The sequence below is a fragment of the Microbacterium hominis NBRC 15708 genome (assembly GCF_001592125.1).
In the GTDB taxonomy this organism is placed as follows: Bacteria; Actinomycetota; Actinomycetes; order Actinomycetales; family Microbacteriaceae; genus Microbacterium; species Microbacterium hominis.
Genome location: NZ_BCWI01000001.1, coordinates 110,755 through 167,819 on the forward strand (window position 1 = coordinate 110,755; position 57,065 = coordinate 167,819).

Genomic DNA, 57,065 nt, shown 5'->3' on the forward strand with positions numbered 1-57,065 from the left:
TGACCGGGAGGACGGTGCGTGATGGACGCCAGGATCATGGATGCCATGTCGGCGGAGATGACCTCGATGTCGGGCATGCCGGAGATGGATGCTGCCGTGATGCAGGCGTGCATGGACGCCTGCGCCGCGTGCGAGCAGGCGTGCACGATCTGCTCGGTGCAGATGATGGACGGGCACACGATGGACTGCGCCCCGGCCTGCATGACCTGCGCCGACATGTGCAACACGATGATGCGCGCGATGCTGCGGATGCCGGGGATGACGCCGGCGTCGATGATGGCGATGCTCGACGCCTGCATCGCGATGTGTCAGACCTGCATGGACATGTGCATGATGCACGCGGACCAGAGCCCCGTGTGTGCGATGTGCGCCGAGGCCTGCCGGGCGTGCATGGATGCCTGCATGGCGGTCAAGGACGCCATGATGGCGGCCGCCTGAGCGGCCCCGCTCTCCCGCAGAGGTCTAGAGGGGCAGGGCGTTGAAGAGGCGACCGCCCGCGTTCAGCACGTGGTAGCGGCGGTGGTACGCGACCGGTGAGCCGGTCGGGAGCCCCGCCGCGGCCCCGGCGCCGTTCCACAGCTCGACGACGTCGCCGTCGAGCGAGGCGACGACGACGGTGCCCTCCGCATCGGCGTGCGTGACGATCGCGTCGATCCACTCGGCGGGCGTCGCGGAGACCAGGCGCGCCTGGATGAGGTGCACGGCGTGGCCCGGGGCGAACGAGGAGCAGGCTCCGCCCGTCGCGCACATGCAGATCGCGTCCTGACGCACCGGGGCGGGCGTGAGGCGGTTCTGCGGCGTGGACACGGGGTGTTCCTCTCTTCGGGCGCCGACGCGGGACTGCGGAGGCGGTCGTGCCAGATTAGGTCGGTCCTCCCGCGGACGCCCGCTCGCCGTCACACGACGACACACGGGGCGCCCCGGATGCGGGTCGATCGATGAAACCGACTCGCGGTCGGGGGTTCGCAGCGCGAGCCGATCCGTTAGGGTGAAAGGGAAGGAGGCCATGGTGGAAGAGAATGCGCGAGACGCTGGTGGCAGCGGCATCCGACGCGACGCCGGGGACGGTGGTTCCGCTGACTCGACGCAGACGTTCGGCCATGACTCCGACCTCTCCTTCGTCCCGTTCGGCACCGATCTGACCGATGTCGAACGCGAGGCCATCGAGGCCCTCCCGGCTCGTGCGGGACTGCTGCTCGTGCGGTCGGGTCCGACCGCGGGCGCCCGGTACCTCCTCGACGCCGACGTCACGACGGTCGGCCGGCACCCCGAGGCGGACATCTTCTTCGACGACGTGACCGTGTCGCGTCGTCACGCCGAGATCACCCGCACCGGCAGCGTCTTCGAGCTGGTCGACCAGCGTTCACTCAACGGCAGCTACGTCAACGGGGAGCGCGTCGACCGCGCCGTGCTCGTCGACGGGTCCGAGGTGCGCATCGGCAAGTTCCGGCTGAACTTCTTCGCGTCGCCCGTCGACCGTGCACAGGTGACGAGCGGGTGAGCCCGGCCGCATCGCCCCGTGGACGCGCGTCGTCCACGGGTTACCTCAGCATCGGTCAGGTCCTCGCCCGCCTCACCCCGGAGTTCTCCGACCTCAGCGCGAGCAAGCTCCGCTACCTCGAGGTCCAGGGGATCGTCACGCCCCTGCGGACGGAGTCGGGCTACCGCAAGTTCTCGCCGCTGGACGTCGACCGGCTGCGCACGGCGCTGACGCTGCAGCGCGACCACTACATGCCGCTGGCCCGCATCCGCGAGTACCTCGACGAACAGCAGCAGGGCGGGACGGTGGCGCCGCCCGCACCGGCGTCGATCGTGACCGCGCCGCGCCGCTACCGCCGCGACGAGCTGCTGCAGGCGGCCTCGGCGCCTGCAGCCCTGCTCAACGACGCCGTGCGGGCCGGCCTGGTACCGGCTTCCGAGAGCTACGACGAGAAGGCCCTGGGCGTGCTGCGCGCACTCGTGGCGCTCGACGGCCACGGCATCCAGCCCCGACACGTCCGCGGCGTCCGCCAGGCCGCCGAGCGGGAGGTCGCGCTCGTGGAGAGCGCGTTGACCCCGCTGCTGCGGCGCATGGATGCCGCGTCTCGCGCCCGGGCGGGCGAGCTCGCCCCGGAGCTGCTGCGACGACTTGACGAAGTGCGGACGGCGTTCGTGCACGCGGCCCTCGACCGCATCGTGCCGTGACGCGCGCGCGACACGCCGCGGCCGTGGAAGCGGATGTCGTTGCCGCGGGCACGGTGCTGATCTACCGTGGAGGAAACGACAGACAGATCGGTGGGAGGCGAGCATGACCGCGCACGACGATGCGCCGGGCGACATCCGGTTCGCCACCGACCTGCTGTTCACCGACGGCCTGCCGCAGATGGACGACGAGGTCGGCTACCGCGGAGCCGTCGCCGCCCGCGCCGCCGGCATCACCTACCGTCAGCTCGACTACTGGGCACGCACCGAGCTCGTGCAGCCGACCGTCCGCGGTGCGAGCGGCTCGGGATCGCAGCGACTGTACGGCTTCCGCGACATCCTCGTGCTGAAGCTCGTCAAGCGCCTGCTCGACACCGGCATCTCGCTGCAGCAGATCCGCACCGCCGTCGATCAGCTGCGCGCCGCCGGCATCCGCGACCTCGCCGGGACCACCCTGATGAGCGACGGGGCGTCGGTGTACCTCTGCACCTCCAACGACGAGGTCATCGACCTCGTCAGCCGCGGCCAGGGCGTGTTCGGCATCGCGGTCGGCAAGGTGCTGCACGAGGTGGAGTCGACGCTGCTGGACTTCGACCCGCAGGCTCCCGACCCCGTCGACGAGCTCGCCGCCCGCCGCGCGGTCAAGTCCGCCTGAGACGCGTCGAGGCGGGGAGTTCGACTCGCTGCGTTTCGACTCGCTGCGTTTCGACTCGCTGCGTTTCGACTCGCGCCTGCGGCGCTCGCTCAACGACCGGTGCGGCGCTCGCTCAACGACCGGTGGGGCGCTCGCTCGCCGCCCGCCGCGCGGTCAAGTCCGCCTGAGACGCGTCGACGCGGGGGAGTTCGACTCGCTGCGTTTCGACTCGCGCCTGCGGCGCTCGCTCAACGACCGGTGGCTCGCTCGACGAGCGGGCGGGTGAGGGTCAGGCGCGCTGTTCGCCGGCGGTGATGCGGCCGGTGCGCATGACGCGGTCCAGCAGCGCGTCGAAGTCGCCCGCGAGCTCCTGAGCGGAGTCGCCGGGCCAGATGTGCAGCGGCTTGGCGGCGCCCTGGGCCTGCTGCAGCGAGGTGCGCTCCGGCAGCTGCGGCGAGAGCACGAGCGGGCCGAACATGTCGCGGAGTTCCTTGATGCGGAACTGGTGCTCGATCGACTGCGGGCGCACGCGGTTCACGACGATGCCCAGAGGCTGCAGTCGCGGCGAGAGGCCGCGGCGGATCTCCTCGATCGCGCGCAGCGCGCGGTCGGCGGCGGCGACCGAGAACAGGCCGGGCTCGGTGACCACGACGACGCGGTCGGATGCCGCCCAGGCCGTGCGCGTGAGGGCGTTGAGTGAGGGAGCGCAGTCGATGAGGACGAGGTCGTAGTCCGCCTCGATCGTCGCGAGGGCCTCCTCGAGCTTCCACACGTCGCGCACGCTGGGGTGAGGACCGTCGAAGTTGATCGCGGACGGGCTGCCGATCATCACGTCGATCGTGCCCGGATGCACCTTGGCCCACCCGCTGGAGGTGATGGCCTGACGGACCACCTTCTCCTTCGGATTGGCGAGCACGTCGGCGACGTTGAGGCGTCCCGCGACCTGGATGTCCATGCCCGTCGACACGTCAGACTGCGGGTCGAGGTCGACGACGAGAGTCCGCACTCCCCGAGCGAACGCCGCGGAGGCGAGGCCGAGAGTCACGGTGGTCTTGCCGACACCCCCCTTGAGCGAGGAGACGGAGAGTACGTGCACGAGGCTCTACGTTACCGTCCCCTAGGCTGTGAGGACACTCAGGCCCTCGTGAAAAGTGGGCCCGTCGGGGAATCAGGGTCTCTCGGCACGCGAGGGCCGCTCGGAGAAGAGGTGCGCATGTTCCGCAAGATCCTGGTGGCCAATCGCGGAGAGATCGCGATCCGGGCGTTTCGCGCGGCGTTCGAGCTCGGCGCGCGCACCGTCGCGGTGTACCCCTACGAGGACCGTTACTCCCTCCACCGTCTGAAGGCCGACGAGGCGTATCAGATCGGCGCCGCCGGTCAGCCGGTGCGGGCCTACCTCGACGTGGACGAGATCATCCGCGTCGCCAAGGAGTCCGGCGCCGACGCGATCTACCCCGGGTACGGATTCCTGTCCGAGAACCCCGAGCTCGCCGCGAAGGCGGCCGAGAACGGCATCGTCTTCATCGGGCCGCCGTCGCGGGCGCTGGAGATGGCCGGAAACAAGGTCACGGCGAAGGAGCACGCGATCGCCGCGGGCGTGCCCGTGCTGCGCTCGACCGCGGCATCCGACGACGTCGAGCTGCTCGTCAGCCAGTCCGACGGCATCGGCTTCCCCATCTTCGTCAAGGCCGTCGCCGGCGGTGGCGGCCGCGGCATGCGTCGCGTGGAGAAGAAGGAGCAGCTCGCACCGGCCATCGCCGAGGCGATGCGCGAGGCGGACAGCGCGTTCGGCGACGCCCGGGTCTTCCTGGAGCAGGCCGTCCAGCGGCCCCGCCACGTCGAGGTGCAGATCCTCGCCGACAAGACCGGTGAGACCGTGCACCTGTTCGAGCGCGACTGCTCCGTGCAGCGCCGGCACCAGAAGGTGATCGAGATCGCCCCGGCGCCCAACCTCGCCGACGACGTCCGCGAGAGCCTGCACCGTCACGCGGTCGCGTTCGCCCGCTCGATCGGGTACGAGAACGCCGGCACCGTCGAGTTCCTGCTCGAGACGGCGGGCCCGCGGACGGGCGAGGTCGTCTTCATCGAGATGAACCCCCGCATCCAGGTCGAGCACACCGTGACGGAGGAGGTGACCGACGTCGACCTCGTGCAGTCGCAGATGCGCATCGCCGCGGGGGAGAGCCTCGCCGACCTCGGGCTGCACCAGGAGGACATCCGTCTGCGCGGAGCCGCCCTGCAGTGCCGCATCACGACCGAGGATCCGACGCAGGGCTTCCGGCCCGACACCGGCAAGATCACCACGTACCGCTCGCCCGGAGGCGCCGGCATCCGCCTCGACGGCGGCACCACCGCGGCCGGCTCGCAGGTCAGCCCGCACTTCGACTCCATGCTCGCCAAGCTCACGTGCCGGGGACGTGACTTCGCGGCGGCCGTCGTGCGCTCGCGGCGCGCTCTCGCCGAGTTCCGCATCCGGGGGGTCTCGACCAACATCCCGTTCCTGCAGGCGGTGCTCGACGACCCCGCGTTCGTGGCGGGCGATGTCAGTACCGCGTTCATCGACGAGCGGCCCGAGCTGCTGCGGGGGCGGGAGTCGAAGGACCGCGGATCGAAGATCATCGCCTGGCTCGCCGACACGACCGTCAACCGGCCGAACGGCGAGAACCCGCTGACGGTCGAGCCGGCGACGAAGCTGCCGCGCATCGACCTGTCGGCCGCGCCGGTCGCCGGCTCCCGCCAGCGCCTGCGCGAGCTCGGCCCCGCCGGCTTCGCCCGGGCCCTGCGCGAGCAGACGGCCCTCGCGGTGACCGAGACGACGTTCCGCGACGCCCACCAGTCGCTGCTCGCCACGCGCGTCCGCACGCGCGACCTCGTGACGGTCGCGCCCTACGTGGCCCGGTTGACCCCGCAGCTGCTGTCGGTCGAGGCCTGGGGAGGCGCCACGTACGACGTCGCGCTGCGCTTCCTGGGGGAGGACCCCTGGGAGCGTCTCGACGCGCTCCGACAGGCGCTGCCGAACGTCGCGATCCAGATGCTGCTGCGCGGACGCAACACCGTGGGCTACACGCCGTACCCCACCCGGGTCACCGACGCCTTCGTCCGGGAGGCCGCGGCATCCGGCGTCGACATCTTCCGCATCTTCGACGCGCTCAACGACGTCTCCCAGATGCGTCCCGCCGTCGATGCCGTGCTCGAGACGGGCACCGCCGTCGCGGAGGTCGCCCTCTGCTACACCGGCGACCTGCTCTCGCCGTCGGAAGACCTCTACACCCTCGACTACTACCTGCGCCTCGCAGAGCAGATCGTGGATGCCGGGGCGCACGTGCTCGCCATCAAGGACATGGCCGGGCTCCTGCGCCCGGGGGCGGCCGCGCGCCTCGTGCGCGCCCTCCGCGAGCGCTTCGACCTCCCGGTCCACGTCCACACGCACGACACGGCGGGCGGACAGCTGGCGACGCTGCTGGCCGCCGGCGCCGCCGGTGCCGACGCGGTGGATGCCGCGGCGGCCCCGATGGCAGGCACGACGAGTCAGCCGTCGCTGTCGGCCCTCGTGGCCGCCCTGGCCCACACGGAGCGCGACACCGGGCTCGAGCTCGACGCGGTCTCCGACCTGGAGCCGTACTGGGAAGCCGTCCGCCATCTCTACCGTCCCTTCGAGTCGGGCCTTCCCGGACCCACCGGGCGGGTGTACCGCCATGAGATCCCCGGCGGCCAGCTGTCCAACCTCCGGCAGCAGGCGATCGCGCTGGGCCTGTCGGACGACTTCGAGCTGATCGAGGACATGTACGCCGCGGCCGACGCCATCCTCGGCCGCGTCCCGAAGGTCACGCCGTCGTCGAAGGTCGTCGGCGACCTGGCCCTCCACCTCGCCGCCGTCCGCGCCGACCCCGCCGACTTCGAGCAGAACCCGGAGAAGTACGACGTGCCCGACTCCGTCGTGGCCTTCATGGCCGGCGAGCTCGGCGATCTGCCCGGAGGCTGGCCCGAGCCCTTCCGCACCAAGGTGCTGCGCGGCCGCGAGGTGCGCACGGGGGTCACGGAGATCTCGCCGGAGGAGGCCGCCGCGCTGGATGCCGACTCGGCGACGCGACGCGCCACCCTCAACGGCCTGCTCTTCCCGGCGCCGACGGCCGCGTTCCGCGAGGTGCGCGAGACCTACGGCGATCTCAGCGTCCTCGACACCGCCGACTACCTCTACGGCCTCACGCCGGGCACCGAGCACGTCGTGCAGATCGAGCGCGGGGTGCAGCTCTACGTCGGGCTCGAGGCGATCGGCGAGGTCGACGACAAGGGCATGCGAACCGTCATGACGACCCTCAACGGCCAGTTGCGTCCTGTGTTCGTGCGCGACCGCGCGATCGCGGTCCAGACGCGTCAGGCGGAGAAGGCCGACACGTCGATCCCGGGCCAGGTCGCCGCGCCGTTCTCGGGGGTGGTGACCCTCGCGGCCGGGATCGGAGAGCGGGTGACGGCCGGGCAGCCGGTCGCCTCGATCGAGGCGATGAAGATGGAGGCGGCGATCACGGCGCCGGTCGACGGCGTCGTGGAGCGGCTGGCGATCGCGTCGCCGGCTCCCGTCGAGGCGGGCGACCTTTTGCTCGTCGTCCGACCCGCCGAGTAGCCTGGGTCGGGGGCGCGTGACGTCCCGCGAGCCATGGGGGTCGGGGATCGACCCGTCGATCGGGCGGCGACGCCGCGATCGCGCGGTCCTCACGAGAGCCCCGAACCGGCCGACGCCCGCCGCGGTGACGGCCTGAATCTGGAGTGTGCATCCGTGCCTGACCGCAACGAGAACGCGACCGAGGACGTCGACAACGGCGTGCTGGAGACGTCTGCCGGCATCGACACGACGGGCATCGGCATCGTCGACGGTGCGACCGCTCAGGTGGATGTCGCCCTGCCCGTCGCGGCCGACGAGGACGACTACCTCGACGACGACGACGTCGTGCTGGACGACGACCTGACCCACGCCGCCGCCGCGGCGCCGGCGAGCGTCGAGGCTTCCGACCTCGTCGCCGACGACGAAGTCCACGAGGCCGTCGTGGACGACGACGACGATGACGACGAGGAGCACCCGTCGACGACGGCCGCGGGGCCGTCCGAGGCTCCGACGGTCGAGGACGCCGACGAGATCGCCGCCGTCACGGTCGCGGTCGCGGCATCCACCGATCTCGCGCATCACGAACGCGTGCGTCCGCGCACGTCCGAGGTGACGCTGCAGTCGCGCCGGCTGGGCGACTTCGAGGCGGGCCGCGAGAGCTCGGACCTGCTGACGGCCGACCGTCTGCTCGACCCCGCCCGCGCGACGCGGCCCGAGCCGGAGGGCACCTGGCAGCACCTGGTGTACACGCTGTCGGGGCGGCGCATCAACCTCGGTGACGGCAAGCGCGCCCGGGCGCGCAAGGATCTCGATCGCCGGATCGCGGCTCCGCTGCACGGAGGAGCCAAGTTCGTGCCGGTGCTCTCGCGCAAGGGCGGCGTCGGGAAGACGACCGTCACGACGCTGCTCGGGATGGCGCTCGCGGATGCGCGGGAGGATCGCGTCATCGCCGTCGACGCCAACCCCGACCGCGGCACGCTCGCCGAGCGAATCGGCCGCTCGAGCGGCAAGACCGTGCGCGACCTCGTCCGCGCCCACGCCGACGTGCGCGGGTTCAACGACATCTCGGAGATCGTCGCCCGCGACCACACCCGGCTCGACGTCATCGCGTCGGACACCGACCCGCACGTGTCGGAGGCGTTCAACGACTCCGACTACAACGCGGTCGCCGACGTCGCGGCGCACTTCTACTCGCTCGTGCTCACCGACACCGGCACCGGCATCGTCCACGCGGTCATGGGCGCGACGCTCGACCGCGCCGACCAGATCATCGTGGTCGCCGGATTGAGCGTCGACGAGGCGCGGCTCGCGTCGGAGACCCTCACGTGGCTGGAGAGCAACGGCTTCGCCGATCTCGTCCGCGGAGCGGTCGTCGTGCTCAACACGGCCCGCCCGGGGGCGCCGCTCGTGCGCGCCGACGAGCTCGAGGCGCACTTCGCCACCCGCGTGGGGCGCGTCGTGCGGATGCCGTACGACCCGCACATCGCGTCGGGCAGCGCCATCGTCTTCCGCGACCTGCAGCCCGAGACGCGGGCGGCCGCGCGCGAGCTCGCCGCGATCGTCGTCGAGAGCCTGCGTCAGCGGGCCGCCGCCTGATGGCCGTCCGGCCGATCCGCCTGTTCGGCGACCCGGTGCTGCGCGCACCCAGCGCGCCCATCGAGGTCGTCGACGACGGCATCCGCGGCCTCGTGCAGGACCTGCTCGACACCGTGGAGCTGCCGGGGCGGGCCGGTGTGGCGGCGCCGCAGATCGGCGTGGGGCTGCGCGCGTTCAGCTACAACATCGACGGCGACATCGGATACGTGCTCAATCCGGTGCTCACGGACGTCGCCGGCGAGCCGCAGCTCGTCGGCGAGGGCTGCCTGTCGGTGCCCGATCTGTGGCATGACACGCTGCGCTACCCCTGGGCCCGCGTCGTGGGCATGGACCTCGACGGTGCCGAGCTCGTCCTCGAGGGGGAGGGGCTGATGGCCCAGGCGCTGCAGCACGAGACCGATCACCTCGACGGGATGCTCTACATCTCGCGTCTGAGTCCCGAAGAGCGCAAGATCGCGATGCGCCGGATCCGCGAGTCGAACTGGTTCTGACGAGGAAGGGGCCGGTCGTGCGCGACCGACCCCTTCCTCGCGGACGCGACGCTCAGCCGAGCGAGACGTTCGTCGTGGTGACCGGCACGGTGTAGATGTCGTCGACGGCATCGGCGAAGTCGCTGAGGATGACGTTCCGCTTGATGCTCATCTTCGGAGTCAGGTGACCGCTGGCCTCGGTCCACTCCGAGCCGAGGATCGTGAACTTGCGGATCGACTCGGCGCGCGACACGTTCTTGTTCGCGATGTCGACGGCCCGCTGCACCTCCTCGCGCACCTTCGGGTTCTGCGCCGCCTCCGCGAGCGACATGTCGGCGGGCAGCCCGTTGTTGGCCAGCCACGTCGGCAGCATCTCGGGGTCGAGCGTGACGAGCGCCGAGATGAAGGGCTTCTGGTCGCCGACCACCACGACCTGCCCGATGATCGGGTTGGCGCGGATCGGGTCCTCGAGTGCGGCGGGGGCGACGTTCTTGCCGCCCGCGGTGACGATGATCTCCTTCTTCCTCCCCGTGATCGTGAGGAAGCCCTCGCTGTCGAACGAGCCGATGTCGCCGGTCTTGAACCACCCGTCGTCGAAGGCGGCGGCCGTCGCCTCGTCGTTGCGCCAGTACTCCTTGAACACGTTGATGCCGCGGACCTCGATCTCGCCGTCGTCGGCGAGACGCACGCCCACGCCGGGGAGCACCGGACCCACGGTGCCGATCTTCGACTTCGTGGCGAGGTTCACGGTCGCCGGCGCGGTGGTCTCGGTGAGGCCGTAGCCTTCGAGGATCGTCACCCCGAGACTGTGGAAGAAGTGGCCGAGACGCGGGCCGAGCGGCGCGGAGCCGGACACGGCGTAGGTGACGCGGCCTCCCATCGCCTCGCGGAGCTTCGAGTAGACGAGTCTGTCGAACAGGGCGAACTTGATCTTGGTGCCGAGCGGGATCTTCTTGCCGTCCTGCAGCAGGCGGGAGTGCTCGATCGCGGTGTGGGCCGCGGCGCGGAAGATCTTGCCCTTGCCGCCGGCCTCGGCCTTCTGCTCGGCGGAGTTGTAGACCTTCTCGAACACCCGGGGGACGGCCAGCAGGAACGTCGGCTTGAACGAGCCCAGCGCGGGCAGCAGCTGCTTCGTGTCGGGCTGGTGACCGGTCTTCACGCCCGCGTGGACGTCGAGGATCGAGATGAACCGCGCGAAGACGTGTGCGGTCGTGATGAACAGCAGCGTCGATGCGCCGCCCGGTGTGTTCATGACCTCGGCGAGGGCCTTCGCCGCGTTGCGGGACAGCTCCACGAAGTTGCTGTGCGTGAGCACGCATCCCTTCGGCCGTCCCGTCGACCCGGAGGTGTAGATGAGCGTGGCGATGTCCGAGCCCACCGCGATGCTCCGGCGGCGCTCGATCTCGGCATCCTCGATGCCCGTCCCGCCGGCGCGCAGCGTGTCGAGGTCGCCCTCGGCCATGGTCCAGACGTCGCGTACCCGGGGCACCTCCGACCGGATCTCGGCGATGCGGGCGGCGTGCTCGGCGGATTCGGCGATCACGGCGATCGCGCCGGAGTCGGAGAGGATCCAGCTGATCTGCGCCGCCGAGCTGGTCTCGTAGATGGGCACCATGACGGCGCCCGTGAAGAAGAGGGCGAAATCGACGAGCGTCCACTCGTAGGTGGTGCGGGCGACGAAACCCACCTTGTCGCCGGGGGCGATGCCGGCCGCGGCGAAGCCCTTCGCCAGCGCGATCACTTCGCGCTCGAACGCGGCGGCGGTGATGTCGCGCCATCCGTCACCGTCGGGGACGGCGAAGAGCGCGAGGGACGGCGTGGCCTTCACCCGCTCGACGAGCAGGTCGGCGACATTGGCCTGCGGGTCTGCGGGCACGACCGCGGGGACTTCGAACTGTACGGCGCTCATGGGCGGCAACTCCTTCGGTACCGGGTGGCGTCGGCGATCGACGGCTGGAATCGAGTCTAACTGCTGGTGACACTCAGTCCCACAGTGGACAGGGTCCGTCCCAAAAGCACGGTCTGCCCGGACCGTAGGTCTGTCCTGTCCACACTAGACTCTCGGATGCCGTGCCGCCCGGGCCGGCCGGAAGGGAGCGCCGTGCTCAACGTCGGCATCGACATCGGCGGGACGAAGATCGCCGGAGGTGTCGTCGACGACACCGGTGCGATCATCGAGCGCACGCGCGTCGCGACGCCCGTCGACACCGGCGCCCTTGCCGAGGCGGTCGCGGCGATGGTCCACGACCTCGCGTCGCGGCACGACGTCGGCGCGGTGGGCGTCGCCGCCGCGGGCTACATCGACCGCACGCGGTCGGTCATGCTGCACTCGCCGAACATCGACTGGCACAACGAACCGCTGCGCGCCGAGTTCGAGGCGCGGATCGGCCGTCCGGTCACCCTGGAGAACGACGCGAACGCCGCCGGCTGGGGCGAGTACCGCTTCGGAGCGGGCCGGGGATCGACCGACATGGTCATGGTCACCCTCGGCACGGGCGTCGGCGGTGCCGTGATCAACGACGGGCGACTGCTCATCGGCGCGAACGGCAGCGCCGCGGAGCTCGGCCACCTGCGCTTCGTGCGCGGCGGGCGCCCCTGCGGGTGCGGACAGAACGGCTGCCTCGAGCAGTACGCGTCGGGCCGTGCGCTCCAGCGGGAGCTGGGCGACATCGCCGACGGCGGCGGAATCGGCGCCCGGCTGGCCGCGCATCGCGGCGCGGACGGGATCGTCCCCGCGGCCGATCTCGCGCTCCTGCTCAGCGAAGAGGATGCCGGGGCGGTCGAGGCCGTGCGCCGTGTCGCCACGGCGCTCGGCGAGGCCTGCGGCGCCTTCCAGGCGGTGCTCGACCCCGACCTCTATGTCATCGGCGGTGGGGTGGCGGATCTGGGCGAGGTGCTGCTGGAGCCGACGCGGATCGCCTACGAGACGTCGCTTCCCGGCTTCGGCGATCGGCCGACCGCCCGCTTCACCGTGGCCACGCTCGGCAACGACGCCGGGCTCGTGGGCGTCGCCGACCTCGCGGGCCTGCGGAGCCGATGAGACGCCCACACCGATGAGCGGGGGAGGAGCCTGATGTTCTACTGGGTCATGAAGTACATCGTGATCGGACCGATCGTGAAGGCGATCTTCCGCCCGTGGATCGTGGGCCGCTCCCACGTGCCGTCCTCCGGCGCGGCGATCCTCGCGAGCAACCACCTGTCGGTGAGCGACTCGATCTTCCTGCCGCTCATGATCGACCGGCCCATGAGCTTCCTCGCGAAGAGCGACTACTTCACCGGGACCGGGCTGAAGGGCTGGGCCACCCGGATGTTCATGAAGGCCACGGGCCAGATCCCGGTGGATCGCACGGGCGGCAAGGCGTCGGAGGCCTCGCTGAACACGGGCCTGCAGGTGCTCGGCCGCGGCGACCTGCTCGGGATCTACCCCGAGGGCACGCGCAGCCCCGACGGCAAGCTCTACCGGGGTCGCACCGGTCTCGCGCGCATGGCGCTGGAGGCCCGTGTGCCCGTCATCCCCGTCGTCATGGTCGACACGGATGCCGTCATGCCCATCGGTCGATCCATTCCGCGCGTCGGTCGCGTCGGCATGGTGATCGGCGAGCCGCTGGACTTCTCGCGGTTCCACGGCATGGAGTCCGATCGCTACGTGCTGAGGTCGGTGACCGACGAGATCATGGTGGCCCTCCAACGGCTCGGCGAACAGCAGTACGACGACGTGTACGCGTCGACGGTGAAGGAGCGCGCGGCCCGCGCCTGATCTGCGCGAGCCGCCATGCCGCGGCCGAGCCGCCATCCTTCGGGCGGGCCGCGCGATGGCGGCTCGGCCGAAGGATGGCGGCTCGCGAAAGGGTGGCGGCGCGCGGGGCCGCGGCATCCTGGCGCGCCGCTAGACTGAGCGGATGCCCACCCTGCACGCCGATCTCGATCACTGGCGCACGCTCCCGATCAAACAGCAGCCCTCCTGGACCGACCTCGACGCCGTCGCGGCCGTCTCCGCCGAGCTCGCGACGCTGCCTCCTCTCGTCTTCGCCGGCGAGGTCGACAACCTGCGCGATCGCCTGGCCCGCGCCGCCTCCGGGCGTGCATTCCTGCTCCAGGGTGGGGACTGCGCCGAGACGTTCGCCGGCGCGACGGCGGAGCAGATCCGCAATCGCATCAAGACCGTGCTGCAGATGGCCGTCGTGCTGACCTACGGTGCGTCGATGCCCGTCGTGAAGATGGGGCGGATGGCCGGCCAGTTCGCCAAGCCGCGCTCCAGCGACACCGAGACCCGCGGCGACGTCACCCTGCCCGCGTACCGCGGCGACATCGTCAACGGCTTCGACTTCACCGAGGCCTCGCGCACCGCCGACCCCCAGCGACTGCTGAAGGGGTACCACACGGCGGCGTCCACCATCAACCTCATCCGCGCCTTCACACAGGGCGGCTTCGCCGACCTCCGCGAGGTCCACAGCTGGAACAAGGGGTTCGCCCAGAACCCCGCCAACCAGCAGTACGAGCGCCTCGCCACGGAGATCGACCGCGCCATCAAGTTCATGGAGGCGGCGGGCGCCGACTTCGACGAGCTGCGCCGCGTCGAGTTCTACACGGGTCACGAGGGCCTGCTGATGGACTACGAGCGCCCCATGACGCGCATCGACTCCCGCACGGGCACGCCGTACAACACCTCGGCCCACTTCCTGTGGATCGGGGAGCGCACGCGGGAGCTCGACGGCGCCCACGTCGACTACTTCTCCAAGATCCGCAACCCCATCGGCGTGAAGCTCGGCCCGTCGACCTCGCGGGAGACGGCGCTCGAGCTGATCGACAAGCTCGATCCCGAGCGCGAGCCGGGCCGGCTGACCTTCATCACGCGCATGGGCGCCGGAAAGATCCGCGACGCGCTGCCGCCGCTGCTCGAAGCCGTCCGCGATTCCGGTGCCACCCCGCTGTGGGTCACCGACCCGATGCACGGCAACGGCATCACCACGCCCACCGGCTACAAGACGCGTCGCTTCGACGACGTCGTCGACGAGGTGCGCGGGTTCTTCGAGGCGCACCGCGCGGTCGGCACGTTCCCGGGCGGCATCCACGTCGAGCTCACCGGCGACGACGTCACGGAATGCCTCGGTGGATCGGAGCACATCGACGAGGCCACCCTCGCGACGCGTTACGAGAGCCTGTGCGACCCGCGTCTGAACCACATGCAGAGCCTCGAGCTCGCCTTCCTCGTCGCCGAGGAGCTCGAGAAGCGCTGACCGATCGCGTCTGGGCACGGCTGCCGTGCCCAGACGCGGGGTGAGCGCCCCGGCGCGCCGCCGCGCGTGCGTCAGCCCGTCGAGCGGACGGTGATCTTGGTGCCGGGCAACTGCATGGTGCCGCCGGCGGGGCTGGTGCTGGACACCGTGAAGATGCCCCAGACGATCTCGGGCAGGGCCGTGCCCGGCTCGAATCCGGCTGCACGGAGCTGCTCCATCGCCTGGGCCACCGTCTGACCCGTCACGTCGGGCACCTCGATCGGCTGCGGTCCCTTCGAGACGACGAGGGTCACGGTGTCGCCGGGGCGGAAGAGCCCGCCGCCGTCGCGGTCCGCGATGCGGATGACACGACCTTCGGCGACGTCGTCGTCGTAGGCCTGCGTCGTGGTCACGCCGAGCTGAACGGCTTCGAGCGCGGCGGTGGCCTTGTCGACGCTCTGGCCGGCGACGTCGGGCACCGGGCCGAGCGAGATCTCGAACGATGCCGTCGATCCCTCCAGCGCCGTGCATCCCTGCGAGCAGTCCACGGCATCGCCGCCGCCGGGCGGGGTGATCGAGGCGCTGACCACGGTGTCGCGCGCGGCATCCGTGAACACCTGCGCCGGGTCGCCGGACGGGGAGATGTAGATCTCCGACAGCGACGACGTCGCCGCGTCGAGGCTCTGCCCGGCCAGGGCGGGGATCTCGTGGGATGCCGGGCCCAGCGAGACCACGACGGTCACCGCGCTGTTCTTGTCGACGCGCGTCCCGGCGCCGGGGTCGGTGCGGATGACGGCGTCGATCGGCACGTCGCGGCTGAAGTCCTGCGCGGGCACCGCGCTGAGTCCGAGCTCGGCCAGTTGCGAGGTCGCCTCGTCGAGCGAGGACCCCGACACGTCGGGAACGCCGACGAGCGAGCCCGGCCCGGATCCGAACCACCAGCCGGCACCGCCCGCGACCGCCGCGAGCAGCAGCACGAGCACCACCAGCCAGCCGCCCGCCCGTGCGCGCCGCCGCGACCGCACGCGCAGCCGGGTGGCGTTGTCGACCTGCTCCGTCACGGTCGGGGCCGTGAACGTGCCGGGCATGACCTTCGTCAGCTCACCGGAGTCCACGCCGTCGTCGACCGCGACGATGCCCGGGCTCGGCGCCCGCACGACGTGCGGGAACACGCCGAGCTCCTTCTCGATCTCGCGCAGGCGGTCGAGCATCGCGCGCGCATCGACCGGGCGCTCGTCGGGGTTGCGCTCCGTCGCCCACATCACCAGCTCGTCGAACTGCTCCGGGATGCCGGGGTTGCGTGCGCTCGGACGCGGCACCGAGTCGGTGGCGTGCTGGTAGGCGATCTGCATCGGCTGCTCGCCCTTGTAGGGCTGCTCGCCGACGAGCATCTCGTAGAGCATGATGCCGAGGGCGTAGATGTCGCTGCGGGCGTCGGCGGTGCCGCGCGTGACGAGCTCCGGCGCGAGGTACGCGATCGTCCCGAGCAGCATCTGCCCCGTCGCGGTGTTCGCGCTGGTGGCGCGGGCGAGCCCGAAGTCGCCGATCTTGATGCGGCCGTCCTCGGCGAGGAGCACGTTCTCGGGTTTGACGTCGCGGTGGACGATGCCCGCGCGGTGCGCGGCGGCCAGGCCCGACAGCACGGCATCCATGATCGTGATCGTCTGCGGGATGCTGAGTCGCTTCTGCTCGCGCAGCAGCTCGCGCATCGTGATGCCGGGCAGGTACTCCATGACGAGATAGGCCATCTCGCCGTCCTGGCCCTGGTCGAACACGTTGACCACGTGCGGGTCGGCGAGGCGGGCCGCGGCGCGTGCCTCCTGGATGAAGCGGCTCTGGAAGACCGTGTCGTCGGAGAGGTGGCTGTGCATCACCTTCAGGGCGACGCGGCGCTCCAGTCGCAGGTCCGTCGCCACGTAGACCGTGGCCATCCCTCCGCGGGCGATGCGAGCACGCACGCGGTATCGGCCGTCGACGAGACGGCCGATCAGCGGGTCGGTCTGCTGACTCGTGCTCACTCTGTGATTCTAGGGAGCCGAAGCGCCGTGTCCCGGGAGCGCCTCACCCCTCACGGCATGTGCGCAGCGACCACGGGGGTGCGGCGCACGCCGCCGGGGTCAGCCGAGTGCGGCCAGCCAGGCGTAGGCGTCCTGCTCCCACGGGCCGTAGCGCTCGGGGTACGCCGACACCTGCACGGCCTGGGCGGCCGCGCCGAAGTCCATCGACTCCCATCCCGGGACGTCGAGGAGTCCGCGCGTCAGCATGCCGTCGGGGCCGGAGACCCCGGTGAAGAACGCCTCGGCGGAACGGTGCGGGTCGCGCACCTCGTCGGGAGTGCCCCAGCCCGTGCTCGGACGCTGCTGGAACAGGCCGAGCGAGTCGCGGTCGCCCCAGTCGAGATTGCGGATCCAGGACTCGACCATCGCGGTGGCCAGCGCGATCGCGATGCCGCGGTCGGGCACGCCGAGCGATCGGCCCACCTCGATGATGATGCGGGCGTTTTCGGTCTGCTCGGCATCGAGGCCGGTGACCGCCGACGTGGCCGGTGCGGGCGCCTCGACGGCGGCGAGCGTCGCGACCAGCGCCGCCGCCGGCAGCGAGAGCACCTGGCCCGGGTAGATGATGGCGTCGCGCGTGAGGCCGTTGGCGCCGAGGAGGGCGTCGAGCGTGAGTCCGTGCGCCTCGGCGATCGCCCAGAGGGTGTCGCCGGCGCCGACCTCGTACGCCGCGGCGGGTGCGGCGGGGGCCGCGGGGGCCGCGGTGGCGGACGCGGCGCCCTCGGAGGGCAGCACCAGCACGAGTCCCGCGTGGATCAGCGAGGAGTCCTGCAGCCCGTTCGCCGCGCGCAGGCTCCCGAGATCGACGCCGTGCGTGCGGGCGATGTCCCAGAGGGTGTCGCCGTCCTGCACGGTGTAGGTGTCGGGTGACGGCGCGGCGGTGCGTGCGCGGAGGTCGACGACGGGATGGCGCTCGGCGGCGGCGCGGTTCTCGGCCGCGGCCGCGGGCGTCGTGCTCAGTGCGAGCGCGAGCGTGCCGAGCGTGCCGAGGAAGCCGGCGGAAGCGGTGTGCACGTGTGTTCTCACCCACGTCACCGTGTCACGGAAGGCAAGTCGTGTCAACTGGTGCTATAAGGAGTGGCTGCTGTGACGTTTGTGACCAGTGTGATTCGCACAGGGGGCCGACGTCGGGCGCGGGGGATGCGATAGTGGAGGGGTGACCGACGACATCGTCCCCGCGTCCACCGGCTGGCTCACCCTCCCCGAACTCGTCGAGGTCCTCGGCGAACCGCTCGGTCGTGTCCGCCGCCTCCTCGACGAGAAGCACCTCGTCGGCTCTCGCCGCGGCGGTGCGTTCGCGGTGCCGGAGATCTTCATCGCCGAGGGCCGACCCCTCTCCGCCCTCCGCGGCACGATCATCGTGTTGCAGGATGCGGGGTTCAGCGACGACGAGGTGATCGACTGGCTGCTCGCCGAGGAGGAGTCGATCGGACAGGCTCCCATCTCCGCGCTTCGTCAGGGGCGCAAGAGCGAGGTGCGTCGGGTCGCTCAGACGCTCGCCTGACGCCGCCGTCGCCGCCCGGTGCGCCGGGCGACGCGCGTCACGAGGAACGGGCGATCGCCGCCTGGGCGAGATCGCGGAGCGCTCCGACCGCCGGCGTCGACAGGGGGGCGCCGCGCAGTGCACGGTCGGCCTCCGCCGCGTAGTGGGAGATCGCCGTCTCGACGCGGTCGAGGGCGCCGGTGTCGATGATCGTCTGCTGCAACGATGCGATCTGCGCGACGTCGAGCCCCGGATCGCCGATGAGCTCGTCGACGAGTCGCTTCGTCGGGCGGTCGAGCCGTTCGCGGGCGTAGGCGATCAGCAGCGTGCGCTTGCCCTCGCGCAGGTCGTCGCCCGACGGCTTGCCCGTGACGGCGCTGTCGCCGAACACGCCCAGCACATCGTCGCGCAGTTGGAAGGCGAGACCGAGCGGGTGACCGAAGGCCGCGAGCGCCGCCGTCTGCGCCGTGTCGCCGCCGGCGAGCGCAGCCCCGAGCAGAAGCGGATGCTGGATGCTGTAGCGGGCCGACTTGAGCGAGGCGACCCGCAGCGCCCGCTCGGCGTGCTCCGCATCGGGTGCGGTCGTGAAGGCGGCCTCCTCCGCGATGTCGAGGAACTGCCCGACGGTGACCTCGCGACGCATCAGGGCGTAGACCTCGCGAGCGGATGCCGCGTGTTCGGCCGCCCGCAGCCCCTGCTCGAGCAGGTCGTCGCTCCATGCCACGAGGAGGTCTCCGAGCAGGACGGCGGCCGAGCGGCCGAAGGCCGCGGCGTCGCCCGCCCAGCCCGCGCGGGCATGGGCGGCTTCCAGTCCGCGATGCGCCGCCGGCTGGCCGCGGCGCGTGTCGGAGTTGTCGATGATGTCGTCGTGGACGAGCGCGGCCGCATGGAAGATCTCCAGGGCGGCGGCGGCGTCGAGGACGCTGTCGGGGGCGGCGGCGACGGGACCCCTCGCCTCGGCGACGGCCTGCCATCCCGTCACGCAGAAGCGCGCGCGCAGCCGCTTGCCGCCCTCCAGAGTGCGGGCCGCGGCGTCCAGGAACAGCTGCGTCTCACGGCCCGCATCGGCCCATGACGACCGCTGCGCCTCGACGAACCTTCCCAGTCGCTGAGAAACCGGCTCTATCGGGTCGAGGGAAGCGTCCACGGGCCTAGCCTAGTTCTCGACTGCACGCGTACAATCGACCGCACACGATGCCGGTCCGAAACGGCGAGGAGGGGGCAGCATGCCGCTGTCAGAGCAGGAGCAGCGTCTGCTCGATGAGATGGAGCGCCATCTCATGAACAAGGACGCAGATGTGGTCAGCGCGTCTCGAGACGGCCGTTCCCTCAGCTATCGCAACATCGTCTACGGCACCGTCCTGGTGCTCGTCGGTCTCGGGGGGCTGATCGCCGGCGTCTCGTCCGGGATCATCGCCATCGGCGTCGTCGCCTTCCTCGTGATGGTCGCCGGCGTGGTCCTCGCGGCGACCCCGGCCAAGGGCATCGCCGCGGTGCGCCCGGCGGGAGAGCCCAAGGGTCAGCGCAAGACGTCCGGCGCAGCATCCTCGTCCTCCTTCATGGATCGCATGAACGATCGTTGGGACCGCCGCCAAGACGGCGCCTGACCCCTAGCTGACGTCGCTTCGGCGACGAGAAGAAAGCACCGGCCCATCGGGCCGGTGCTTTCTTGTTTTCGCGGCCCGCTGCGCGACGCGGCCCGCCGTCAGAAGACGCCGGGGAGCGCCGGGGGAGCGCTGCGCCCACGAAACCATAGTCAGGTGGAGGAAAGTGGAGTAAAGTGGTGCGCACCTGGATCGGGCCGGAGGAAGGGGGAGTGGTCGATGCTGTTGGGCACCTACACCCCCAAGCTGGACGAGAAGGGCCGCGTCATCCTGCCGGCCAAGTTCCGCACCGACCTGGGTGACGGTGTCGTGGTCACCCGCGGTCAGGAGCGCTGCCTCTACGTGTTCAGCACGAAGGAGTTCGAGCGGGTCTACGAGAAGATCCGCGAGGCACCGCTGACGAACAAGCAGTCGCGTGACTTCCAGCGCATGTTCCTCTCGGGCGCGAGCGACGAGAAGCCCGACAGCCAGAGCCGCATCACCATCCCGCCGCACCTGCGCGCCTACGCCAACCTCGGCCGCGAACTGATCGTCACCGGTGTGGGTGCCCACGCGGAGATCTGGGACGCGGAGGCGTGGAACGCCTACGCCGACAGCAACGAGGACAGCTACTCGGACATGGAGCAGGAGGTGATCCCGGGCCTCTTCTGAGCCGTGGCCGTGACTCCCAGCCGCACGCCCTGACGCACTTCCCCGGTGTCAGGTCAGGCGGATGGGGATCACGACTCCGGACCACCGACCCGAAGAATCATGAGCTACTCCGAGATCCACACCCCCGTCCTGCTCGAGCGCTGCGTCGAGCTGCTCGCCCCGGCGCTGCAGCGGCCCGATGCCGTGCTGGTCGATGCGACCGAGGGCATGGGCGGTCACTCCGAGGCCCTGCTGGAGCGCTTCCCCGACGTCCGACTGATCGGCCTCGACCGCGACACCGACGCCCTGCGCATCGCGGGGGAGCGGCTCGCGCGCTTCGGCGACCGTGTGACGCTCGTGCACACGGTGTACGACGGGATCGCCGCGGCGGTGCGCGGAGCGGGCGTCGACCGCGTCGACGGCATCCTCTTCGACCTCGGCGTCTCCTCGCTGCAGCTCGACGAGGCCGACCGCGGGTTCGCGTACTCCCAGGACGCCCCCCTCGACATGCGGATGGACCAGACCTCCGGGACGACCGCCGCCGACATCGTCGCGACCTACGGCGAGGGCGATCTCCGGCGCATCTTCGAGCGTTACGGCGAGGAGAAGCTCGCGGGCCGCTACGCGCGCGCGATCATCGCGGCGCGCGGCGTCGCTCCCATCGAACGCTCCGGACAGCTCGTCGACGTGCTCGTCGCCGCGACGCCGGTGGCGGTGCAGCGCGAGGGGCGCGGGCATCCCGCCAAGCGGGTCTTCCAGGCGCTTCGCATCGAGGTGAACGCCGAGCTGTCGGTGCTCGAGCGCGCCCTGCCGGCCGGTCTCGACCTCCTCCGCGTCGGGGGTCGCATCGTGGTCATGAGCTATCAGTCGCTCGAGGACCGGCTCGTCAAGCGCGTGTTCGCGGATGCCGCGGCATCCACTGCGCCCGCCGGACTTCCCGTCGAGCTGCCCGAGCACGCTCCGCGCTTCCGTCTGGTCGTGAAGGGAGCGGAGCTCGCCTCCGACGACGAAAAGGCGCGCAACCCGCGTGCCACCCCCGTGCGGCTTCGCGCGGCCGAACGCATCCGGGAGGCGGCATGAGCATGTCCGCAGAGAGCACACTCGACCCCTTCGCGGGGCTGCCCGCCCTGCCGTCCGCGCCGCGTCGCGAACCTGCGCGTCGGCTGCAGGCGCTGGAGCAGCCGCAGCCGCGCCGCCGCCCGCGTCTGGTCTACGGCATCATCGCGGTGACCGGCGCCCTGCTGATCGGAGGCGCCCAGATGGGCTTGTCGATCCTGACGACCCAGTCGTCGTACGAGCTGTCGACGCTGAGCGACCAGCAGCGTGACCTCGACTGGCAGAAGCAGATGCTGCAGGACAGCATCGCGGGCCTCAGTTCGCCGCAGTACCTCGCCGCCAATGCGGAAGCCCTCGGCATGGTCACCGGCCAGGCGCCGACCTATCTGCGTCTGAGCGACAACGCGATCATCGGCACGGCGGCCGGTCTCACCGGCGCCAGCGCCGTCAACGCCCTCAGCAAAGCGGCCGTGGGCAATGCCCTCGTCAGCGGTCAGCCGCTTGTCGGCGATCCGGCCGCCAGCCTCGGCGGCGGCACGACCTCGGTCGTCGACAAGGCGATCGTCGATACACCGACACCCCCTGCCATCGCCGACGGTCTGCCGACCCCCGCCACACACTGATCTCATGACGACACGAGCCACCCGCAGTCCTCGTCGGCGCACCGTCGTCGCCCTCGCCGTCGTCCTGGCGGTGCTCTGCGCCTTCGTCGTGCGCCTCGTCGACATCCAGGTCGTCAACGCGCGCGAGCACATCGACGACTCGCAGGCCTACGCGACCGGAGCCAAGAGCACCCTCTACGGCGCGCGCGGCGAGATCGTCGACGACAACGGCGTCGTCCTCGCCAGCAGCACGACGCTGTACGACGTGCAGATCGATCCGCTCCTCGCCGCGCAGGGCGTCGCCACGGTCGACGCCGACGGCAGGACGATCAAGGACGACGACGGCAAGAACGTCATGACCCCCTGGAGCGAGGTGGCGCCCAAGATCGCGGCGATCACAGGCCAGTCCGCCGCCGACGTGGAGAAGATCGTCGCGGACGCCCTCGCCGCCGACGCGGGCTCCCGGTTCGCCTACGTGAAGCGGTACGTCTCCACCGAGGAGTACCGGGCGCTCGCCGAGCTGAAGCTGCCGTTCCTGACCTTCCCGCTCCACCCCGCCCGCACCTACCCCGACGGCGCCGTCGCCGGAAACCTCATCGGGTTCGTCGGCTCGGACGGCACCCCCCTGGAAGGGCTCGAGTCGTTGCAGGACTCGTGTCTGCAGGCCACCAACGGCACCCTCACGTATCAGCGCGGGGCCGACGGGGTCATCATCCCCGGCACCGAGGTCGAGGACCCCGCGGTCAACGGCGGCACGCTGAAGCTGACGATCGACAGCGACCTGCAGTGGTTCATGCAGCAGCTGATCTCCGAGGAGACGGCGCGCTACCAGGCCGACTGGGGCGGCATCATCGTCATGGAGGCCAAGACCGGCAAGATCCGCGCGCTCGCGGAGACCAACACCGTTGACCCCAACGACCCCGGCGCCTCCGATCCCGACAACCGCGGGTCGCGCCTGCTGCGCGTGTCGTACGAGCCCGGATCGACGTTCAAGCCCGTCACAGCGGCGACCGCGATCGAGCAGGCCGGCCTGAGCCCGACATCCACCGTCGAGACGCCCGATCGGATCCGGTTCCCCAACGGTGCCGTGATCAACGACTCGGAGAGCCACCCGACGCAGAACCTCACGCTGACGGGCGGGCTGGTGGAGTCGTCCAACGTGGCGATGTCGCAGTTCGGCTCGCTCGTGAGCCCCGAGGTCCGCTACGACTACCTGAAGAAGTTCGGCGTCGGCGGCGGCACCGCGCTCGACTGGTCGGCGGAGCCGAGCGGCGAGATCCGCGACCCGTCGACGTGGGACAACCAGACCTACTACACGACGACGTTCGGTCAGGCCTTCACGGTCACCCCGACCCAGGTCACGAGCCTCTTCCAGACGATCGCGAACGGCGGCGTGCGGATGCCGGCCCAGCTCGTGGAGTCGTGCACCAAGCCCGACGGCACGGTCGTGACACCGGATCTGCCCGACCCCGTCCAGGTCATCAAGCCGGAGACCGCCGCCGAGGTCTCGCAGATGCTCGAGAACGTCTACGCACAGGGGACGCTCGCCGACGACATCCGCATCCCCGGCTACCGGCTCGCGGTCAAGACCGGTACCGCGCAGGTGCCCGACGGCAACGGCGGGTACAAGGACAACCTCTATATGACGTCCCTGGCCGGTTACGCCCCGGCGGACGATCCGCAGTACGTTGTCTTGACCCTGTTCAACGAGCCGAAGACCAACACCATGTCCTCGGCCAACCGCTCCGTCTTCAAGAAGGCCATGACGCAGGTGCTCACGCACTACCGCGTCATGCCCTCGGGCTCGGACACCCCTCTGCTGCCCGTGACACAATGACGAGACCGCGACGCGCCACCGCGCGTGAGGAACCAACCCTATGATCCGGATGACGCTGGCCGAGGTGGCCGCCGCCGTGACGGGAACTCTGCACCCGGCACACCACGACACTCCCGAGACGTTCGTCGACGGCGACGTCGACACCGACTCCCGCATGATCGGGGCGGGTGACATCTTCGTCGCGAAACCCGGCGAGGTCACCGACGGCCACCACTTCGTCGAGGCCGCGGTCGAGGCCGGCGCGGTGCTGGCGATCGTGGAGCGACGCGTCGACGCGCCCGTCAGCCAGATCGTCGTCCCGGATGCCGTCGCGGCCCTCTCCGACCTCGCGAGGGTGGTCGTGGCCTCCGTCCGCGCGGGCGGGGAGCTGCGGATCGTCGGCATCACCGGCTCGAACGGCAAGACCACCACCAAGAACATGCTGGCGCGCATCCTGCAGGACGAGGGCGACACCGTCGCGCCGCGCGGCTCGTTCAACAACGAGGTCGGCGCGCCGCTGACGATGCTGCGCGTCCGCGCGCAGACCCGCTTCCTCGTCAGCGAGTTCGGCGCCTCCGGACCCGGCGAGATCGCGCGTCTGGCCGGTCTGGTCTCCCCGGACGTGGGCGTCGTGCTGATGGTGGGGCTGGCCCACGCGGGCGGCTTCGGCGGCGTCGAGGAGACGCTGAAGGCGAAGACCGAGCTGGTCGAGGCGGTCCGCCCCGGCGGCGTCGCGGTGCTCAACGCGGACGACGCTCGCGTCGTCACGATGGCGGCCGTCGCCGCGTCGCGCGACGTCGAGGTCCGCTGGTTCGGTCGCGGCGCCGCCGCGGAGATCCGGGCCGAGGACGTCGAGGTCACGGCCGCCGGCACGACGTGCACGATCGTGGCCGAGGACGAGCGCTTCCCGCTCCGGCTCCGCGTTCTCGGCGAGCACCACGTCATGAACGCGCTGGCCGCGCTGACGGCCGCCCGCGAGCTCGGCGTGCCGCTGCCGTCCGCCATCGCTCGGTTGGAGACGCTCGAGATCGCGGAGCGCTGGCGGATGCAGCCGCTCGGCTCCGACCGCGTGCGCATCATCAACGACGCCTACAACGCGAGCCCCGACTCGATGGCGGCCGCGCTGCGCACGCTCGCGCAGATCGCGGGCCCGGGCGAGCGGAAGGTCGCCGTCCTCGGCGCCATGAGCGAGCTCGGCGAGTTCGCGGGCGAGGAGCACGACCGCGTCGGTCTGCTCGCCGTGCGGCTGCGCATCGAGCGCATCGTCGTGGTGGGGCGCGACGCGCGCCGCCTCTTCCTCGCCGCCGTCGGCGAGGGGTCGTGGGACGGGGAGGCCGTCTTCTTCGAGACCGCCGACGAGGCGTTCGACTACCTCCTCCACGAGCTGCGCGACGGCGATCGCGTGCTGGTGAAGTCGTCGAACTCCGCCGGGCTCCGGCACCTCGGCGATCGTCTGGGAGAATCGTTCTCGTGAGATCCCTGCTGGCGGCTGCGACGATCTCCCTGGCGTTCACGCTCTTTCTCACACCGCTGTTCATCCGGCTGTTCGAGAAGCTCGGCTGGGGTCAGGTCATCCGCACGCCGGAGAACGTGAACAACCCGAGCCATCAGACCAAGCGCGGCACGCCCACGATGGGCGGGATCGTGTTCATCGTCGGCTCGATCGTGGGCTACTTCGTCGGCACGCTGACCGGCGGAGCGCCGCCGTCGATCTCCGGTCTGCTGGTCATCTGGATGATGGTCGGCTTTGGCGTGGTCGGCTTCATCGACGATTTCATGAAGGTCCGTCAGCAGCGCAGCCTCGGTCTGTCCGGGTGGCGCAAGATCGTCGGCCAGGTGCTGGTCGCGGTGCCGTTCGGCATCATGGCGCTGAACTTCGCCGACGCCCGCGGGGAGACGCCCGCGTCGCCCTACATCTCCTTCTTCCGCGACATCCCGATGCTGTCCTTCCTCGCGCTCGGCGCCGTCGTCGGATGGATCGCCTACCTCGTGTGGATCACCTTCATCTCGGTGGCCTGGTCGAACTCGACCAACCTGACCGACGGCCTGGACGGCCTCGCGACCGGATCGGGCATCTTCACGGTATCGGCCCTCAGCCTCGTCACGTTCTGGCAGTTCCAGCAGCGGTGCGCGAGCGGGGCGCTCGTCACGGCGTATGTCAACGGCTGCTACCCGACGCCCGACCCGATGGATCTCACGATCATCGCGGCATCCTTCGTGGGCGCTCTCGTGGGCTTTCTGTGGTGGAACGCGCCGAAGGCGAAGATCTTCATGGGCGACGTGGGATCGATGGCGATCGGCGGCGTGATCGCCGCGATGGCGATCCTCTCGCGCACCGAGCTGCTGTCGGTCATCATCGCCGGCGTCTTCATCATCGGCCCGGGCTCGGTCATCCTGCAGCGCATGTACTTCAAGGCCACGGGCGGCAAGCGCCTCTTCCTGATGAGTCCGTTCCACCACCACCTCGAGATGCGCGGCTGGCCCGAGATCACGATCGTCGTGCGGATGTGGATTATCGCCGGCATGCTCGCCGTCACCGGCGTCGCGCTCTTCTACGTCGAATGGCTCTCGGCGCTGTGAGCGGGGTGCGCGACCTGGATGCGCTGCGCAGCTGGCACGCGGACTGGCGTGGGCTGCGCGTCGCCGTGCTCGGCCTGTCGGTGACCGGTTTCTCCGTCGCCGACACGCTCGCCGAGCTCGGCGCCGACGTGCTCGTGCTGAGCGAGACCGCCGCGGAGGAGTACGCACGGCTGCTGCCCGTCATCGGCGCACGGCTGCACCTCGGATCGCTGGGCTCCGTGCCGGATGCCCTCGTCGAGTTCGCACCCGAGGTCGTCATCGCCTCGCCCGGCTTCGCGCCCCATCACCCGATCGTCGCGTGGACCCGCGCGAACGGCATCGCGCTGTGGGGCGACATCGAGCTGGCCTGGCGCGTGCGCGACAAGGTCGTGCGGCCCGACGGCACCCCCGCCGAGTGGCTGCTCATCACGGGGACCAACGGCAAGACGACGACCACGCAGCTCACGGCATCGATGCTCGTCGCGGGAGGGCTGCGCGCCGCCCCGTGCGGCAACATCGGCGTCCCGATCCTCGATGCGGTGCGCGACCCCGGGGGGTTCGACGCGCTGGTCGTCGAGCTGTCGAGCCACCAGCTCTGGTACCTCTCGCTGCAGGAGGGCACGCAGCCCGTCTCCCCGCACGCGAGCGTGTGCCTCAACCTCGCCGACGACCACCTGCAGTGGCACGGGTCGTTCGCCGCGTACCGCGACGCGAAGGCGGTCGTCTACCAGCACACGCGCGTGGCCTGCGTCTACAACAAGTCCGACGTCGCGACGCGCGTCATGGTGGAGGAGGCCGACGTCGTCGACGGATGCCGCGCCATCGGTTTCGACCTCGGTGTGCCCGGCCCGAGCGATCTGGGCATCGTCGACGGCATCCTGGTCGACCGCGCGTTCCTCGACGACCGTCGCACGAGCGCGCTGGAGCTGACCACGGTCGGCGAACTCGCCGCGCACGGGCTGGCGGCGCCGCACGTCGTCGCCAACATCCTGGCCGCGGCGGCGCTCGCGCGGTCGCTCGACGTCGCCCCCGCGGACATCGCCTCCGCTCTGCGCGCCTTCCGCCTGGACGCGCACCGCATCGAAGTGGTCGCGACGGTCGGCGGCATCACCTGGATCGACGACTCGAAGGCGACCAACCCCCACGCCGCCGCGTCGTCGCTCGCGGCGTTCCCCGGCGCCGTGTGGATCGTCGGCGGCGACCTGAAGGGCGTCGACATCGGCGAGCTGATCGCGGCGCGCGGCCCGGGCGTGAAGGCGGTCATCGTGATCGGGGTCGAGCGGTCGCCGATCACCGAGGCGTTCGCGCGACACGCGCCGACCATTCCCGTCTTCGAAGTGGACCACGCACAGACTGAAGACGTCATGGCGGACGTCGTCGCAGCGGCGGCGGAGATCGCCCGTGACGGAGACGTGGTCCTCCTCGCCCCCGCCGCGGCATCCTTCGACCAATTCGACTCGTACGCCGACCGTGGACACCGGTTCGCCCGCGCCGTACAGGCCTGGACGCCACCCGACGCGGCGACGCAGACACCGACCGAGACCGGCACGACAGACGCAGGGGGAGCCGATGACCACGACGACCCCGCCGACCCGTCCAGCCGCTGACGGCGCCGACGACGCGGCCTCCACCGGGTTCGCCGCGCGCGTCTCGTTGGGGAGGGTCTTCGCGCCCGTCCCCAGCGAGTTCCTGCTGATCGCTTCGACGGCGCTGCTGCTGACCGGATTCGGCCTGACGATGGTCCTCTCCGCGACGATGGCGACCGCCTTGGCCGGCGGCCAGAGCCCGTTCGAGGTCGTGATGAAGCAGGCGGTGTTCGCCGTCATCGGCATCCCGCTGATGTTCGTCGCGAGCCGGCTGCCGGTGACCTTCTGGAAACGGGTCGCCTGGCCGGGGCTCATCCTCGCGACCCTGTTCCAGCTGCTCGTGTTCGTTCCGGGACTCGGCGTGGCCAACGACGGAAACCAGAACTGGATCCAGATCGCGGGCTTCCAGGCGCAGCCGTCCGAGTTCCTCAAGGTGACCCTCGCGCTGTGGCTGGGGTACGTCCTCTATCGCAAGCAGACGCTCCTGGGCCTGTGGCGGCACGTCTTCATCCCGGTGGTGCCGGTCGGCGCCCTCGTGATCGGGACGGTCATGGCCGGCCACGACCTCGGCACGGCGATGATCCTCATGGTGATCCTCCTCGCGTGTCTGTTCTTCTCCGGCGTCAAGCTCCGGATCTTCCTGATCCCGCTGATCCTCGTCGTCGGGGCGGCCGGCGTGTTCGCCGTGACCAGCCCGAACCGCATGGCGCGGATCATGAGCTTCCTCGACGTCGACACGCTCTCCTGCTACGACACCACCTGCTACCAGCCGTTGCACGGCGTATGGGGCCTCGCCAACGGGGGGATCTTCGGGCTCGGACTCGGCAACTCCCGCGAGAAGTACGGGTGGCTGCCGGCCCAGTCCAACGACTACATCTTCGCGATCCTCGGCGAAGAGCTGGGGCTCATCGGATGCCTCGTCGTGCTCGCCCTGTTCACCCTCTTCGCCGTCGGCGCGTTCCACATCATCCGCAAGACGCACGATCCGTTCATCCGCATCGTCGCCGGCGGCATCACGGTCTGGATCGTCGGCCAGGCGCTGCTGAACATCGCGGTGGTGCTGCGGCTGGCGCCCGTGCTCGGCGTGCCGCTTCCGTTCATGTCGCAGGGCGGAACGTCGCTGCTGTCCGTCCTGATCGGATGCGGCGTGCTGCTCTCGTTCGCCCGGACGCTCCCGGTCGCGCCGGTGCCCTCGGTCGCGCTGCCCGCCGAGCGCCGCCCCGGCCGCCGCTGACAGGGGCTCGACGGTAGGCTCGATCGGGTGACGACCGCCCCGGAATCGACGACGTACCTGCTCGCCGGCGGGGGCACCGCCGGCCACGTCAACCCGCTCCTGGCCGTCGCCGACGGCCTGCGCGAGCGCGACCCCGCGGCCCGTGTCCTCGTCCTCGGCACGAGGGAGGGGCTGGAGGCCCGCCTCGTGCCCCAGCGCGGCTACGAGCTGCTGTTCGTCGACAAGGTGCCCTTCCCGCGCCGTCCCGACCTCGCCGCCGTGCGCTTCCCCGCCGCGTGGACGCGCGCCGTCCGCCAGGTGCGCGCGCACCTGCGGACGCGACGGGTCGATGTCGTCGCGGGCTTCGGCGGGTACGCGTCGGCGCCGGCGTACGTGGCGGCGCAGCGGGAGGGCATCCCGTACGTGGTCCACGAGGCGAACGCCCGCCCCGGCCTCGCCAACATCCTCGGCGCCCGGCGCGCCGCCGCGGTGGGCGCCGTCTTCCCCGGGACGCCGCTGCGCGGCGCGCAGACGGTGGGGATGCCGTTGCGGCGCGAGATCGTCGAACTCGATCGCGCTGCCGCACGGGCGGAGGCCGCCGCGGCCTTCGGGCTCGACCCGGCGCGGCCCGTGCTCCTCGTCTTCGGCGGCTCGCTCGGCGCCCGCCGACTCAACCAGGCCTTCGCCCAGGCGTGGTCCTCGATCGTCGACGCGGGCTGGCAGCTGCTGCACGCGGCGGGGGAGCGCGACGAGATCGTCGACCCGCGGCATCCCGACTATCGCGTCGTCCCGTACCTGGACCGGATGGATCTGGCGCTCGCGCTGGCCGATCTCGTCGTGTCGCGCGCCGGTGCCGCGACGGTCAGCGAGCTGTCGGCGCTCGGTGTTCCGGCCGTGTACGTGCCCTACGCGGTCGGCAACGGCGAGCAGGCGCTCAACGCCGCCGACGCGGTGGCGGCGGGCGCCGCACGGATCATCCCGGATGCCGAGTTCACCGCCGACCGGGTGCGCACCGAGATCGTGCCCCTGTTGGGCGACGGGGCCGCGCTCGGCGCGATGCGCGCGGCGGCCGCCTCACGCTCCGCGGCGGCGCGGGCGGGCACGGCCAACGTCATGGCGATGCTCGACGGCGCGCTGCGCTGACCCCCGCTCATCCGTCCCCTCGTGCCGGTATCGCGTCGGCGATGCGGCAGGACGGGGACGGACGAACGCGTCTCAGGAGGTCGACGGCGCGTCGCGGAGGGCGGCGCGGGCGAGGGCGAGGGCCTGCTCGGGATCGAGGCGGAGCGCGCGGATCTGCGCGGCGAACGCGGATGCCGCGCGTTGCGCCTCCTTCAGCGCCGCATCGCCCTGCGGAGCGACGAACGTGCCGTTGCGCCCCCGGGTCTCGATCACATCGGCGGCCTCCAGCTCACGGTAGGCGCGTGCCACGGTGCCGGGCGCCAGGCCGAGGTCCTCCGCCAGCCGTCGCACCGTGGGCAGTCGGGCCCCGGGAGCGAGCTCGCCCGTGTCGATCGCGTCGATGAGCCGGCGGCGCAGCTGCTCGAAGGGCGGGACGGGGGATGCCGGGTCGATGACCATCTGCATCCCGCTTTTGTATCATGCAATGTATCAAGAAGTCAAGACCCCGGACCGCCGCGCAGCGCGCCGCAGCATCCCCCCAGGGAGAGCCGACCTAGACTTGTCGAGCCATGATTCGACCCGATCTCAGCCTGCCCATTCCCGAGGACATCTCCGCCGCGCACTTCATCGGCATCGGCGGATCGGGCATGTCCGGGCTCGCCGGCATGTTCCTCGACCGCGGCATCCGCGTGTCGGGCTCGGACCGCGCCGACGGCGCCGCCCTGCGCGCCCTCGCGGCGCGCGGTGCCGACGTGCACGTCGGCCACGACGCGGCGCACCTGCCCGACGACGCCGACACCGTCATCCACACCGGGGCGATCTGGCCCGAGAACCCGGAGTTCCTGCTCGCGAAGGAGCGCGGCCTCCACGTCATCCACCGCTCGCAGGCCCTGCACTGGCTCATCGGCGGCCGCCGCCTCGTGAGCGTCGCGGGCGCGCACGGGAAGACGACGTCCACGGGCATGATCGTCACCGCGCTGCGTGCGCTCGGCACGGCGCCGACGTTCGTCAACGGGGGAGTGATCGCCGACCTCGGCGTGTCCAGTGCGACGGGATCCGACGAGCTGTTCGTCATCGAGGCCGACGAGTCGGACGGCACGTTCCTCCTCTACGACACCTCCGTCGCCCTCATCACCAACGTCGACCCCGATCACCTCGACCACTGGGAGTCGCGCGACGCGTTCTACGACGGCTTCGTGCGCTTCGGCGACGCGGCCCGCGAGGCGGTCGTCATCTCCGCCGACGACGCCGGCGCCCGCCGCGTGGCGGCCGCGCTCGATCACCCCACGGTGGTGACGTTCGGCGAGGATGCCGCGGCCCACGTGCGCGTCAGCGACATCGTGACCGACGGCCCGGTCTCGTTCACCCTCACGCACGACGGCGTCAGCGTTCCGGGCCGGCTGGCGGTGCCGGGCGCCCACAACGCCATCAACGCGGCGGGCGCGGTCGCCGTGCTCCTCACGCTCGGATACGCCCTCGAGCCGGCGCTGCGCGCGGTGGAGGGATTCGGCGGCACCGTCCGGAGGTTCGAGCTGCACGGCGTGGAGCGCGGGGTGAGCGTCTACGACGACTACGCCCACCATCCGACCGAGGTCGCCGCGGCGCTCGCGGCCGCGCGCACCGTCGTCGGCGAGGGGCGCATCATCGCGATCCAGCAGCCGCACACGTATTCGCGCACGCAGGAGATGTATCGCGAGTTCGCCGAGGTCCTCGAGCAGTACGCCGATCACACGGTCATGCTCGATGTGTACGGTGCCCGTGAGGACCCCGTGCCCGGCGTGACCGGCGAGCTCGTCAGCGGCGCGTTCCGCGACCCCGCGAAGGTGCACTTCGTCCCCGACTGGCAGGCGGCGGCCGACTACACCGCGACGGTGGCGCGCGCCGGCGACTACGTCATCACCCTCGGCTGCGGCAACGTGTACCAGATCATCCCTCAGGTGCTCGGGGCGCTGTCCGCGACGAAGGCCGAGGCATAGCCGATGCGTCGGCCGACGCCGCTGCCGGCGCCGGAGCAGGACCCGGCCGCCGCGAAGGCGACCGCGGATGAGGTCGACGCGTCGACCGTGCGTCGTGTCGATCCGCCGCGTCGGGGCGAGGATGCCGGTGCCGCTGCCGACCTCGTGGAGGACGCCGATGCGACGGCCCCGCTGACCCCGCTGTGGGTGGGATCGTCCGAGCGTGCGCCGATGTCGACGGTGACCGAGGCGACGCCCGGGTCGACACCCGAGGCCGCCGAGGATGCCGATGCGATCGGCGTGCGCGACGTGTGGTCGGCGGCACGCGCCCGGCGGCGCGCCCTGCGCGCGGAGGTGCGGCGCTTCACGGCACGTCAGCGCCGCCGTCGGATGATCTGGCTCGGGGTCGGCGCCGCCGTCCTCCTGCTGGTGCTCGGCACGCTGGGCGCCGCGTACAGCCCGCTCTTCGCGGTCGAGAAGGTGAGCGTCGTGGGCGCCTCGACCCTCGACGCCGGAGCCGTCGAGCAGGCGCTGGCCGGCCAGATCGGCACGCCTCTTCCCCTCGTCGACTCCTCGGCCGTCAAAGCGGCGCTCGTGACCTTCCCCCTCGTCGAGTCCTACACTCTCGAGGCCCGGCCGCCGCACGAGCTCGTCGTCCGCATCGTCGAGCGCACGCCGATCGGCTCGATCCCGTCGTCGGCCGGCTACACCCTCGTCGACGCCGCCGGGGTGGCGCTCTCCACGACCCCGCAACCTGCCGCCGGTCATCCCGTGCTCTCGGTGGAGGGAGGGCTCTCCTCGCCCGCCTTCACCGCCGTGGGGACCGTCTTCCGTACGCTGCCCACCGACATCCGCGACCAGGTCACCGCGATGAGCGCGACCTCGGCGAACGACGTCACGCTCACCCTGGGCGGCACCGGCACGACCGTCGTCTGGGGCAACGCCGACGATTCCGTGCTGAAGGCCAAGAGCCTCGCGGCGATCATGGCCGCTCGGCCGCCGTCCGAGGTGTCGAGCTACGACGTCTCGTCGGCCACGGCCGTCGTCGTGCGCTGACACGCGGTCACGACGCGTTTCTGCGCGACACGCCCCGTGCCTGGCGGGCGCGGGCCTCGCTGCCGCATACCTTCAATCAAGGAATTGCATACTGAGCAATTCTTTAAACCTCAACTAGAGGTTCAAGGTTTAGCAGTCAGGGTTCGGGACACAATGGAGGCCGGCATGAGCCAGAACCAGAACTACCTCGCGGTGATCAAGGTCGTGGGTGTGGGCGGCGGCGGCGTGAACGCCGTCAATCGGATGATCGAGCTCGGGCTGCGGGGTGTCGAGTTCATCGCGGTGAACACCGACGCCCAGGCGCTGCTGATGAGTGACGCCGACGTCAAGCTCGACGTGGGCCGCGAGCTCACGCGCGGGCTCGGCGCCGGGGCCGACCCCGAGGTCGGCCGCCGCGCCGCCGAGGATCACGCCGAGGAGATCGAGGAGGCTCTCGCGGGAGCCGACATGGTCTTCGTGACGGCCGGCGAGGGCGGTGGGACGGGAACCGGCGGTGCCCCCGTGGTCGCCCGCATCGCCAAGTCGATCGGCGCGCTGACGATCGGTGTCGTCACCAAGCCGTTCAGCTTCGAGGGTCGGCGCCGCCAGAGCCAGGCCGAGGCCGGCGTCGCGAAGCTCAAGGAAGAGGTCGACACGCTCATCGTCGTGCCGAACGACCGTCTGCTGGAGATCAGCGACCGCGGCATCTCGATGATCGAGGCGTTCGCCACCGCCGACCAGGTGCTCCTCGCCGGTGTGCAGGGCATCACCGACCTCATCACCACGCCGGGTCTGATCAACCTCGACTTCGCCGACGTGAAGAGCGTCATGCAGGGCGCCGGCTCCGCTCTCATGGGCATCGGCTCCGCGCGCGGAGCCGACCGGGCGATCAAGGCCGCCGAGCTGGCCGTCGAATCGCCTCTGCTGGAGGCGTCGATCGAGGGTGCGCACGGTGTGCTGCTCTCGATCCAGGGTGGATCGAACCTCGGCATCTTCGAGATCAACGACGCGGCCCAGCTGGTCAAGGAAGCCGCCCACCCCGAGGCGAACATCATCTTCGGCACGGTCATCGACGACACGCTCGGCGACGAGGTCCGTGTCACGGTCATCGCCGCCGGTTTCGACGGGGGCGAACCGCAGACGCGCATCGAGCCGATCACGGCGGCGCGCCCGGCGGCCGCGGCGCCCGTGCTGCCGTCCGTGCCCGCGGAGGATGCCGCGCGCGAGATCGCCGCCGTCGAGGAGAAGCAGCCGGTCACGGTGTCGGCACCGGTCGCCGAGTCGTACGACTCGGTCTACGGCGACGACGACCTGGACATCCCCGACTTCCTGAAGTGACCTCTCTCGCCGAACGCCTGACCGCCCTGGACGCCCGCCTCGCGGACGCGGCCAGGGCGGTCGGGCGCGACCCCGGCGAGATCACGCGGATCGTCGTCACGAAGTTCCACCCGGCGCGCCTCGTGACCGATCTCGCCGCGCTCGGCGTGCGCGACGTGGGGGAGAACCGCCAGCAGGAGCTCACCGCGAAGCGCGCAGAGCTCGAGGGCTCCGCGCTGGACGGGCTGCGCTGGCATTTCATCGGGCAGCTGCAGACCAAGAAGGCCCGCGCGGTGCGCGTGGCCTCCGACTGCGTCCACTCCGTCGACCGCGACCGCGTCGCCGACGCGCTGCACGCCGCCGATCCCGAGGGGGCGCCGCTCGACGTGTTCCTCCAGGTCAACCTCACCGCCGACCCCGGCCGCGGAGGCGTGTCGCCGTCGGAGGTCGAGGCCCTCGCCGCACACACCGCCGATCGCTGTCCGTCGCTGCGCGTGCGCGGCGTCATGGGCGTCGCACCTCTCGACGAGGCGCCGGGCGCGGCGTTCGCGCGTCTCGCGGCGGCGGGCGAGACCGTACGACGCGTCGTCCCGGACGCGTCGTGGATGTCCGCCGGGATGTCGGGCGACTTCGCCGATGCGATCGCTGCCGGCGCGACACACCTGCGGATCGGCACGGCAATCACGGGACCGCGACCGGACCGCGGCTAGCCTCAGACCAGACGAGCAAACGGAGGAATGCGATGTCGAACCCGCTCAAGAAGACCATGGTGTACCTGGGCCTCGCCGACGAGGAAGAGGTCTACGAAGAGCCCGCCGCCGAGACGCCTGCGCGCCGTGAGCGCACGAGCGACCGCCCGATCGAGAAGGCGGCTCCCGTGACGCCCCTGCACCGTCCCGCCGTCGTCCGCCAGCCGACCGCCGGCACCGTCAGCGAGATCCTCACGGTGCACCCCAAGCAGTACCGCGACGCGCAGATCATCGCGGAGAACTTCCGCGACGGCATCCCGGTGATCATCAACCTGTCGCAGATGAGCGACGCCGACGCGCGTCGACTGATCGACTTCGCGAGCGGACTCTCCCTCGGCCTGTACGGGCGTATCGAGCGCGTGACCAGCAAGGTCTTCCTGCTGTCGCCCGAGAACGTCGCGATCTCCGGTGACGGGTCGGTGGCGAACGCCGACCCCGAGTCCGCACCCTTCTCGCAATAGTCGTGGAGATCGTGCGCCTGGCGGCCTTCGTCGTCGACGTCCTTCTCCTCATCTACATCCTCGTGCTGTTGGCGAGGCTGGTTCTCGAGTACATCCCGATGTTCAACCGTCAGTGGCGGCCGCGGGGCTTCGGGCTCGTTCTCGCCGAGGCTGTCTTCACGCTGACCGATCCGCCGCTGCGGTTCTTCCGTCGGCTGATCCCTCCGTTGCGGCTCGGACCCATCGCTCTCGACCTCGGATTCCCGGTGACGATGCTCAGCTGCTTCGTGCTGCTCACGATCGTCCGGGTGATCGAGCGCCTGTAGCCCCCGTCGCACGCCCCACGAGCGCCGACTATGCTTGATCAGTACGGTTCGCCGATGGCGGGCCGACCGAATCGGCCCGCGTCGTGAGCCCCGAAAGAGGAAACACCATGGCTTTGACCCCGGAAGACGTCGTCACCAAGCAGTTCCAGCACGTGCGGTTCAAGGAGGGCTTCGACCCCGACGAGGTGGATGACTTCCTCGACGAGATCGTCGTCGAGTGGCGCAAGACCATCGCCGAGAACGAAGAGCTGAAGACCAAGCTCGCCGCGTACGAGTCCGGTGAAGCCGCTCCCGCCGAGGTCGTCGAGGCTGCGGTCGTCGAGGAGCCGGCTCCCGCCGTCGTGGAGGCCGTGCCCGCTGCGGAGGCTCCCGCCGCCGGTGGCGTCGCGGCATCCGCCGGCATCATCGAGCTCGCTCAGCGCCTGCACGACGAGCACGTCGCCGAGGGCCAGGCCCAGCGCGACAAGCTCATCTCCGAGGCCCAGTCCAAGGCCGCGTCGATCCTGGCCGAGGCCGAGGCCAAGGGCCGCGACGAGATGGCTCGCCTCGAGGCGGAGCGCGTCACGCTGGAGAGCCGCATCAGCGAGCTGCGCCAGTTCGAGCGCGACTACCGCTCGCAGCTGCGCGGCTTCATCGAGGACAAGCTGCGCGACCTCGACGTCGCCGGCACCACCTCGGGCGCCTCGCCGGTCTCGGCTTCCTGAGCCCGGTGACGGACCCGTCCCCTCAGCACAAGACCCTGAACAGGGCGGCGGCCGGTGCCCTCGTCGCGATCCTCGCGGCGCTGGTGCTGGCCGCCGACCAGTTCACCAAGCATCTGGCTCTCACGTCGCTGCCGTATCAGGAACCGGTGGCGGTGTGGGGCGATGTCCTGCAGTTCTATCTGACGAGGAATCCGGGCGCGGCGTTCTCGCTCCTCGAGGGTCAGACGTGGATCTTCACCGTCGTGATGACCCTCGCCGCGCTGGTCATCGTCTCGCTCACGGTGATGCGCGTGCGCTCCCGTGTCTGGGCGATCGTCCTCGGCCTGCTGCTCGGCGGCATCCTGGGCAACCTCACCGATCGCGTGCTGCGCGACCCGGGGTTCCTGGTCGGTCACGTCGTCGACTTCATCAACACGCCCTGGATGTGGCTCGGCATGAACCCGGCCATCTACAACGTGGCCGACATGTTCATCGTGACGATGATGATCGGTGTCGCCCTGCTCGTGGTCGTCGGCGTGCGCCTCGACGGCACGCGTGAGCGCCGCGGCGACGCGACCGCGCCGGCGGCGTCCGACGCCGATGACGCGCCCACCGGGCTGCGCGAGGACTGATGCCGTCACGCACCCTTCCCATCCCCGACGGTCTCGACGGCGTCCGGGTGGATGCCGCCCTCGCCAAGATGCTGGGGTTCTCGCGCACCTTCGCGGCCGAGGTCGCCGAAGCCGGCGGCGTGCGGATGGACGGGCGCCCGCTCGGTAAATCGGATCGTCTGCGCGCCGGGGGATGGCTCGAGCTCGAGTGGGAAGACCGCCGCGAGCCGGAGATCGTCCCCCTCGCGGTGCCCGACCTCGGGATCGTCTACGACGACGACGAGATCGTGGTCGTCGACAAGCCCGCGGGCGTCGCGGCGCATCCGTCGCTCGGCTGGGAGGGACCCACGGTCCTGGGCGCGCTGGCCGCGGCGGGCTTCCGGGTCGCCACGACGGGCGCCGCCGAACGCCAGGGTGTGGTCCATCGCCTCGACGTCGGCACGAGCGGCCTCATGGTCGTCGCCAAGACGGAGCGCGCGTACACCGCGCTCAAGCGGGCCTTCAAGGAGCGCGAGGTCGACAAGATCTACCACGCCGTCGTCCAGGGCCACCCCGACCCCCTCGCGGGCACGATCGATGCGCCGATCGGCCGCCATCCCTCCCACTCGTGGAAGTTCGCCGTGACCCCCGACGGCAAGGACTCGATCACCCACTACGAGACGCTCGAGGCGTTCCCGTCGGCCGCGCTGCTGGAGATCCACCTCGAGACGGGACGCACCCACCAGATCCGCGTGCACATGGCGGCCCACCGGCATCCCTGCGTCGGCGATCCGCTGTACGGGGCCGACCCCACCCTCTCGGCGCGGCTCGGCTTGTCGCGGCAGTGGCTGCACGCGCACGAGCTGTCGTTCTCGCACCCCGCCACGACGGAGTGGGTCACGTTCTCGAGCGACTACCCGGCCGACCTGGCCCACGCGCTCGACGTGCTGCGCGGCTGACGCGGGGTCGGACGCCGGTCCCATGCCGACCGGCGTACATGCCGGTGCCTAGCCTGGGGGAGTGACTCTCTCCGAACGTCCCTGGTTGTCCTCCTATGCGCCGGGGGTGCCGTCGGAGATCGAGCCCGTCACGCAGACCCTTCCGGACATGCTCGACGAGGCGGTCCGCACGCATCCGAGCCGGCCCGCGCTCGAGTTCTTCGGGGCCGTGACGACGTACCGCGACCTGGGGCGTGAGGTCGCGCGTGCGGCGGAGGGCCTGCGCAGACTCGGCGTGGTCGCCGGCGACCGCGTGGCGCTGATCCTGCCCAACTGCCCTCAGCACATCGTCGCGTTCTACGCGGTGCAGCGCCTCGGGGCGATCGTCGTCGAGCACAATCCGCGCTACACGGCACCGGAGCTGCGGCACCAGTTCGAGGTGCACCACGCACGCGTGGCGGTCGTGTGGGATGCCGTGGCGGACACCGTCGCCGACTTCCCCGCGGACATCCGTCCGAACCACATCGTCGCCGTGCGCATGATCGACGCGATGCCGCGCCGCACCCGCCTGGCGCTGCGGCTGCCGGTGAAGAAGGCGCGCGACGCGCGGAACGCACTCTCGGCGCGTCCCCGGGCGAAGGGGGTGCGCACGTGGGCGGAGCTCGCCTCGTCGCGTCCGCTCGCGCGGCGACACCCCCGTCCCGCCGTGGACGACGTCGCCGCACTCCAGTTCACCAGCGGCACCACGGGGACTCCGAAGGCCGCGATCCTCACCCACCGCAATCTGCGCTCGAACGCGGCGCAGTCCGCCGCGTGGGTGCCCGACCTCGTGCCGGGGCGCGAGGTGTTCTACGCGGTCCTCCCGCTCTTCCACGCCTACGGGCTCACGCTGTGCCTCACGACGGCGCTGTCGGTCGGCGCCCGCATCGTGCTGTTCCCGACCTTCGATGTGGGGATGACGCTGGACGCGATCCGGCGGACGCCGCCGACCTTCCTCGCCGCCGTCCCGCCGATCTACGACGCTCTCGCCCGGGCGACGGCGCGCGAGGGCGTCGACCTCTCGAGCCTGCGCAACGCGATCTCGGGGGCGATGTCGCTGCCGCCGTCCACGGTGCTGCGGTGGGAGGAGGCCACGGGCGGTCTCATCGTCGAGGGCTACGGGATGACGGAGTCGTCGCCGATCAGTCTCGGCAACCCGATGGGGCCGCGGCGTCGGCCCGGAACGGTCGGCGTCCCGTTCCCGAGCACCGAGATCCGCGTGGTCGACCCCGCCGATCCGGCACGCGACCTCCAGGTCGGTGAGGAGGGGGAGCTGCTCGTGCGCGGTCCGCAGGTGTTCCAGGGGTACTGGAACCAGCCCGGCGAGACGGCGACCGCGCTCCTGGCGGGCGGATGGCTGCGCACCGGTGACATCGTGGCCGTGGATGCCGACGGATTCGTGACCGTCGTCGACCGGCTCAAGGAGCTGATCATCAGCGGTGGCTTCAACATCAGCCCGAGCGAGGTGGAGAACGCGCTGCTGCTGCATCCGGATGTGGCGGACGCGGCCGCCGTGGGGATCCCCCGTTCGGACGGCTCGGAGACGGTCACGGCGGCCGTCGTGATGCGGGAGGGGTCGGTGTTCGACGCCGACGAGATCCGCGCGTTCACGCGGGCGCATCTGGCGGCGTACAAGGTGCCGCGGGCGGTCGTGGAGTTCGACGCACTGCCGCGCTCGCTCGTCGGCAAGGTGATCCGCCGCGAGGTGCGCGAGGAGGTCCTCCGGCGCCGGCGGCCGTGACGGTCAGCGGCCGCCCGCGAAGGCGGCCGGATCGTCCTCGGCCAGGGCGAGGGCGATCTTGCGGACGTGGGCCTGCTCCACGTCGGTGAGCTCGCCCAGCCCGTACCATCCGACCTCGGTGAGCTCCCCGTCGGCGGGATGAGGCTCGCCCGAGACCCAGTCGCAGCGGAACACGAGGTCGAGGTAGTCGACCTGGTCGCCGTTGGCGTACGTGATGCGGGGCAGCTGCTGCACGAGCGCGAGCCGCGTCGCGCGCACCGTGACACCGGCCTCTTCGCGGCACTCCCGGACGGCGGCGTCCGCGGGCTCCTCACCGGGGTCGACGATGCCCGAGACGCTCTGCCAGGCGCCGTTGTCGGCGCGTCTTCCGAGCAGCACCTTCTCGTCCTTGAAGACGACGGCCGTCACTCCCACCAGCGGCAGCGGGGCGCCGCCGATCTTCTCGCGGAGGGACAGGACGAACTCGGGGGTGGCCATACGCTCAGCCTAGGTCTCTCACCCTCAGGTTGAGGGTGAGGTGAGCTGACGCGCAGCCCCGAGCGTCCCGCCGGCGATGTCGGCGGTGTTCGTAGACTCGATGGGTGGCCACCGACTCCTTCGTTCATCTGCACGTGCACAGCGAATACTCGATGCTCGACGGGGCGGCGAAGATCGGCGCCATGACCCAGGCGGCGGCCGAGTACGGGATGCCGGCGATCGCGGTGACCGACCACGGCAACACCTTCGCCGCGTTCGAGTTCTACAACGCCGCCAAGGCGGCGGGGGTCAAGCCCATCATCGGCCTGGAGGCCTACGTCACTCCCGGCACGCACCGCAGCGACAAGTCGCGCGTCGCGTGGGGCTCGCCCGACCAGAAGAGCGATGACGTGTCGGGCTCGGGCGCCTACACGCACATGACGATGTGGAGCCAGAGCACGGAGGGCATGCACAACCTCTTCCGGCTCAGCTCGCTCTCGAGCATGGAGGGCTACTACTTCAAGCCGCGGATGGACCGCGAGCTGCTCCAGACCTACGGCAAGGGGCTCATCGCCACGACGGGGTGCCCCTCCGGCGAGGTGCAGACCCGGCTGCGACTCGGGCAGTACGACGCCGCGCGCGCGGCGGCGGCGGAGTTCCAGGACATCTTCGGCAAGGAGAACTACTTCGCCGAGATCATGGACCACGGCCTCTCGATCGAGCGCCGCGTGATGACCGACCTCATCCGGCTGGCGAAGGACCTCGACATCCCGCTCGTCGCGACGAACGACTCGCACTACACGCACCAGCACGAGGCCGACGCGCACGAGGCCCTGCTCTGCGTCCAGTCCGGCTCGACGCTCGACGACCCGAACCGGTTCAAGTTCGACGGCGACGGCTACTACATCAAGACCGCCGCCGAGATGCGACAGCTGTTCCGCGATCACCCCGAGGCGTGCGACAACACGCTCCTGATCGCCGAGCGCTGCGAGGTCGAGTTCAACACCTCTGCCAACTACATGCCGCGCTTCCCGGTCCCCGCCGGCGAGACCGAGGACAGCTGGCTCATCAAGGAGGTCGAGGCGGGGCTGCACTACCGCTATCCCGGCGGCATCCCCGACAAGGTCCGCAAACAGGCCGAGTACGAGACCGGCATCATCCTGCAGATGGGCTTCCCGGGCTACTTCCTCGTCGTCGCCGACTTCATCAACTGGGCCAAGGACAACGGCATCCGCGTGGGTCCGGGGCGCGGCTCGGGCGCCGGGTCGATGGTCGCGTACGCCATGCGCATCACCGATCTCGACCCGCTCGAGCACGGCCTCATCTTCGAGCGCTTCCTCAACCCCGACCGCGTCTCCATGCCCGACTTCGACGTCGACTTCGATGACCGTCGCCGCGGCGAGGTGATCGACTACGTGACCGCGAAGTACGGCTCCGAACGCGTCGCCCAGATCGTCACCTACGGCACCATCAAGTCGAAGCAGGCCCTCAAGGATGCCGGCCGCGTGCTCGGCTTCCCGTTCAGCATGGGGGAGCGGCTGACCAAGGCCATGCCTCCGGCGGTGATGGGCAAGGACATGCCGCTGTCGGGCATGTACGACAGCGCCCACCCGCGTTTCAAGGAGGCGAGCGAGTTCCGCTCGCTCATCGACACCGACCCCGAGGCCAAGACGGTGTTCGATCGCGCGCTGGGTCTGGAGGGTCTGAAACGTCAGTGGGGCGTGCACGCGGCGGGCGTCATCATGTCCAGCGAGCCGCTGCTGGACATCATCCCGATCATGCGCCGCGAGCAGGACGGCCAGATCGTCACCCAGTTCGACTATCCGTCGTGCGAGGCCCTCGGGCTGATCAAGATGGACTTCCTGGGCCTTCGCAACCTGACGATCATCTCCGACGCGCTCGACAACATCCGCCTGAACCGCGGGGAGGAGCTCGACCTCGAGCACCTGACTCTGGACGACCGCGACGCCTACGATCTGCTCACCCGCGGTGACACGCTCGGCGTCTTCCAGCTCGACGGCGGACCGATGCGGGCGCTGCTGCGGCTGATGAAGCCCGACAACTTCGAGGACATCTCGGCCGTCATCGCGCTGTACCGCCCCGGTCCCATGGGCGCGAACTCGCACACCAACTACGCGCTGCGCAAGAACGGCCAGCAGCCCATCACCCCGATCCACCCGGAGCTCGAGGAGCCGCTGCGCGACATCCTCGACACCACCTACGGCCTGATCATCTATCAGGAGCAGGTCATGGCGATCGCGCAGAAGGTGGCGGGTTTCTCGCTCGGACAGGCCGACATCCTGCGTCGCGCCATGGGCAAGAAGAAGAAGTCCGAGCTCGACAAGCAGTATGAGGGCTTCTCCGGAGGCATGAAGGAGCGCGGGTACGGCGAGGCGGCCGTCCAGGCGCTGTGGGACATCCTCCTGCCCTTCTCCGACTACGCGTTCAACAAGGCGCACTCCGCGGCCTACGGACTCGTCTCGTACTGGACGGCGTATCTCAAGGCCCACTACCCGGCCGAGTACATGGCCGCCCTGCTGACCAGCGTCGGCGACTCCAAGGACAAGATGGCGGTGTACCTCAACGAGTGCCGCCGCATGGGCATCCGGGTGCTCCCGCCCGACGTCAGCGAGTCGATCCGCTACTTCGCGGCCGTCGGCGAGGACATCCGCTTCGGCCTCGGTGCCGTCCGCAACGTCGGCGCCAACGTCGTCGACGGCATCGTCGAGGCGCGCGGTGAGGAGGGCTTCTCGAGCTTCCACCACTTCCTCGACACGGTGCCGATGCACGTCGCCAACAAGCGCACCGTCGAGTCGCTCATCAAGGCGGGCGCCTTCGACTCGATGGGCGACACGCGTCGCGCGCTGCTCGAGGTGCACGAGGATGCCGTCGAGGCCGCCGTCGACCGCAAACGCAACGAGGCCCAGGGCGCCATCGGGTTCGACTTCGACAGTCTCTACGACGCCGCCGAGGAAGTCGTCCCGCCGAAGGTGCCGCCGCGGCCCGAGTGGACGAAGAAGGACAAGCTGGCCTTCGAGCGCGAGATGCTCGGCCTGTACGTCTCCGATCACCCGCTGGCCGGCCTGGAGATCCCGCTCGCGAAGCACGCGTCGCTCTCGATCCACGATCTGCTCTCCTCCGACGACATCAACGACGGCGACATCGTGACGGTGGCCGGGCTCGTGACGAGCGTGCAGCACCGCGTCGCGAAGCAGAGCGGCAACCCGTACGGCATGATCACCGTCGAGGACTTCGACGGTGAGGTCACCGTGATGTTCATGGGGAAGACCTACACGGAGTTCCAGTCGATGCTCGTGGCGGACAGCATCCTCGTCGTGCGGGGGCGCGTGTCGCGGCGCGACGACGGCCTCAACCTGCACGGTCAGTCCGCGTTCTCGCCCGATCTCGGCTCCGTGGACGCCACCGGCTCGCTCGTGCTCCTCATGCCGGAACATCGCGCCACCGAGCGGATCGTCACCGAACTGGCCCAGGTGTTCTCGCGGCATCCGGGCGACACCGAGGTGACGCTCAAGCTCCACAAGAGCGGCGTGGCGAAGGTGTTCGAGGTGCCCGCCCAGGTGCGCGTGACCGTCGATCTCTACGGTGAGCTGAAGGGCCTTCTCGGACCGCAATGTCTCGGCTGACGCCGCGACGGTCCGAGTAGGATCGCAGTCGAGTTCTGATCCGGAAGGATGCGTCACGTGACCGACGAGAAGCCCACCCCCGACCCCGCCGACGACAGCGCGACGGAGGACGCCACCGTCTCCGTCCCTGCGGCGGCCGGCCCGGACGACGAGCCGACGGCCGCGCACGCGGAGCAGCCGGCCACGGAGCCCGCAGAGCAGCCCGCCGCGCAGTCCGACGAGCAGCCCGCTGCCCGGCCCGCGGCGTCGGACGACGACCCCGACGTGTCTTACGCGACCTTCTCCGAGGCGTTCCAGGCGATCACCGACGGGCCCGACGGCGTCGACGAGGCCGCGTCGCCGCAGTACGGCGTCGGTCCCTTCTCGGTGCGGGAGGTCTCGCTGGGCGCGATCTGGCTGGTGGCGTTCGTCGTCTCGTTCTTCCCGATCTACAGCTACGGCAACCGCGGCTGGGGCCCCTCGGTCTGGACGGGCATCGACTGGGTGCTGACGATCGGCGTGCCCACCGTGGCCGTCTTCCTGATCGGTCTGCGCCGGCTCTCGCCGCAGGGCATCCGTCGCGTCGGCTCGCTCGGCATCGACCAGTTCGCCTCCGTGGCCTTCACCGTCTCGTCCGTCGTCTGGCTCGGCATCCTGTGGAGCTCGTTCGTCTCGCTCGGCGGCGGAAGCGTCTTCCTGGCCACCTGGGTCGTCTGGGTGGAGTTCATCCTCATGCTCGCCGGGGTCGTACTCACCGTGTTCGCGCCGTTGCTGCCCACGGTCGGGGAGGACTTCCGTTACCGGACCGAGGTTCCGGCCCACCGCTACGCGCGCCCGGCGCGTCCCGTCGTCGCGCGGCCCGCGGCCGCCCGTCCCGCCGTCGCCGCCGCACCGACCGCCGCCGCGGCGACCGGCGCCGACGCGGCGGCGGGCACCGCCACCGGTGTCGTCGAGCCCGTCACCGAGACGACCGTCCTCGACGAGACCGTCGTCGCCCCCGCTGCGTCGCAGGCGTTCTGGGCTCTCGCCCCCGTCGAGCGCGACGTCGTCGATGAGAACGGCGCCCCGCTGTTCCGCATCGGACCGACGGCGTGGGCGCTCGTCATCGAGGATCGCGGTGACACGTACGTCGTGCGCCACGAAGACGGACGCATCGGCTACCTCACCGACGTCTCCGGCGTCACACGCGGGTAGCCTGGACGGATGCTCCGCACCATCGATCTGCGCGGTCGCGACCTGACCACCGCGCAGCTGCTCTCGGCCGTGCCGCGTGCACAGGCCGCCCGCGCCGAGGCGCTGCAGGCCGCCTCCGACATCGTCGCGGACGTGCGCGAGCGCGGGGAGGCGTCGCTGCGCGACCAGGCTGCCCGCTTCGACCGCGTCACCGACCACGACATCCGGGTGCCCGCCGCGCACCTCGACGAGGCGCTCGAGCACCTCGACCCGACCGTCCGGCGTGCGCTCGAGGAGGCGATCCGCCGCGTGCGCATCGCCTCCGCCGCGCAGGTGCCGCCCCCCACGACGACGGATCTGGGGCCGGGAGCACGCGTCGAGCAGCGCTGGCAACCGGTGCGGCGCGCCGGCGTGTACGTGCCCGGCGGGAAGGCGGTCTACCCGTCGAGCGTCGTGATGAACGTCGTCCCGGCGCAGGTGGCCGGCGTTGGCGAGGTGGCGCTGGCGTCGCCGCCGCAGGCCGAGTTCGGCGGGCGGGTGCACCCCGACATCCTGGCGGCGGCACGGCTGCTGGGCGTCACGGAGGTGTACGCGATCGGCGGTGCCGGGGCCGTCGGGGCCTACGCGTACGGCGTGGAGAGCATCGGACTCGATCCCGTGGATGTCGTGACGGGCCCGGGCAACAATTTCGTCGCTGCCGCGAAGCGCGCCGTCGGCGGCCTGGTCGGCACCGACTCCGAGGCCGGCGCGACGGAGATCCTCATCGTCGCGGACGAGTCGGCGGATGCCGCGCTCGTCGCCGTCGACCTGATCAGCCAGGCCGAGCACGACGAGCAGGCGTCCGCGGTGCTCGTGACCTGGTCGCCCGAGCTCGCCGAGAGCGTGCGGGCGCAGGTCGCCGAGCGCGTCGAGCGCACGCGCAACGGAGCCCGCGCGCGCGTGGCGCTGAACGGCCCCCAGTCCGCCGTCGTCCTCGTCGACGACCTCGCGGTGGCGACCGCGTTCAGCAACGCCTACGCCCCCGAGCACCTCGAGCTGCACCTGCGCGCCCCGCGGCCCGAGGACTTCGTCAACGCGGGAGCGGTCTTCGTCGGCGAGAACTCGCCGGTGAGCCTCGGCGACTATCTCGCGGGCAGTAACCACGTCCTTCCCACCGGTGGTCAGGCGCGGTACGCCGCCGGGCTGTCGGCATCCACGTTCCTGCGACCGCAGCAGGTGATCGCGTACGACCGTGAGGCCCTGCGCGCCGTGCACGACGGGATCGTGGCCCTCGCGGTCGCCGAGGAGCTGCCGGCGCACGGCGAAGCCGTGACGGCCCGATTCGCCGACGTGCGGGCGGGGGAGTAGCTCGTGCACTGTCCCTTCTGCCGACACGCCGACTCGCGCGTCATCGACTCCCGCACGAGCGACGACGGACTCAGCATCCGCCGCCGCCGGCAGTGCCCGCAATGCGGCGGCCGGTTCACGACCATCGAGACCGCGAGCCTCAACGTCATCAAGCGCTCCGGGGTCATCGAGCCGTTCAGTCGCGAGAAGGTCATGTCAGGCGTGCGCAAGGCCTGCCAGGGTCGCCCCGTGACCGAGGCCGACCTCGCGGTGCTCGCTCAGGCGGTCGAGGAGTCGGTTCGCCAGACCGGCGCGTCGCAGATCGACACGAACGAGATCGGGCTGACCATCCTCGGTCCCCTCCGCGATCTCGACGAGGTCGCCTACCTGCGATTCGCCAGCGTCTACCAGGCGTTCGACTCGCTGGAGGACTTCGAAGCCTCGATCGCCCAGCTGCGCGCCGACCACGCGCGCGACGCCGCCGACTAGACACGGCGCCCGCGCGCGGCACGTCGGGACGCGAGCCCTAGGCTGGGAGCCGATGTACCCCTTCATCTTCCGCACCGTGTTCGCCCACATAGATCCCGAGCGTGCCCACCACCTCGTGATCCCCGTCATCCGCGCGTTCGGCGTGTGGCCGCTGCGGCCGATCGTCCGGGCGCTGACGGCGCCCGACCCCGTGCTGCGGACGCCCGCGCTGGGGCGCGTCTTCGATTCGCCGTTCGGTGTCGCGGCCGGCTTCGACAAGAACGCCGTCATGAGCGAGGGGCTCTACGCGCTCGGCTTCGGGCACGTCGAGGTGGGCACCGTCACGACGGTCCCGCAGTCCGGCAACCCGCGCCCGCGACTGTTCCGCCTCATCCCCGACCGCGCGCTGATCAACCGCATGGGCTTCAACAACGCCGGGGCCGCGGCGGCCGCCGCGCGTCTGGAGCGTTCGCGGCGCCGGGCTCGGCGCACCGTCCTCGGCGCCAACATCGGCAAGAGCCGCATCGTCGACGTCGAGCACGCCACCGCCGACTACGTCACCAGCACGAAGCTCGTCGCGGGGGAGGCGGACTACCTCGTGGTCAACGTGTCGTCGCCGAACACGCCGGGTCTGCGCGGCCTGCAGGCCGTCGAGACGCTCCGCCCGCTGCTCGAGGCGGTGCGGGATGCCGCGGGCTCCACGCCGCTGCTGGTGAAGATCGCGCCCGACCTCGAGGACGACGAGGTCGCCGCCGTGGCCCGTCTCGCGGTCGATCTCGGCCTGGCGGGACTGGTCGCCACGAACACGACCATCGCGCGGGACGGACTGACCGTGGATGCCCGCACCGTCGCGGCGATGGGCGCCGGAGGACTGTCCGGGGCCCCGCTGCGCCGCCGATCCCTCGAGGTGCTGCGGATCGTCCGTGCCGCGGTTCCTGACGATTTCTGCATCATCGCGGCGGGCGGCGTCGAGACCGCGGACGACGTGCAGGAGCGACTGGATGCCGGTGCGAACCTCGTGCAGGGCTACACGGGCTTCATCTATCGCGGGCCGCTCTGGGCGCGTCAGATCAACCGGGGGTTGGCTGCGCGTCGGCGACGCTGACGCTCGGCCGGCCTTCGGGCGCCCGATCGAAGCGCACCGTCTCCCGCCGGGTACGCGGGCGCAGTCCCGCCTGCTCGAGCGCACGGGTCATGCGGTGCTGCAACGGCGGCAGCTCGGACGCCGCACCGGCATCCTGGCGCACCATCCCGACGAGGAAGGTCTCGCTCCGGCTCGCCGTGTGGATCTCGAGCCGCGCCATGTCGCCGCGTGCGCACCATACGAGCCGTCGGATCATCGCGAACGGGACCACCCAGGGCGATCCGGCGGCCGTGTGCACCTCGATCGCGCCCGTGCTCCAGCGGACGGTCAGGCGTGAGCGGCGGCGGTTGACGAGGGCGCGCACCGCGGCGTAGAGGGGGAGGGCGATGAGCCCGCCGAACAGGACGACCAGCATCAGCGGCGGCAGGCGCAGCACCCACCGCTCGGCGAGGATCACGATCGTCAGCGTGAGTGCGCCGCCCAGCGCGACAGCCCCCACGATGAGGGCGGTCAGTCGCCGCGGGGAGAGGCGGGATGCCGTGACCGTGAGCTCCGGACGGCTGTCGGCTCCGCCCCAGGCGGGCGTCGCCATCGCCCGCGCCCGACGGGATGCGCTGCGGTCGATCTGACTCGACACCCGTCCCAGCAGCGTCACGAGCACCCAGCCGGCGGCCGGGGGGACGCCGAGCGCCGCCTGGAAGATTGGACGACGCCACGGCTCGGGAAGGCCTCGGATCGCGTCGAGCACGGCCATGCTCGTGGGCAGCAGCGCGATCGCGCACACGGCCAGGATCACGTGCAGCGTCCACTGCCGGCGAGGGGGGAGTGCGCTCAGGGAGTTGACGGCGGCGAAGGCGAGCGCCCATCCGCCGACGATGACGCTGAGGTAGGCCGGGAAGCCGTCGGCATCCCGCGCGGCCAGCGTCATGCCGACGATGACGAGCGCGAGCCCGGCCAGCGCCGGAGCGACGACGAACCAGCGACGCCAGCTGCGGTCCGGGCGCACCGGCACGTCAGGCGGGACGGCCGCCGCGCTTGACCTGCGGCTTCGGCAGACGCATGAAGCGCATCTGGATGGTGCGCATCGCCGCGTACCAGCCGAGGCCCTTCTCGATGCGGTCGCCGAACTTCGCGCGCGCGAGCTTCTTCACCCGGATGCTGGTGATCACCATGTCGATGACGACGAAGAGGATGTAGAGCCACAGGGCCGCGAACCCGTAGTACACGATCGCCGTGTTCGGGATGAGACTGAGCAGGATCACGATGAGCATCAGGGGCATCAGCAGCTCGCCCGCGTGCCAGCCGCCGTCCACGACGTCGCGGACGAACCGGCGCTGCGGGCCCTTGTCGCGGGCCGGGAGATAGCGGTCCTCCCCGTTGGCCATGCCGATCCGCGCCTTCTCCCGCTGCGTGGCGAGCTCGGCCTTCGCGCGGGCGCGCGCTTCCTTCGTGTCGGCGACGAGAGGGCGCTTGCGGGCCGCCTCCCGCTCGGCGCGCGACGGCGTCGGGCGGTTCTTGCCGGGACCGGTGGGGACGTCTGCGGCGGCGTCGGGGGCGGCGGGGTTCTTGGCCACGATGTGGATCCTCGTTGTCTTCACGGGTGGTGCGCACGCACGTGGATGCGCGAGAGCTGCCCCCTAAGATTACCCGCATGAGTTCGGACCTGTCCCGCCGTCACGCCGTCCGCGACGCCGCCGAAGCGGCCGTCCCCGCCGCCCTCGCCGATCTGGGGCGCCTCGTGCGGATCCCCTCCGTCGCCTTCCCGGGTTTCGATCGTGCGGAGGTGGCGCGCAGCGCGGAGGCCGTCAAGGAGCTCCTCGACGACCTGGGCATCTTCGACCGCGTCGAGGTCAAGACCGCCGTGGTCCCCGAGACGGGCATCGAGGGGATGCCGGCCGTGCTCGCCTCCCGCGCGGCGCGCAACGGCCGCCCCACGATCCTGCTCTACGCCCACCACGACGTGCAGCCCGTGGGCGACGAGACGCTGTGGGAGACGGCGCCGTTCGAGCCGACGGTGCGCGGTGGACGCCTCTACGGGCGGGGCGCCGCCGACGACAAGGCCGGGATCATGGCCCACGTCGGTGCGCTCCGCGCGCTCGTGGAGGTCCTGGGCGATGACGTCGACCTCGGCGTCAACCTGTTCATCGAAGGCGAGGAGGAGGCCGGCTCCGCGTCGTTCGCGGCGTTCCTCCGCGAGAACGCCGACGCGCTGCGCGCCGACGTCATCGTCGTCGCCGATTCCGGCAACTGGGACGCCGTCACACCGGCGCTCACCGTCTCGTTGCGCGGCAACGCCCGCTTCACCCTCACGGTGCGCACCCTCGAGCACGCCTCGCACTCGGGCATGTTCGGCGGAGCCGTGCCCGATGCGATGCTCGCGACGATCACGCTGCTGTCGACCCTCTGGGACGGCGACGGCGCCGTCGCCGTGGCGGGCCTGGCGGAGAGGGATGCCGCGACGCCGGAGTACACGGAGGAGACGCTCCGCGACGAGGCCGGCCTGCCCGACGGCGTGTGCCCGATCGGGCGGGGGACGATCCTCAGCCGGATCTGGAACAAGCCGTCCATCACGGTGACCGGCATCGACGCGCCGAGCGTGAAGAACGCGTCGAACACGCTGGCGCCGGAGGTTTCGGTGGTCATCAGCATGCGCGTCGCCCCCGGCCAGCCCGCACGGGAGGCGTACGCCGCGCTGGAGGCCCATCTGCGCGCGCACGCGCCGTTCGGTGCGGAGCTGACGTTCCGCGACGTCGACTGCGGCGACGCCTTCCTCGTCGACACGAGCGGCTCCGCGGTCACCGCGGCGCGCACCGCCCTGCGCGAGGGCTACGGCGTCGAGCCGGTCGACATCGGCATCGGCGGGTCGATCCCGTTCATCGCCGACCTGGTGCGCGAGTTCCCCGGCGCCGAGATCCTGGTGACCGGCGTCGAGGACCCCCACGCGCGTGCGCACAGCCCCAATGAGTCGCTGCACCTGGACACGTTCCGCCGCGCGCTCGTGTCGGAGGCGCTGCTGCTGGAGGAACTGGACGGCCGGACGGCAGCGGAGGGCTGAGCCGGACCGGGCCCCGGTCGGCTCCCGCGGCGTAGAATCGAGCAGACCCGCCGTCTCATCACGGCTTCGATCACCGAGGTTCCGGAGAGTGCCATGACCGACATCGCCACGAACGCCCCCGCCACCGCCACCGAGGCCGCCCACGGCGTGCTGCTCACGGATGCCGCGGCCGACAAGGTCAAGAGCCTCTTGCAGCAGGAGGGACGCGACGACCTGCGTCTGCGCGTCGCCGTGCAGCCCGGCGGCTGCTCCGGCCTCATCTACCAGCTCTACTTCGACGAGCGCTTCCTCGACGGCGACCAGGCCGTCGACTTCGACGGTGTCGAGGTCATCGTCGACGACATGTCGGTGCCGTATCTCGACGGCGCGACGATCGACTTCAAGGACACCATCTCGGAGCAGGGTTTCACGATCGACAACCCCAACGCGGCCGGCAGCTGCGCGTGCGGTGACAGCTTCCACTGAGTCCTGACGTCGGCGCAGATCAGGCCGGGAAAACCCCTCCGATAGTGGCAGACATCCTGGGCGGATGGCCTGAATCGTGTGGGAGGTTGCCCTAGACTGAACGGTGTTCGACCTTCATGACCCCGAAAGGTGCACCGTGCGCGTCAAACGCCGACTCCGGCTCGCCGTCATCCCGATCGGGATCGCCTCGGCGATCGCCCTCGCGGGATGCACTCCCACCGAGCTGAACGGCTTCCTGCCGGGTTTCACCGACGATGGAACGCAGGCCACGAACCACACCGAGATGGTGTCGGGGCTGTGGGTCAACTCGTGGATCGTCCTCCTCGCCGTCGGTGTGATCACCTGGGCCCTCATGGGATGGGCGGCCATCGCGTACCGTCGCCGTCGCGGCCAGCGGGGTCTGCCGGTGCAGCTGCGCTACAACATGCCGGTCGAGATCTTCTACACGGTCGTCCCGCTGATCCTCGTGCTCGGCTTCTTCGCCTTCACCGCCCGTGACCAGGCGATCCTGGAGACCCAGTACGACAACCCCGACGTGTGCGTCACCGCGATCGGCAAGCAGTGGGCGTGGGACTTCCAGTACAACGACGACACGGCCGACTGCCAGGCCGGCGACGACGCCGTCTGGACCATGGGCGTCCAGGCGCAGACCGACGCCAAGGGTGACATCACCAGCGAACTGCCGACCCTCGTCCTCCCGGTCAACGAGACGGTCAAGCTCAAGCTGACCTCGCGCGACGTGATCCACTCGTTCTGGATCATCGACTTCCTGTACAAGAAGGACATGTACATCGGGAAGGACAACTACTGGTCCTTCACGCCGACGCGTGTCGGCGAGTACGACGGCAAGTGCGCCGAGCTCTGCGGCCAGTACCACTCGATGATGCTCTTCAAGGTGAAGGTCGTCGAGCCGGCCGAGTACCAGGAGTACCTGGCGGGTCTGCGCGCTGCCGGACAGACCGGTGACATCAACAAGGCCTACGACCGGCTCCAGAACTTCCCGGGTACGGGCGCCTCCACCGAAGCCGAGGGAGAACACTGATGGCGACGACGCTTCCTCTCCAGGGTGAGACCTCCTCTCGCCCGACCACTCTGCCCCCGCGTCAGGCCGCGCTCATGAGCTCGACCCGCGTGGAGCAGAAGGGCAACATCATCGTCAAGTGGATCACCTCCACTGACCACAAGACGATCGGGTACATGTACCTCATCGCCTCGGTGATCTTCTTCCTCCTCGGCGGCGTGATGGCCCTCATCATCCGCGCGGAGCTGTTCGAGCCGGGCATGCAGATCCTTCCCACGAAGGAGCAGTACAACCAGCTCTTCACGATGCACGGCACGATCATGCTGCTGATGTTCGCGACGCCCCTGTTCGCGGGCTTCGCCAACGCGATCCTGCCGCTGCAGATCGGTGCCCCCGACGTGGCCTTCCCGCGTCTGAACGCCTTCGCGCTGTGGCTGTTCATCTTCGGTTCGGTCATCGCCGTCGCGGGCTTCCTCACGCCGCAGGGCGCCGCCGCCTTCGGATGGTTCGCCTACCAGCCGCTCGCCGGCGCGACGTTCTCCCCGGGTGCCGGAGGAAACCTCTGGATGCTGGGGCTCGGCATGTCCGGCTTCGGCACGATCCTCGGCGCCGTGAACTTCATCACGACGATCATCACGATGCGCGCGCCCGGCATGACGATGTGGCGTCTGCCGATCTTCTCGTGGAACACGCTGGTCACCAGCATCCTGATTCTGATGGCCTTCCCGGTGCTCGCCGCGGCGATCCTGGCGGCCGCGGCCGACCGCGTGCTCGGTGCGCACATCTACGACCCGGCCAACGGCGGCGTGCTCCTGTGGCAGCACCTCTTCTGGTTCTTCGGCCACCCCGAGGTGTACATCATCGCCCTGCCGTTCTTCGGCATCGTCTCCGAGATCTTCCCGGTGTTCAGCCGCAAGCCGATCTTCGGATACAAGACCCTGGTCTACGCGACGATCGCGATCGCGGCCCTGTCGGTGTCGGTGTGGGCTCACCACATGTACGTCACGGGTTCCGTGCTCCTGCCCTTCTTCGCGCTGATGACGATGCTGATCGCGGTTCCCACCGGCGTGAAGATCTTCAACTGGATCGGCACGCTCTGGCGCGGCTCGGTCACGTTCGAGACGCCCATGGTGTTCTCGCTCGGCTTCCTCGTCTCGTTCGTCTTCGGTGGCCTCACCGGCGTCATCCTCGCCTCGCCGCCGCTGGACTTCCACCTCTCCGACTCGTACTTCGTCGTCGCCCACTTCCACTACGTCGTCTTCGGCACGGTCGTGTTCGCGATGTTCGCCGGCTTCTACTTCTGGTGGCCGAAGTGGACGGGTCGCATGCTCAACGAGCGGCTCGGCATGGTGCACTTCTGGATGCTGTTCATCGGCTTCCACATGACCTTCCTCATCCAGCACTGGCTGGGCGTCGACGGCATGGTCCGCCGCTACGCCGACTACTCGGCCGCCGACGGCTGGACGTGGCAGAACCAGGTGTCCACCATCGGCGCCATGATCCTCGGTGCGTCGATGATCCCGTTCTTCCTCAACGTGTGGCTGACCTCCCGCAAGGCGCCGCGCGTGACCGTGAACGACCCGTGGGGCTACGGCGGCTCGCTCGAGTGGGCCACCAGCTGCCCGCCGCCGCGTCACAACTTCACGTCGATCCCGCGGATCCGCAGCGAGCGTCCCGCGTTCGACCTCAACCACCCCGAGGCCGCGTTGCCCGTGGGCGTGGGACCGGCGAAGGACGCGCCCGATGCGCCCGTCGTCGACGTGGCCGAGGGGAAGGTCAAGTAAGTGAAGACCAACGTCAACCTCTGGTGGATCCTCTCCGGGTTCTTCCTGCTCTGCTTCGCCCTCTACACGGGGTGGAACATCATCGAGCACTCCGATCGTCCGTGGTTCCACGCGATCGAGTGGGTCGGCAGCGTCGCGCTGCTGTTCACGGTCTTCATGGCGGCGATGATCGGCTTCTACGTCGACCGGGTGCACCGCGCCCAGGGCGGCGAGCTCCCCGAGGACTCGCTGACGGCCGACATCGACGACGGCGACCCCGAGATGGGTGAGTTCAGCCCGTGGTCGTGGTGGCCGCTCGTGCTCGCCTTCTCGGCGGCCCTCGGCATCCTCGGCCTCGCGGTGGGCACGTTCCTCCTTCCCATCGGTCTCGGCGTCTTCGTCATCGCGATCGTGGGCTGGGTGTTCGAGTACTACCGCGGGTACTTCGCGCGCTGAGCGGCGACGCCACGTCGGCCGTGACGGCTCTCTCCCTGCGGGCCGGCGTCTCCAGCGACGTCGGCGGATACCGCGACGCCAATCAGGACGCCGCCTTCGTCGCCTCCTGGGGCGTGGGCGTCGCGGACGGCGTGGGCGGGGGCCCGGCGGGCGATCTCGCCTCCGCCGCGTTCCTGCACCGGCTCGTGGCGGGCGGGGCGATCCTCGAGGATGCCGACGAGCTCACGGCTCGCGTGCGGATCGCGAACTGGGACCTCGGTGCACATGTGCGGCGCGATCCCTCGCTGGCCGGGATGGCGACCACCTTCACGGGTCTGTGGTTCGGCCGCGGCGGGGCGCTGCTGCTCGCGCACACGGGCGACTCCCGCGGCTACCTGCTCCGCGAGGGGCACCTCATCCGTCAGACACGCGACGACTCCTTCGTCCAGGTGCTGGTGGACCAGGGGATCGTGCGCGAAGAGGATGCGATGACGCACCCGCGCCGCAACATCATCACGGCATCCCTGCGCGGTGAGCCCTCCGATCTCGTCCGTGTCAGTGAGCGCATCGCCGTGCGAGGAGATCGCTGGCTGCTGTGCAGTGACGGCGTCAGCGACTATCTCCCGGACGATGCGATCGCCGACATCCTCCGCACCGTGACGCGTCCTCAGACGGCCGCCGAGACGGTGGTCGCGGCATCCCTTCAGGCCGGCTCCCGCGACAACGTCACGGCCGTCGTCGCCGACGTCGCGAACGGCGCACCCCGCGGCGAGCGTCCGAGCTTCGCGGGCGCCGCCGCCGATCGGTTCGCGGAGGGCATCGACACCCTCGCCGGGTGAGCGCCGTCGTCCCGGGTCAGTCGGAGGCGGGGCGCACCACCATGACCTGGGCGTCGAACACGCGGGGGAGCGGGCCCTGAGCGCCCTGGGCGGGCAGTCCTTCGCGCACCCAGTACTCGTAGCCGCCGATCATCTCGCGCACCTGGTATCCGAGGCGCGCGAACGCGACCGCGCCTTTCGCGCCGGCGTTGCACCCCGGGCTCCAGCAGTAGACCACGACGGGGGTGTCGAGCGGGATCTCGCGGGGTGCACGCGCCTCGATCTCCCGGTAGGGCATGTGCAGCGCGCCGACCGCGTGACCCTGCTCCCAGGCTTCTGCTCCGCGCACGTCGACGAGCACGAACTGCTCGCCGGCCTTCTGCGCGGCGTAGACGTCGGAGGGGTCGGTCTCGTGGGCGAGCTTCGCCGAGAAGTAGGCGAGGGTGTCATCGGTCATGGCGTCGACGCTACGGCAACGACGAAGCGGCGAGGAGGACCGGAACGGTCACTCCTCGCCGCTTGACTGCCAGCGTGCGGCGGACGTCAGTCCTTCGCGTCCTTCGCCTCGTCATCGGGGACGATCACGTTCGACGGACGCACGGCCGTCTCGCTGTTGTGGCCGTCGTCGATCGGGTGGTGCGGCGCGTCGGGCACTCCGGCACGCTCGTGCATGCCCTGGATCTCCGCGTCCTCTTCGGTGGCGATGTGGTCCAGCGTGTGGTGCTGGTGCGCGCGCGCCGCCTCGAGCTCACTCTGGGTGACGGGGGAGAGGCGGTCCTCGAAGAACCACCGCGACAGCGAGGCGCGGAAGTTCTCGTGCCACGGGATGCGTCCCTGGTCGTTGGGACGCACGACGAGCGGCTCGTTCGTCTCGAAGTCGACGAGCTTGACGACCTCGTACTGGTCGACGGGCTGGTGCACCTCGATGTACTCGCCGCCCGGAAGGCGCACGATGCGTCCGGACTCGTACCCGTGGAGCGCGATCTCGCGGTCCTTCTTCTGCAGCGCGATGCAGATGCGCTTGGTGATGAAGTATGCGAGGACGGGCCCGACGAACAGCAGCGCCTGGAGGGTGTGGATGACGCCCTCCATCGTGAGCCAGAAGTGGGTCGCGATGATGTCCGAGGATGCCGCGGCCCA

General features: G+C 70.6%; 54 protein-coding genes (1 of these 54 running past the window's edge). 42 read left to right on the forward strand and 12 right to left on the reverse strand.

The genetic code is table 11. The features are described 5' to 3' along the window. The first annotated feature begins 66 nt into the window (after positions 1-66). Positions 67-438, forward strand: a complete 372-nt coding sequence (locus MHO01S_RS00560; protein ID WP_255266052.1) for a four-helix bundle copper-binding protein — start codon at positions 67-69, stop codon at positions 436-438. A 24-nt stretch (positions 439-462) separates the two neighbouring features. On the opposite strand, the gene MHO01S_RS00565 is transcribed toward MHO01S_RS00560, so the two are convergent. Beyond that, positions 463-807: a hypothetical protein gene (locus MHO01S_RS00565; RefSeq protein WP_060958774.1), complete on the reverse strand. Its 345-nt coding sequence runs from the start codon at positions 805-807 to the stop codon at positions 463-465. A 199-nt stretch (positions 808-1,006) separates the two neighbouring features. Here MHO01S_RS00565 and MHO01S_RS00570 point away from each other — a divergent pair, with 199 nt between their 5' ends. The 3 genes from MHO01S_RS00570 (at position 1,007) to MHO01S_RS00580 (ending at position 2,836) form a co-directional block, all read left to right on the forward strand. After that, complete coding sequence (locus tag MHO01S_RS00570; RefSeq protein WP_174524643.1) at positions 1,007-1,501, forward strand: FHA domain-containing protein; 495 nt, start codon at positions 1,007-1,009, stop codon at positions 1,499-1,501. Beyond that, positions 1,498-2,184: a transcriptional regulator FtsR gene (gene ftsR / locus MHO01S_RS00575; protein ID WP_061781703.1), complete on the forward strand. Its 687-nt coding sequence runs from the start codon at positions 1,498-1,500 to the stop codon at positions 2,182-2,184. Before MHO01S_RS00570 ends, ftsR begins: the two co-directional genes overlap by 4 nt. Before the next feature lie 103 nt (positions 2,185-2,287). Next, the gene (locus MHO01S_RS00580) at positions 2,288-2,836 is read left to right on the forward strand and encodes a MerR family transcriptional regulator (RefSeq protein WP_060958772.1); all 549 of its coding nucleotides are present in this window, start codon (positions 2,288-2,290) and stop codon (positions 2,834-2,836) included. A gap of 268 nt (positions 2,837-3,104) precedes the next feature. On the opposite strand, the gene MHO01S_RS00585 is transcribed toward MHO01S_RS00580, so the two are convergent. Next, on the reverse strand, positions 3,105-3,911 hold the full coding sequence (locus MHO01S_RS00585; RefSeq protein ID WP_060958771.1) for a ParA family protein: 807 nt from the start codon (positions 3,909-3,911) through the stop codon (positions 3,105-3,107). A gap of 117 nt (positions 3,912-4,028) precedes the next feature. Between MHO01S_RS00585 and MHO01S_RS00590 the strand changes: the two genes are divergently transcribed. From MHO01S_RS00590 to MHO01S_RS00600, 3 genes are read left to right on the forward strand one after another with little or no spacing between them, the layout of a single operon-like run. Then, the gene (locus MHO01S_RS00590) at positions 4,029-7,436 is read left to right on the forward strand and encodes a pyruvate carboxylase (protein WP_061781704.1); all 3,408 of its coding nucleotides are present in this window, start codon (positions 4,029-4,031) and stop codon (positions 7,434-7,436) included. Between the two features lie 33 nt (positions 7,437-7,469). Then, the gene (locus tag MHO01S_RS00595) at positions 7,470-9,011 is read left to right on the forward strand and encodes a MinD/ParA family ATP-binding protein (protein ID WP_082808012.1); all 1,542 of its coding nucleotides are present in this window, start codon (positions 7,470-7,472) and stop codon (positions 9,009-9,011) included. Next, positions 9,011-9,502 carry a peptide deformylase gene (locus tag MHO01S_RS00600; RefSeq protein WP_060958769.1) on the forward strand — a complete coding sequence of 164 codons (492 nt, stop codon included), beginning with the start codon at positions 9,011-9,013 and terminating at the stop codon, positions 9,500-9,502. The genes MHO01S_RS00595 and MHO01S_RS00600 overlap by 1 nt, the downstream gene beginning before the upstream one ends. A 52-nt stretch (positions 9,503-9,554) precedes the next feature. Here MHO01S_RS00600 and MHO01S_RS00605 read toward each other — a convergent pair whose 3' ends face one another. After that, on the reverse strand, positions 9,555-11,390 hold the full coding sequence (locus MHO01S_RS00605; RefSeq protein ID WP_060958768.1) for an AMP-dependent synthetase/ligase: 1,836 nt from the start codon (positions 11,388-11,390) through the stop codon (positions 9,555-9,557). A gap of 192 nt (positions 11,391-11,582) precedes the next feature. Between MHO01S_RS00605 and MHO01S_RS00610 the strand changes: the two genes are divergently transcribed. From MHO01S_RS00610 to MHO01S_RS00620, 3 genes are all read left to right on the forward strand, one after another. Then, entirely contained in the window at positions 11,583-12,521 is a 939-nt protein-coding gene (locus MHO01S_RS00610; protein ID WP_060958767.1) for an ROK family protein, read from the forward strand. Positions 12,522-12,554: 33 nt separating this feature from the next. Then, positions 12,555-13,238, forward strand: coding sequence for a lysophospholipid acyltransferase family protein (locus MHO01S_RS00615; protein ID WP_060958766.1), 684 nt, complete (start codon positions 12,555-12,557; stop codon positions 13,236-13,238). 142 nt (positions 13,239-13,380) lie between these two features. Continuing rightward, on the forward strand, positions 13,381-14,718 hold the full coding sequence (locus tag MHO01S_RS00620; RefSeq protein WP_061781705.1) for a class II 3-deoxy-7-phosphoheptulonate synthase: 1,338 nt from the start codon (positions 13,381-13,383) through the stop codon (positions 14,716-14,718). Positions 14,719-14,789: 71 nt separating this feature from the next. Here MHO01S_RS00620 and pknB read toward each other — a convergent pair whose 3' ends face one another. Both pknB and MHO01S_RS00630 read right to left on the reverse strand, forming a co-directional pair. Beyond that, positions 14,790-16,715: a Stk1 family PASTA domain-containing Ser/Thr kinase gene (gene pknB / locus MHO01S_RS00625; protein WP_061781706.1), complete on the reverse strand. Its 1,926-nt coding sequence runs from the start codon at positions 16,713-16,715 to the stop codon at positions 14,790-14,792. A gap of 99 nt (positions 16,716-16,814) precedes the next feature. After that, positions 16,815-17,768: a LysM peptidoglycan-binding domain-containing protein gene (locus MHO01S_RS00630; protein WP_255266053.1), complete on the reverse strand. Its 954-nt coding sequence runs from the start codon at positions 17,766-17,768 to the stop codon at positions 16,815-16,817. A 142-nt stretch (positions 17,769-17,910) separates the two neighbouring features. Here MHO01S_RS00630 and MHO01S_RS00635 point away from each other — a divergent pair, with 142 nt between their 5' ends. After that, positions 17,911-18,258 (forward strand): Rv2175c family DNA-binding protein, encoded by a 348-nt coding sequence (locus MHO01S_RS00635; RefSeq protein ID WP_060958762.1) that lies wholly within the window; start codon positions 17,911-17,913, stop codon positions 18,256-18,258. 37 nt (positions 18,259-18,295) lie between these two features. Here the strand turns inward: MHO01S_RS00635 and MHO01S_RS00640 are convergent, their stop codons facing one another. Continuing rightward, positions 18,296-19,384: a polyprenyl synthetase family protein gene (locus tag MHO01S_RS00640; RefSeq protein ID WP_060958761.1), complete on the reverse strand. Its 1,089-nt coding sequence runs from the start codon at positions 19,382-19,384 to the stop codon at positions 18,296-18,298. Positions 19,385-19,463: 79 nt separating this feature from the next. Between MHO01S_RS00640 and MHO01S_RS00645 the strand changes: the two genes are divergently transcribed. From MHO01S_RS00645 to MHO01S_RS00690, 10 genes are all read left to right on the forward strand, one after another. Further along, positions 19,464-19,844 (forward strand): SCO2097 family morphological protein, encoded by a 381-nt coding sequence (locus MHO01S_RS00645; protein WP_060958760.1) that lies wholly within the window; start codon positions 19,464-19,466, stop codon positions 19,842-19,844. Between the two features lie 216 nt (positions 19,845-20,060). Next, the gene (gene mraZ / locus MHO01S_RS00650) at positions 20,061-20,492 is read left to right on the forward strand and encodes a division/cell wall cluster transcriptional repressor MraZ (protein ID WP_060958759.1); all 432 of its coding nucleotides are present in this window, start codon (positions 20,061-20,063) and stop codon (positions 20,490-20,492) included. A 99-nt stretch (positions 20,493-20,591) separates the two neighbouring features. Further along, positions 20,592-21,551 (forward strand): 16S rRNA (cytosine(1402)-N(4))-methyltransferase RsmH, encoded by a 960-nt coding sequence (gene rsmH / locus MHO01S_RS00655; protein WP_060958758.1) that lies wholly within the window; start codon positions 20,592-20,594, stop codon positions 21,549-21,551. After that, positions 21,548-22,150: a cell division protein FtsL gene (gene ftsL / locus MHO01S_RS00660; protein ID WP_060958757.1), complete on the forward strand. Its 603-nt coding sequence runs from the start codon at positions 21,548-21,550 to the stop codon at positions 22,148-22,150. The genes rsmH and ftsL overlap by 4 nt, the downstream gene beginning before the upstream one ends. A gap of 4 nt (positions 22,151-22,154) precedes the next feature. Further along, positions 22,155-23,966, forward strand: a complete 1,812-nt coding sequence (locus tag MHO01S_RS00665) for a peptidoglycan D,D-transpeptidase FtsI family protein (protein WP_060958756.1) — start codon at positions 22,155-22,157, stop codon at positions 23,964-23,966. A 40-nt stretch (positions 23,967-24,006) separates the two neighbouring features. After that, positions 24,007-25,419, forward strand: a complete 1,413-nt coding sequence (locus MHO01S_RS00670) for a UDP-N-acetylmuramoyl-tripeptide--D-alanyl-D-alanine ligase (protein ID WP_060958755.1) — start codon at positions 24,007-24,009, stop codon at positions 25,417-25,419. Next, positions 25,416-26,525 carry a phospho-N-acetylmuramoyl-pentapeptide-transferase gene (mraY, locus tag MHO01S_RS00675; protein WP_060958754.1) on the forward strand — a complete coding sequence of 370 codons (1,110 nt, stop codon included), beginning with the start codon at positions 25,416-25,418 and terminating at the stop codon, positions 26,523-26,525. Before MHO01S_RS00670 ends, mraY begins: the two co-directional genes overlap by 4 nt. Further along, complete coding sequence (gene murD, locus MHO01S_RS00680) at positions 26,507-28,111, forward strand: UDP-N-acetylmuramoyl-L-alanine--D-glutamate ligase (RefSeq protein WP_060958753.1); 1,605 nt, start codon at positions 26,507-26,509, stop codon at positions 28,109-28,111. Before mraY ends, murD begins: the two co-directional genes overlap by 19 nt. Beyond that, a complete protein-coding gene (ftsW, locus tag MHO01S_RS00685; protein WP_060958752.1) occupies positions 28,074-29,324 on the forward strand; it encodes a putative lipid II flippase FtsW in 1,251 nt (416 codons plus the stop codon). Before murD ends, ftsW begins: the two co-directional genes overlap by 38 nt. 27 nt (positions 29,325-29,351) lie before the next feature. Then, positions 29,352-30,446, forward strand: coding sequence for a UDP-N-acetylglucosamine--N-acetylmuramyl-(pentapeptide) pyrophosphoryl-undecaprenol N-acetylglucosamine transferase (locus tag MHO01S_RS00690; RefSeq protein ID WP_061781708.1), 1,095 nt, complete (start codon positions 29,352-29,354; stop codon positions 30,444-30,446). Positions 30,447-30,518: 72 nt separating this feature from the next. Here the strand turns inward: MHO01S_RS00690 and MHO01S_RS00695 are convergent, their stop codons facing one another. Continuing rightward, the gene (locus MHO01S_RS00695) at positions 30,519-30,890 is read right to left on the reverse strand and encodes a GntR family transcriptional regulator (protein WP_060958750.1); all 372 of its coding nucleotides are present in this window, start codon (positions 30,888-30,890) and stop codon (positions 30,519-30,521) included. 104 nt (positions 30,891-30,994) lie between these two features. Here MHO01S_RS00695 and murC point away from each other — a divergent pair, with 104 nt between their 5' ends. From murC to MHO01S_RS00745, 10 genes are all read left to right on the forward strand, one after another. Beyond that, complete coding sequence (gene murC / locus MHO01S_RS00700) at positions 30,995-32,401, forward strand: UDP-N-acetylmuramate--L-alanine ligase (protein WP_060958749.1); 1,407 nt, start codon at positions 30,995-30,997, stop codon at positions 32,399-32,401. 3 nt (positions 32,402-32,404) lie between these two features. Further along, positions 32,405-33,436, forward strand: a complete 1,032-nt coding sequence (locus MHO01S_RS00705) for an FtsQ-type POTRA domain-containing protein (RefSeq protein WP_061781709.1) — start codon at positions 32,405-32,407, stop codon at positions 33,434-33,436. Positions 33,437-33,601: 165 nt separating this feature from the next. Continuing rightward, complete coding sequence (gene ftsZ, locus MHO01S_RS00710; RefSeq protein ID WP_060958862.1) at positions 33,602-34,753, forward strand: cell division protein FtsZ; 1,152 nt, start codon at positions 33,602-33,604, stop codon at positions 34,751-34,753. Beyond that, the gene (locus tag MHO01S_RS00715) at positions 34,750-35,442 is read left to right on the forward strand and encodes a YggS family pyridoxal phosphate-dependent enzyme (protein ID WP_061781710.1); all 693 of its coding nucleotides are present in this window, start codon (positions 34,750-34,752) and stop codon (positions 35,440-35,442) included. Before ftsZ ends, MHO01S_RS00715 begins: the two co-directional genes overlap by 4 nt. Positions 35,443-35,474: 32 nt before the next feature. Further along, the gene (locus tag MHO01S_RS00720) at positions 35,475-35,942 is read left to right on the forward strand and encodes a cell division protein SepF (RefSeq protein ID WP_060958746.1); all 468 of its coding nucleotides are present in this window, start codon (positions 35,475-35,477) and stop codon (positions 35,940-35,942) included. Positions 35,943-35,944: 2 nt separating this feature from the next. Further along, positions 35,945-36,247, forward strand: a complete 303-nt coding sequence (locus MHO01S_RS00725) for a YggT family protein (protein WP_060958745.1) — start codon at positions 35,945-35,947, stop codon at positions 36,245-36,247. 107 nt (positions 36,248-36,354) lie between these two features. Next, positions 36,355-36,951 (forward strand): DivIVA domain-containing protein, encoded by a 597-nt coding sequence (locus MHO01S_RS00730; protein WP_060958744.1) that lies wholly within the window; start codon positions 36,355-36,357, stop codon positions 36,949-36,951. Between the two features lie 5 nt (positions 36,952-36,956). Beyond that, the gene (locus tag MHO01S_RS00735; protein ID WP_174524644.1) at positions 36,957-37,562 is read left to right on the forward strand and encodes a signal peptidase II; all 606 of its coding nucleotides are present in this window, start codon (positions 36,957-36,959) and stop codon (positions 37,560-37,562) included. After that, positions 37,562-38,479, forward strand: coding sequence for an RluA family pseudouridine synthase (locus tag MHO01S_RS00740; RefSeq protein ID WP_061781712.1), 918 nt, complete (start codon positions 37,562-37,564; stop codon positions 38,477-38,479). The genes MHO01S_RS00735 and MHO01S_RS00740 overlap by 1 nt, the downstream gene beginning before the upstream one ends. A gap of 61 nt (positions 38,480-38,540) precedes the next feature. Next, entirely contained in the window at positions 38,541-40,238 is a 1,698-nt protein-coding gene (locus MHO01S_RS00745; protein ID WP_061781713.1) for a long-chain-fatty-acid--CoA ligase, read from the forward strand. A 3-nt stretch (positions 40,239-40,241) separates the two neighbouring features. Here MHO01S_RS00745 and MHO01S_RS00750 read toward each other — a convergent pair whose 3' ends face one another. Next, positions 40,242-40,715, reverse strand: a complete 474-nt coding sequence (locus tag MHO01S_RS00750) for an NUDIX hydrolase (protein WP_060958740.1) — start codon at positions 40,713-40,715, stop codon at positions 40,242-40,244. 152 nt (positions 40,716-40,867) lie between these two features. Here MHO01S_RS00750 and dnaE point away from each other — a divergent pair, with 152 nt between their 5' ends. Genes dnaE through MHO01S_RS00775 form a run of 5 tightly spaced genes read left to right on the forward strand, consistent with a single transcriptional unit; the run spans position 40,868 to position 48,389 of the window. After that, positions 40,868-44,338: a DNA polymerase III subunit alpha gene (gene dnaE, locus MHO01S_RS00755; RefSeq protein WP_231734929.1), complete on the forward strand. Its 3,471-nt coding sequence runs from the start codon at positions 40,868-40,870 to the stop codon at positions 44,336-44,338. Between the two features lie 57 nt (positions 44,339-44,395). Beyond that, a complete protein-coding gene (locus MHO01S_RS00760) occupies positions 44,396-45,511 on the forward strand; it encodes a hypothetical protein (RefSeq protein WP_061781714.1) in 1,116 nt (371 codons plus the stop codon). Positions 45,512-45,520: 9 nt separating this feature from the next. Further along, positions 45,521-46,837 (forward strand): histidinol dehydrogenase, encoded by a 1,317-nt coding sequence (hisD, locus tag MHO01S_RS00765; RefSeq protein ID WP_060958738.1) that lies wholly within the window; start codon positions 45,521-45,523, stop codon positions 46,835-46,837. A 3-nt stretch (positions 46,838-46,840) separates the two neighbouring features. Further along, on the forward strand, positions 46,841-47,305 hold the full coding sequence (gene nrdR, locus MHO01S_RS00770; RefSeq protein WP_060958737.1) for a transcriptional regulator NrdR: 465 nt from the start codon (positions 46,841-46,843) through the stop codon (positions 47,303-47,305). Between the two features lie 52 nt (positions 47,306-47,357). Continuing rightward, positions 47,358-48,389: a quinone-dependent dihydroorotate dehydrogenase gene (locus MHO01S_RS00775; protein ID WP_060958736.1), complete on the forward strand. Its 1,032-nt coding sequence runs from the start codon at positions 47,358-47,360 to the stop codon at positions 48,387-48,389. Here MHO01S_RS00775 and MHO01S_RS00780 read toward each other — a convergent pair. Both MHO01S_RS00780 and MHO01S_RS00785 read right to left on the reverse strand, forming a co-directional pair. Then, entirely contained in the window at positions 48,355-49,374 is a 1,020-nt protein-coding gene (locus MHO01S_RS00780) for a hypothetical protein (RefSeq protein WP_174524645.1), read from the reverse strand. The genes MHO01S_RS00775 and MHO01S_RS00780 overlap by 35 nt on opposite strands. A gap of 7 nt (positions 49,375-49,381) precedes the next feature. Next, entirely contained in the window at positions 49,382-49,942 is a 561-nt protein-coding gene (locus tag MHO01S_RS00785) for a DUF3043 domain-containing protein (protein WP_060958735.1), read from the reverse strand. A gap of 77 nt (positions 49,943-50,019) precedes the next feature. On the opposite strand from MHO01S_RS00785, the gene MHO01S_RS00790 reads away from it, so the two are divergent. The 6 genes from MHO01S_RS00790 (at position 50,020) to MHO01S_RS00815 (ending at position 55,946) form a co-directional block, all read left to right on the forward strand. Continuing rightward, the gene (locus MHO01S_RS00790) at positions 50,020-51,423 is read left to right on the forward strand and encodes a dipeptidase (protein ID WP_061781715.1); all 1,404 of its coding nucleotides are present in this window, start codon (positions 50,020-50,022) and stop codon (positions 51,421-51,423) included. Between the two features lie 93 nt (positions 51,424-51,516). Continuing rightward, positions 51,517-51,888, forward strand: coding sequence for an iron-sulfur cluster insertion protein ErpA (gene erpA / locus MHO01S_RS00795; protein WP_060958733.1), 372 nt, complete (start codon positions 51,517-51,519; stop codon positions 51,886-51,888). Positions 51,889-52,024: 136 nt separating this feature from the next. Continuing rightward, positions 52,025-52,930: an aa3-type cytochrome oxidase subunit II gene (ctaC, locus tag MHO01S_RS00800; RefSeq protein ID WP_060958732.1), complete on the forward strand. Its 906-nt coding sequence runs from the start codon at positions 52,025-52,027 to the stop codon at positions 52,928-52,930. Further along, positions 52,930-54,693: an aa3-type cytochrome oxidase subunit I gene (gene ctaD / locus MHO01S_RS00805; protein WP_060958731.1), complete on the forward strand. Its 1,764-nt coding sequence runs from the start codon at positions 52,930-52,932 to the stop codon at positions 54,691-54,693. The genes ctaC and ctaD overlap by 1 nt, the downstream gene beginning before the upstream one ends. Further along, a complete protein-coding gene (locus MHO01S_RS00810) occupies positions 54,694-55,128 on the forward strand; it encodes a cytochrome c oxidase subunit 4 (protein WP_060958730.1) in 435 nt (144 codons plus the stop codon). A 20-nt stretch (positions 55,129-55,148) separates the two neighbouring features. Next, positions 55,149-55,946, forward strand: coding sequence for a PP2C family protein-serine/threonine phosphatase (locus MHO01S_RS00815; protein ID WP_061781716.1), 798 nt, complete (start codon positions 55,149-55,151; stop codon positions 55,944-55,946). 16 nt (positions 55,947-55,962) lie between these two features. On the opposite strand, the gene MHO01S_RS00820 is transcribed toward MHO01S_RS00815, so the two are convergent. Then, positions 55,963-56,382, reverse strand: a complete 420-nt coding sequence (locus tag MHO01S_RS00820; protein WP_060958728.1) for a rhodanese-like domain-containing protein — start codon at positions 56,380-56,382, stop codon at positions 55,963-55,965. An 86-nt stretch (positions 56,383-56,468) separates the two neighbouring features. Then, positions 56,469-57,065 carry the end of a cytochrome bc1 complex cytochrome b subunit gene (gene qcrB / locus MHO01S_RS00825; RefSeq protein WP_060958727.1) on the reverse strand. 1,227 nt of this gene lie beyond the right edge of the window, so 597 of the gene's 1,824 nt are visible here — the last part of the coding sequence; its start codon lies off the right edge, out of view; it ends in the stop codon at positions 56,469-56,471.

What these genes read in the sequence shown, in the direction of transcription:
- MHO01S_RS00580 (WP_060958772.1), top strand. Translation starts at nt 2,288, where the DNA reads ATGACCGCGCACGACGATGCGCCGGGCGACATCCGGTTCGCCACCGAC.
- erpA (WP_060958733.1), top strand. Translation starts at nt 51,517, where the DNA reads ATGACCGACATCGCCACGAACGCCCCCGCCACCGCCACCGAGGCCGCC.
- murC (WP_060958749.1), top strand. Translation starts at nt 30,995, where the DNA reads ATGATTCGACCCGATCTCAGCCTGCCCATTCCCGAGGACATCTCCGCC.
- MHO01S_RS00790 (WP_061781715.1), top strand. Translation starts at nt 50,020, where the DNA reads ATGAGTTCGGACCTGTCCCGCCGTCACGCCGTCCGCGACGCCGCCGAA.
- MHO01S_RS00705 (WP_061781709.1), top strand. Translation starts at nt 32,405, where the DNA reads ATGCGTCGGCCGACGCCGCTGCCGGCGCCGGAGCAGGACCCGGCCGCC.
- MHO01S_RS00730 (WP_060958744.1), top strand. Translation starts at nt 36,355, where the DNA reads ATGGCTTTGACCCCGGAAGACGTCGTCACCAAGCAGTTCCAGCACGTG.
- MHO01S_RS00695 (WP_060958750.1), bottom strand. Translation starts at nt 30,890, where the DNA reads ATGCAGATGGTCATCGACCCGGCATCCCCCGTCCCGCCCTTCGAGCAG.
- MHO01S_RS00750 (WP_060958740.1), bottom strand. Translation starts at nt 40,715, where the DNA reads ATGGCCACCCCCGAGTTCGTCCTGTCCCTCCGCGAGAAGATCGGCGGC.
- MHO01S_RS00665 (WP_060958756.1), top strand. Translation starts at nt 22,155, where the DNA reads ATGACGACACGAGCCACCCGCAGTCCTCGTCGGCGCACCGTCGTCGCC.
- MHO01S_RS00600 (WP_060958769.1), top strand. Translation starts at nt 9,011, where the DNA reads ATGGCCGTCCGGCCGATCCGCCTGTTCGGCGACCCGGTGCTGCGCGCA.
- mraZ (WP_060958759.1), top strand. Translation starts at nt 20,061, where the DNA reads ATGCTGTTGGGCACCTACACCCCCAAGCTGGACGAGAAGGGCCGCGTC.
- MHO01S_RS00720 (WP_060958746.1), top strand. Translation starts at nt 35,475, where the DNA reads ATGTCGAACCCGCTCAAGAAGACCATGGTGTACCTGGGCCTCGCCGAC.
- MHO01S_RS00820 (WP_060958728.1), bottom strand. Translation starts at nt 56,382, where the DNA reads ATGACCGATGACACCCTCGCCTACTTCTCGGCGAAGCTCGCCCACGAG.
- ctaD (WP_060958731.1), top strand. Translation starts at nt 52,930, where the DNA reads ATGGCGACGACGCTTCCTCTCCAGGGTGAGACCTCCTCTCGCCCGACC.
- MHO01S_RS00590 (WP_061781704.1), top strand. Translation starts at nt 4,029, where the DNA reads ATGTTCCGCAAGATCCTGGTGGCCAATCGCGGAGAGATCGCGATCCGG.
- MHO01S_RS00570 (WP_174524643.1), top strand. Translation starts at nt 1,007, where the DNA reads ATGGTGGAAGAGAATGCGCGAGACGCTGGTGGCAGCGGCATCCGACGC.
- ftsZ (WP_060958862.1), top strand. Translation starts at nt 33,602, where the DNA reads ATGAGCCAGAACCAGAACTACCTCGCGGTGATCAAGGTCGTGGGTGTG.
- ftsL (WP_060958757.1), top strand. Translation starts at nt 21,548, where the DNA reads ATGAGCATGTCCGCAGAGAGCACACTCGACCCCTTCGCGGGGCTGCCC.
- dnaE (WP_231734929.1), top strand. Translation starts at nt 40,868, where the DNA reads ATGCTCGACGGGGCGGCGAAGATCGGCGCCATGACCCAGGCGGCGGCC.
- rsmH (WP_060958758.1), top strand. Translation starts at nt 20,592, where the DNA reads ATGAGCTACTCCGAGATCCACACCCCCGTCCTGCTCGAGCGCTGCGTC.
- MHO01S_RS00615 (WP_060958766.1), top strand. Translation starts at nt 12,555, where the DNA reads ATGTTCTACTGGGTCATGAAGTACATCGTGATCGGACCGATCGTGAAG.
- MHO01S_RS00595 (WP_082808012.1), top strand. Translation starts at nt 7,470, where the DNA reads ATGGGGGTCGGGGATCGACCCGTCGATCGGGCGGCGACGCCGCGATCG.
- MHO01S_RS00670 (WP_060958755.1), top strand. Translation starts at nt 24,007, where the DNA reads ATGATCCGGATGACGCTGGCCGAGGTGGCCGCCGCCGTGACGGGAACT.
- MHO01S_RS00740 (WP_061781712.1), top strand. Translation starts at nt 37,562, where the DNA reads ATGCCGTCACGCACCCTTCCCATCCCCGACGGTCTCGACGGCGTCCGG.
- MHO01S_RS00560 (WP_255266052.1), top strand. Translation starts at nt 67, where the DNA reads ATGTCGGGCATGCCGGAGATGGATGCTGCCGTGATGCAGGCGTGCATG.
- MHO01S_RS00645 (WP_060958760.1), top strand. Translation starts at nt 19,464, where the DNA reads ATGCCGCTGTCAGAGCAGGAGCAGCGTCTGCTCGATGAGATGGAGCGC.
- ftsW (WP_060958752.1), top strand. Translation starts at nt 28,074, where the DNA reads ATGACCACGACGACCCCGCCGACCCGTCCAGCCGCTGACGGCGCCGAC.
- MHO01S_RS00605 (WP_060958768.1), bottom strand. Translation starts at nt 11,390, where the DNA reads ATGAGCGCCGTACAGTTCGAAGTCCCCGCGGTCGTGCCCGCAGACCCG.
- murD (WP_060958753.1), top strand. Translation starts at nt 26,507, where the DNA reads ATGGCTCTCGGCGCTGTGAGCGGGGTGCGCGACCTGGATGCGCTGCGC.
- hisD (WP_060958738.1), top strand. Translation starts at nt 45,521, where the DNA reads ATGCTCCGCACCATCGATCTGCGCGGTCGCGACCTGACCACCGCGCAG.
- MHO01S_RS00620 (WP_061781705.1), top strand. Translation starts at nt 13,381, where the DNA reads ATGCCCACCCTGCACGCCGATCTCGATCACTGGCGCACGCTCCCGATC.
- MHO01S_RS00775 (WP_060958736.1), top strand. Translation starts at nt 47,358, where the DNA reads ATGTACCCCTTCATCTTCCGCACCGTGTTCGCCCACATAGATCCCGAG.